This window comes from uncultured Arthrobacter sp., assembly GCF_902805515.1.
Classification (GTDB): Bacteria; Actinomycetota; Actinomycetes; order Actinomycetales; family Micrococcaceae; genus Arthrobacter_D.
In genome coordinates this window covers 58,018-115,477 of the sequence record NZ_CADCTE010000066.1, presented here as the reverse complement: position 1 = coordinate 115,477, position 57,460 = coordinate 58,018, and the positions used below count along the sequence as shown (strand labels likewise).

At 71.1% G+C, this 57,460-nt stretch carries 45 protein-coding genes, 1 tRNA gene and 1 pseudogene (1 of these 47 cut by a window edge); 25 read left to right on the top strand and 22 right to left on the bottom strand.

Going from position 1 to position 57,460, the window contains the following annotated elements:
- Nucleotides 1–560, top strand: a 560-nt coding sequence (locus tag QZX79_RS05710) for an aminotransferase class III-fold pyridoxal phosphate-dependent enzyme (RefSeq protein WP_294565846.1), incomplete at its 5' end; no start/stop codon positions are given.
- 140 nt (nucleotides 561–700) lie between these two features.
- Here QZX79_RS05710 and QZX79_RS05705 read toward each other — a convergent pair.
- From QZX79_RS05705 to QZX79_RS05690, 4 genes are all read right to left on the bottom strand, one after another.
- Nucleotides 701–1,543, bottom strand: coding sequence for a MetQ/NlpA family ABC transporter substrate-binding protein (locus tag QZX79_RS05705; protein ID WP_294565843.1), 843 nt, complete (start codon nucleotides 1,541–1,543; stop codon nucleotides 701–703).
- Nucleotides 1,544–1,735: 192 nt separating this feature from the next.
- Nucleotides 1,736–2,479 carry a methionine ABC transporter permease gene (locus QZX79_RS05700; RefSeq protein WP_294565840.1) on the bottom strand — a complete coding sequence of 248 codons (744 nt, stop codon included), beginning with the start codon at nucleotides 2,477–2,479 and terminating at the stop codon, nucleotides 1,736–1,738.
- On the bottom strand, nucleotides 2,476–3,483 hold the full coding sequence (locus QZX79_RS05695) for a methionine ABC transporter ATP-binding protein (RefSeq protein WP_294565837.1): 1,008 nt from the start codon (nucleotides 3,481–3,483) through the stop codon (nucleotides 2,476–2,478). The genes QZX79_RS05700 and QZX79_RS05695 overlap by 4 nt, the downstream gene beginning before the upstream one ends.
- Nucleotides 3,484–3,735: 252 nt before the next feature.
- Complete coding sequence (locus QZX79_RS05690) at nucleotides 3,736–4,449, bottom strand: 3'-5' exonuclease (RefSeq protein WP_294565833.1); 714 nt, start codon at nucleotides 4,447–4,449, stop codon at nucleotides 3,736–3,738.
- Here QZX79_RS05690 and QZX79_RS05685 point away from each other — a divergent pair.
- From QZX79_RS05685 to QZX79_RS05675, 3 genes are read left to right on the top strand one after another with little or no spacing between them, the layout of a single operon-like run.
- The gene (locus tag QZX79_RS05685; protein WP_294565831.1) at nucleotides 4,448–4,921 is read left to right on the top strand and encodes an MGMT family protein; all 474 of its coding nucleotides are present in this window, start codon (nucleotides 4,448–4,450) and stop codon (nucleotides 4,919–4,921) included. The two genes, QZX79_RS05690 and QZX79_RS05685, sit on opposite strands and share 2 nt — an antisense overlap.
- 30 nt (nucleotides 4,922–4,951) lie before the next feature.
- A complete protein-coding gene (locus QZX79_RS05680) occupies nucleotides 4,952–8,266 on the top strand; it encodes an ATP-dependent DNA helicase (RefSeq protein ID WP_294565830.1) in 3,315 nt (1,104 codons plus the stop codon).
- Entirely contained in the window at nucleotides 8,263–11,718 is a 3,456-nt protein-coding gene (locus tag QZX79_RS05675; protein WP_366484722.1) for an ATP-dependent DNA helicase, read from the top strand. Before QZX79_RS05680 ends, QZX79_RS05675 begins: the two co-directional genes overlap by 4 nt.
- A gap of 866 nt (nucleotides 11,719–12,584) precedes the next feature.
- Here the strand turns inward: QZX79_RS05675 and QZX79_RS05670 are convergent.
- Nucleotides 12,585–13,484: pseudogene (locus tag QZX79_RS05670) on the bottom strand (phosphotransferase); the annotation flags it as partial.
- A 142-nt stretch (nucleotides 13,485–13,626) separates the two neighbouring features.
- Here QZX79_RS05670 and nudC point away from each other — a divergent pair.
- From nudC to QZX79_RS05655, 3 genes are all read left to right on the top strand, one after another.
- Nucleotides 13,627–14,586: an NAD(+) diphosphatase gene (gene nudC, locus QZX79_RS05665; protein ID WP_294565828.1), complete on the top strand. Its 960-nt coding sequence runs from the start codon at nucleotides 13,627–13,629 to the stop codon at nucleotides 14,584–14,586.
- The gene (locus tag QZX79_RS05660; protein ID WP_294565823.1) at nucleotides 14,583–16,685 is read left to right on the top strand and encodes an ATP-dependent DNA helicase UvrD2; all 2,103 of its coding nucleotides are present in this window, start codon (nucleotides 14,583–14,585) and stop codon (nucleotides 16,683–16,685) included. The genes nudC and QZX79_RS05660 overlap by 4 nt, the downstream gene beginning before the upstream one ends.
- 82 nt (nucleotides 16,686–16,767) lie before the next feature.
- Nucleotides 16,768–17,244, top strand: a complete 477-nt coding sequence (locus QZX79_RS05655; protein WP_366484720.1) for a M48 family metallopeptidase — start codon at nucleotides 16,768–16,770, stop codon at nucleotides 17,242–17,244.
- Nucleotides 17,245–17,371: 127 nt separating this feature from the next.
- On the opposite strand, the gene QZX79_RS05650 is transcribed toward QZX79_RS05655, so the two are convergent.
- Entirely contained in the window at nucleotides 17,372–18,802 is a 1,431-nt protein-coding gene (locus QZX79_RS05650) for a zinc-dependent metalloprotease (RefSeq protein ID WP_294565862.1), read from the bottom strand.
- Nucleotides 18,803–19,126: 324 nt separating this feature from the next.
- Between QZX79_RS05650 and QZX79_RS05645 the strand changes: the two genes are divergently transcribed.
- The 4 genes from QZX79_RS05645 (at nucleotide 19,127) to QZX79_RS05630 (ending at nucleotide 25,207) form a co-directional block, all read left to right on the top strand.
- Nucleotides 19,127–20,224 (top strand): PDZ domain-containing protein, encoded by a 1,098-nt coding sequence (locus QZX79_RS05645; RefSeq protein WP_294565820.1) that lies wholly within the window; start codon nucleotides 19,127–19,129, stop codon nucleotides 20,222–20,224.
- A 306-nt stretch (nucleotides 20,225–20,530) separates the two neighbouring features.
- Nucleotides 20,531–23,497 (top strand): UPF0182 family protein, encoded by a 2,967-nt coding sequence (locus tag QZX79_RS05640; protein WP_294565859.1) that lies wholly within the window; start codon nucleotides 20,531–20,533, stop codon nucleotides 23,495–23,497.
- 62 nt (nucleotides 23,498–23,559) lie between these two features.
- Nucleotides 23,560–23,633, top strand: a tRNA-Met gene (locus QZX79_RS05635).
- A gap of 230 nt (nucleotides 23,634–23,863) precedes the next feature.
- The gene (locus tag QZX79_RS05630; RefSeq protein ID WP_294565818.1) at nucleotides 23,864–25,207 is read left to right on the top strand and encodes a right-handed parallel beta-helix repeat-containing protein; all 1,344 of its coding nucleotides are present in this window, start codon (nucleotides 23,864–23,866) and stop codon (nucleotides 25,205–25,207) included.
- A gap of 9 nt (nucleotides 25,208–25,216) precedes the next feature.
- On the opposite strand, the gene QZX79_RS05625 is transcribed toward QZX79_RS05630, so the two are convergent.
- The 3 genes from QZX79_RS05625 to QZX79_RS05615 form a co-directional block, all read right to left on the bottom strand.
- Nucleotides 25,217–26,605, bottom strand: coding sequence for a deoxyribodipyrimidine photo-lyase (locus tag QZX79_RS05625; RefSeq protein WP_294565817.1), 1,389 nt, complete (start codon nucleotides 26,603–26,605; stop codon nucleotides 25,217–25,219).
- 105 nt (nucleotides 26,606–26,710) lie between these two features.
- Nucleotides 26,711–27,475, bottom strand: coding sequence for a PspA/IM30 family protein (locus QZX79_RS05620; protein ID WP_294565814.1), 765 nt, complete (start codon nucleotides 27,473–27,475; stop codon nucleotides 26,711–26,713).
- Between the two features lie 72 nt (nucleotides 27,476–27,547).
- Nucleotides 27,548–29,614 (bottom strand): TPM domain-containing protein, encoded by a 2,067-nt coding sequence (locus QZX79_RS05615; RefSeq protein ID WP_366484718.1) that lies wholly within the window; start codon nucleotides 29,612–29,614, stop codon nucleotides 27,548–27,550.
- Between the two features lie 353 nt (nucleotides 29,615–29,967).
- On the opposite strand from QZX79_RS05615, the gene QZX79_RS05610 reads away from it, so the two are divergent.
- The 4 genes from QZX79_RS05610 (at nucleotide 29,968) to QZX79_RS05595 (ending at nucleotide 34,241) form a co-directional block, all read left to right on the top strand.
- Nucleotides 29,968–31,581: a S1C family serine protease gene (locus tag QZX79_RS05610; RefSeq protein ID WP_294565809.1), complete on the top strand. Its 1,614-nt coding sequence runs from the start codon at nucleotides 29,968–29,970 to the stop codon at nucleotides 31,579–31,581.
- A 97-nt stretch (nucleotides 31,582–31,678) separates the two neighbouring features.
- Nucleotides 31,679–32,506, top strand: coding sequence for an electron transfer flavoprotein subunit beta/FixA family protein (locus QZX79_RS05605; protein WP_294565806.1), 828 nt, complete (start codon nucleotides 31,679–31,681; stop codon nucleotides 32,504–32,506).
- Nucleotides 32,507–32,545: 39 nt separating this feature from the next.
- Nucleotides 32,546–33,493: an electron transfer flavoprotein subunit alpha/FixB family protein gene (locus tag QZX79_RS05600; RefSeq protein ID WP_294565803.1), complete on the top strand. Its 948-nt coding sequence runs from the start codon at nucleotides 32,546–32,548 to the stop codon at nucleotides 33,491–33,493.
- A gap of 1 nt (nucleotide 33,494) precedes the next feature.
- A complete protein-coding gene (locus tag QZX79_RS05595) occupies nucleotides 33,495–34,241 on the top strand; it encodes a PIG-L deacetylase family protein (protein ID WP_294565800.1) in 747 nt (248 codons plus the stop codon).
- A gap of 109 nt (nucleotides 34,242–34,350) precedes the next feature.
- On the opposite strand, the gene QZX79_RS05590 is transcribed toward QZX79_RS05595, so the two are convergent.
- The 7 genes from QZX79_RS05590 to folP all read right to left on the bottom strand — a co-directional run bounded on the left by QZX79_RS05590 (nucleotide 34,351) and on the right by folP (nucleotide 40,197).
- Nucleotides 34,351–35,220, bottom strand: a complete 870-nt coding sequence (locus QZX79_RS05590) for an anti-sigma factor (RefSeq protein ID WP_294565797.1) — start codon at nucleotides 35,218–35,220, stop codon at nucleotides 34,351–34,353.
- A gap of 15 nt (nucleotides 35,221–35,235) precedes the next feature.
- Entirely contained in the window at nucleotides 35,236–35,865 is a 630-nt protein-coding gene (sigK, locus tag QZX79_RS05585) for an ECF RNA polymerase sigma factor SigK (protein ID WP_120165054.1), read from the bottom strand.
- A 282-nt stretch (nucleotides 35,866–36,147) separates the two neighbouring features.
- The gene (locus tag QZX79_RS05580; protein WP_294565793.1) at nucleotides 36,148–36,969 is read right to left on the bottom strand and encodes a class I SAM-dependent methyltransferase; all 822 of its coding nucleotides are present in this window, start codon (nucleotides 36,967–36,969) and stop codon (nucleotides 36,148–36,150) included.
- Between the two features lie 20 nt (nucleotides 36,970–36,989).
- On the bottom strand, nucleotides 36,990–37,457 hold the full coding sequence (locus tag QZX79_RS05575; protein ID WP_120165056.1) for a tRNA (cytidine(34)-2'-O)-methyltransferase: 468 nt from the start codon (nucleotides 37,455–37,457) through the stop codon (nucleotides 36,990–36,992).
- 9 nt (nucleotides 37,458–37,466) lie between these two features.
- Nucleotides 37,467–38,414 carry a J domain-containing protein gene (locus QZX79_RS05570; protein WP_294565790.1) on the bottom strand — a complete coding sequence of 316 codons (948 nt, stop codon included), beginning with the start codon at nucleotides 38,412–38,414 and terminating at the stop codon, nucleotides 37,467–37,469.
- 101 nt (nucleotides 38,415–38,515) lie between these two features.
- Nucleotides 38,516–39,256 (bottom strand): pyrimidine reductase family protein, encoded by a 741-nt coding sequence (locus QZX79_RS05565; RefSeq protein ID WP_294565787.1) that lies wholly within the window; start codon nucleotides 39,254–39,256, stop codon nucleotides 38,516–38,518.
- Nucleotides 39,253–40,197: a dihydropteroate synthase gene (gene folP, locus QZX79_RS05560; protein ID WP_294565784.1), complete on the bottom strand. Its 945-nt coding sequence runs from the start codon at nucleotides 40,195–40,197 to the stop codon at nucleotides 39,253–39,255. The genes QZX79_RS05565 and folP overlap by 4 nt, the downstream gene beginning before the upstream one ends.
- Nucleotides 40,198–40,382: 185 nt before the next feature.
- Between folP and QZX79_RS05555 the strand changes: the two genes are divergently transcribed.
- The 7 genes from QZX79_RS05555 to QZX79_RS05525 all read left to right on the top strand — a co-directional run bounded on the left by QZX79_RS05555 (nucleotide 40,383) and on the right by QZX79_RS05525 (nucleotide 47,424).
- Complete coding sequence (locus QZX79_RS05555) at nucleotides 40,383–41,465, top strand: efflux RND transporter periplasmic adaptor subunit (RefSeq protein WP_294565781.1); 1,083 nt, start codon at nucleotides 40,383–40,385, stop codon at nucleotides 41,463–41,465.
- Entirely contained in the window at nucleotides 41,462–42,196 is a 735-nt protein-coding gene (locus QZX79_RS05550; RefSeq protein ID WP_294565778.1) for an ABC transporter ATP-binding protein, read from the top strand. Before QZX79_RS05555 ends, QZX79_RS05550 begins: the two co-directional genes overlap by 4 nt.
- On the top strand, nucleotides 42,193–43,377 hold the full coding sequence (locus QZX79_RS05545; RefSeq protein WP_294565775.1) for an ABC transporter permease: 1,185 nt from the start codon (nucleotides 42,193–42,195) through the stop codon (nucleotides 43,375–43,377). Before QZX79_RS05550 ends, QZX79_RS05545 begins: the two co-directional genes overlap by 4 nt.
- A gap of 161 nt (nucleotides 43,378–43,538) precedes the next feature.
- The gene (locus QZX79_RS05540; protein WP_294565773.1) at nucleotides 43,539–44,765 is read left to right on the top strand and encodes a cysteine desulfurase family protein; all 1,227 of its coding nucleotides are present in this window, start codon (nucleotides 43,539–43,541) and stop codon (nucleotides 44,763–44,765) included.
- Nucleotides 44,762–45,904 carry a tRNA 2-thiouridine(34) synthase MnmA gene (mnmA, locus tag QZX79_RS05535; RefSeq protein ID WP_294565770.1) on the top strand — a complete coding sequence of 381 codons (1,143 nt, stop codon included), beginning with the start codon at nucleotides 44,762–44,764 and terminating at the stop codon, nucleotides 45,902–45,904. Before QZX79_RS05540 ends, mnmA begins: the two co-directional genes overlap by 4 nt.
- A 61-nt stretch (nucleotides 45,905–45,965) precedes the next feature.
- On the top strand, nucleotides 45,966–46,358 hold the full coding sequence (locus QZX79_RS05530; RefSeq protein WP_294565767.1) for a chorismate mutase: 393 nt from the start codon (nucleotides 45,966–45,968) through the stop codon (nucleotides 46,356–46,358).
- Nucleotides 46,348–47,424 carry a hypothetical protein gene (locus QZX79_RS05525; RefSeq protein WP_294565764.1) on the top strand — a complete coding sequence of 359 codons (1,077 nt, stop codon included), beginning with the start codon at nucleotides 46,348–46,350 and terminating at the stop codon, nucleotides 47,422–47,424. The genes QZX79_RS05530 and QZX79_RS05525 overlap by 11 nt, the downstream gene beginning before the upstream one ends.
- Here QZX79_RS05525 and QZX79_RS05520 read toward each other — a convergent pair.
- The 6 genes from QZX79_RS05520 to QZX79_RS05495 form a co-directional block, all read right to left on the bottom strand.
- Nucleotides 47,421–48,083 (bottom strand): DUF4166 domain-containing protein, encoded by a 663-nt coding sequence (locus QZX79_RS05520; protein ID WP_294565763.1) that lies wholly within the window; start codon nucleotides 48,081–48,083, stop codon nucleotides 47,421–47,423. The two genes, QZX79_RS05525 and QZX79_RS05520, sit on opposite strands and share 4 nt — an antisense overlap.
- Nucleotides 48,084–48,162: 79 nt before the next feature.
- Entirely contained in the window at nucleotides 48,163–49,455 is a 1,293-nt protein-coding gene (locus QZX79_RS05515; protein ID WP_294565761.1) for a DUF58 domain-containing protein, read from the bottom strand.
- A gap of 54 nt (nucleotides 49,456–49,509) precedes the next feature.
- Entirely contained in the window at nucleotides 49,510–50,562 is a 1,053-nt protein-coding gene (locus tag QZX79_RS05510; RefSeq protein WP_294565758.1) for a MoxR family ATPase, read from the bottom strand.
- A complete protein-coding gene (locus QZX79_RS05505; RefSeq protein WP_294565754.1) occupies nucleotides 50,559–51,824 on the bottom strand; it encodes a DUF4350 domain-containing protein in 1,266 nt (421 codons plus the stop codon). Before QZX79_RS05505 ends, QZX79_RS05510 begins: the two co-directional genes overlap by 4 nt.
- A 29-nt stretch (nucleotides 51,825–51,853) precedes the next feature.
- Nucleotides 51,854–52,498, bottom strand: coding sequence for a DUF4129 domain-containing protein (locus QZX79_RS05500; RefSeq protein WP_294565751.1), 645 nt, complete (start codon nucleotides 52,496–52,498; stop codon nucleotides 51,854–51,856).
- Nucleotides 52,499–52,541: 43 nt separating this feature from the next.
- Nucleotides 52,542–53,825, bottom strand: a complete 1,284-nt coding sequence (locus QZX79_RS05495; protein WP_294565747.1) for a hypothetical protein — start codon at nucleotides 53,823–53,825, stop codon at nucleotides 52,542–52,544.
- Between the two features lie 208 nt (nucleotides 53,826–54,033).
- Here QZX79_RS05495 and mtrA point away from each other — a divergent pair, with 208 nt between their 5' ends.
- The 3 genes in view from mtrA to QZX79_RS05480 are tightly spaced (at most 37 nt apart) and all read left to right on the top strand, a layout consistent with a single transcriptional unit that may run on beyond the window.
- Nucleotides 54,034–54,711, top strand: a complete 678-nt coding sequence (gene mtrA, locus QZX79_RS05490) for an MtrAB system response regulator MtrA (RefSeq protein WP_198812133.1) — start codon at nucleotides 54,034–54,036, stop codon at nucleotides 54,709–54,711.
- 37 nt (nucleotides 54,712–54,748) lie between these two features.
- A complete protein-coding gene (gene mtrB, locus QZX79_RS05485) occupies nucleotides 54,749–56,569 on the top strand; it encodes an MtrAB system histidine kinase MtrB (protein WP_294565858.1) in 1,821 nt (606 codons plus the stop codon).
- Nucleotides 56,556–57,460 carry the 5' portion of an LpqB family beta-propeller domain-containing protein gene (locus tag QZX79_RS05480; protein WP_294565736.1) on the top strand. Its footprint extends 826 nt past the window's final position, so 905 of the gene's 1,731 nt are visible here — the first part of the coding sequence; the start codon lies at nucleotides 56,556–56,558; its stop codon lies off the right edge, out of view. Before mtrB ends, QZX79_RS05480 begins: the two co-directional genes overlap by 14 nt.

The window sequence follows — 57,460 nt, the reverse complement described above, 5'->3', positions numbered from 1 at the left end:
GCGGAGCCCCCGACGCGGCCGAGCCGTGGACGCCGGACCTGCTGACCTTCGGCAAGGTGATCGGCGGCGGCATCCCGGCGGCGGCGCTGGGCGGCCGCGCCGACGTCATGAACCACCTCGCCCCGATCGGGCCGGTCTACCAGGCCGGGACGCTGTCGGGGAACCCGGTGGCCGTGGCCGCCGGCGTCGCCACGCTGACCGCGGCGACCGGCGAGGTCTACCGCCACGTCGACGCCCGGTCCCTCGAAATCTCGACCGCGCTCTCGGAGGAGCTGAGCCGTGCAGGGGTGGACCACTCGATCCAGCGCGCCGGAAACCTCTTCAGCGTCGCCTTCGGCACCTCCGAGCGGGGCGTGAGCAACTACGCCGACGCCCAGGCCCAGGAGGCCTTCCGCTACGGGCCGTTCTTCCACTCGATGCTCGACTCCGGGGTGTACCTGCCGCCGTCGGTGTTCGAGGCGTGGTTCCTCTCCGCGGCGCACGACGACGCCGCCATGGAGGAGATCTTCGCGGCGCTGCCGGCGGCGGCCAAGGCCGCCGCGGCCGCCCAGCCGGCCTAGGGACCCTTAAACACATCCACTGCGCAGTAAGTACCGGAAAACCCCTCGGGGTCCGGCATTACTGCGCAGTGGATATTTAAGCAGTGGATGTTGAAGCGGTGGATCTTTAAGCAGTGGGTGTCTAAGCGGGGAGGTACCGCCTAGAACGCGGGGGTGACGTCTCCGCTGGGCCACTGCTCCTCGATGAAGGCGCGGACCTCGTCGGAGTGGAGCAGCTCGTCGAGCTTCTCGATCCGGGCATCACCCTCGGAAGAGGTGTTCCAGGCCAGGAAGTTCGCGTACGGGTTCTCCTCCGTCGACTCCACGATCAGGGCGTCGTCGGTGTTGAGCCCGGCGTCGAGGATGTAGTTGCCGTTGATGATCGCCAGGTCCACCGACGGGTCCTTGACGTCGTTGAGCAGCAGCTCCGGCTGGTTCTCGACGAACTCGTAGCCGTTCGGGTTCTGCGCCTCGGTGAGCGCGAGGACCGAGGCCTCCTCCTCGATGCCCGTCAGCAGCCCGGCTTCCTGCAGCAGGGTCAGCGCACGGGCCTGGTTGGAGGGGTCGTTGGTGATGGCGATCCGGGCTCCCTCGGGAAGCTCGGAGACGTCGTCGTGCTTCTCCGAGAAGGCGGCGTACGGCTCGATGTGGACGCCCTCCCCGTGGGAGAACTCGTAGCCCTGGCCCTCCACCTGCTGCTCGAAGTAGGGCAGGTGCTGGAAGTAGTTGGCGTCGAGGTCCCCGTCCTTCAGGGCGATGTTTGGGGTGGTGTAGTCGTCGAACTCAACGATGTCGAGGTCGATGCCGCTTTCCTCGGCGAGGTTCTCGTCAACGAATTCGAGGATGCGGGCGTGGGGCAGCGGGCTGGCACCGACCGTCACGGTCACGGGGTTGGCCGGATCCAGGGATTCGACGGTCTCGCTTTCGGCAGCGGAGGCGCCGCAGGCGGAGAGCGTGAGGGTGGCTGCAAGGCCGGTGGCGGCAAGGGAGAGCAGTTTACGCACGGGTGCGTTTCCTTTCGGAAGTCCGGCGCCCAGGGGCCGGAAACGGGGCAGCTAGCGGCTACTGGCTGCCGTACCGCAGCGGCCGGATGGTGGTCCGGCATGCGGAAACCTGCGTGGGTCGAAACCCGGTGGAGTCGAAACCCGGTGGAGTCGAAACCCGGTGGAGTCGAAACCTCGGTGGACGAGGCCTGGTTAGGCGGAGACCTCGGGCACCGGGGCGCGCCGGCGGCGCCGTCCCGCCCCCGCGGTCGCGGCGTTGCGGTGGTCCACCCGGGCCATGGCCCGGTCCCCGGCCAGCTGGATCAGCTGGACGATCGCGACGATGATCACGATGATCACCACCATCACGGTGGTATCGAAGCGCTGGAGCCCGTAGTTGTAGGCGAGCCGGCCCAGGCCGCCGCCGCCGATGATGCCGGCCATCGCCGAGTATCCGACGAGGGCGACGAGGGTGGAGGTGAAACCGGCGATGAGCCCGGGCAGGGCCTCGGGGAGGAGCACCTTGCGGATCACCTGCATGCGGGTGGATCCCATCACCAGGGCCGCATCGATCTTGCCGGTGGCGACGTCGCGCAGGCTCGTCTCGACGATCCGGGCGAAGAACGGGATGCTGCCGATGCTCAGCGACACCGAGGCCGCGACCGGGCCGATCGAGGTGCCGGTGATCAGGCGTGCCAGCGGAATGAGGGAGACCATCAGGATCGCGAACGGGACCGAGCGCGTGATGTTCACGACGACATCCGAGAGGATGCGGTGGGTCACCGGCATCGGGCGGAGCCCGCCCGGCGCACTCGCGATGAGGAAGACCCCGAGGGGGAGTCCGATGAGCACCGTGAAGAAACCGGAGATGCTGATCATCTGAAGCGTTGCGGCGAACTCCTTGGGCAGCGCCTCGGTCAGCCCGGGATTGTTTGCGATCTGCTCAAGGAAGTTCATGCCGCCACCTCCACCGTGACTCCGCGGGCCCGAAGGTGGGATACCACCTCGTTCAATTCAAGGGGTTCGGCCGGAGCGTTGTCCTCGGCGGCCGGTGCCAGCCCCACGCGCATCCGTGAGAACTGCTCGCCGGCGAGGGTTTCGACGCTCCCTGCGAGGAGGGTCACGTCGAGGGAGAAGCGGCGGGAGAGTTCGGAGAGTACCGGGCCCGAGCCGGAGCCGCCTGCCGTGAGCAGGTCGAGGACAGGGCCCGTGCCGGACGGGTTGTGGGGCGGCAGCGGCAGCAGCGCCTGGACCAGCCTTCCGTTGAGGGAACCGGCCACCTCGCGCAGGGGGCCCTGTTCCACGACGCGGCCCTTCTCCAGCAGCGAGACGGAGTCGCAGATCCGCTTCACGACGTTCATTTCGTGGGTGATGATCAGGACGGTCAGGCCGAGGGTGTCCGCCAGGTCACGGATCAGGTCGAGGATCTCATCGGTCGTGGCCGGGTCGAGGGCCGAGGTCGGCTCGTCGCACAGCAGCACCGTCGGATCCGCGGCGAGCGCCCTGGCGATGCCCACCCGCTGCCGCTGGCCGCCGGAGAGCTGGGAAGGGTAGGCATCAGCGAACTCCGCAAGGCCGACGAGGCCGAGCAGGCGGGCGACCTTCGCGTCCTTTTCGCTCTTGGAGAGCCGCACGAGTTCCAGAGGCAGGGCGACGTTGCCCGCGGCGGTGCGGGAGTCAAGGAGGTTGGCGTGCTGGAAGACCATGCCGATCCGGCGGCGCGCCGAACGCACCTCGGAGTCCTTGATGGAGGTGAGGTCCCGGCCGTCGATGGAGACCGAGCCGGATGTGGGGCGGTCGAGCAGGGTCAGGCAGCGGACCAGTGTCGACTTGCCGGCTCCGGAATGACCGATGACGCCGTGAATCGTTCCGCGCGGAACCTCAAGGCTGACGCCGTCGAGGGCGTCAATGGTGCGTCCGCCCTGGCGGTAGGACTTGCGCAGCTCAGTAACCGTAATCATGGATCCTCATGGCTTGGCTGGAAATGGATTCGGCGCGGCGCTGCGGCACTTGGATAACCCTTCGATGGTCGCATGGACCAAAGGGCCGGCGAAATTGTGTGTGCCGGGTCACACCGGTGTGCGTCATGCACCGTAAAAAAGTTGGAGCCCGGTCCTCCGCCGGCCCTGCTCCGGTCACTCCGGGGCCCTTCCGGAACCTCTTTCGGGTGCTCCCGGAACTCCGCGCGGGGCAGTTCGATGCCCGGGGCCTGCTCAGCCGGCGACGAGGAGGGTCTCCGCCGGGTCGGGAATCACCGGCCAGGCGCGCTCCACGACCACTTCCGGGTCGGCACGCCGCAGGTACTCCTCAAGGCTCGCGGCCTGACGGTCGGCCCACACCACCTGTGCTTCGTGCAGGTCTTCGGCGGGCCGGGCGAGGCTCGGGTAGCGGACCGCGAGGGTTTCGGCGACGCGCAGGGTGGCCAGCACGTCGGCGGCCGAGGTGTGGGCGTTTTCGAACTCGATCCCGTAGTGCTCGCACATGGCCGTCAGGGTCCGCTTGCCGCGCCGGTAGCGGTCGACCTGCTTATCCATCACATACGGGTCGAGCACCGGCGACGGCGCGGGCGCATCGAGCCCGTACCGGGCGCTCTCGCGGGCAAGGACCGTGAAGTCGTACCGGGCATTGAACGCCAGCACGGGCACGCCGGAGGAGAACAGCCGCCGCAGGACCGCTGCCGCCTCCGCCACCACGGTGCCGGCCGGCTGGCCGTGGGCCCGCGCGTAGGCGGTGCTGATGCCGTGGATCGCCGCGGCTTCCTCCGGGATGTCCACCGCCGGATCCGCAAGCCACTCATGCTGCTCAACGACGGATCCGCCGCCGTCCACAACCAGGATGGAGGCCGTGACGATACGGGCGTCCAACGGATCGCGCCCGGTGGTTTCGAGGTCGAACCCTGCCCGGGGGAGGGAGTGCCAGCTGGTCATGGATTCCACGCTAACGGCAGCCACCGACGTTTCCGGTGGCGACGCTCCGGCTAGGCTTGAAGCCATGAGGAGCGCTGCCGACTATCAGGAGTCGGTGCTCGACGTGGCCCGGCTCATCCCGCCGGCGTTCGTGCTGACCTATGGGGATATCGCCGAACTGCTCGAGAGCGGGGGGCCGCGGCAGGTCGGAGCGGCGATGAGCCGCAGCGGATCGGCCGTGCCCTGGTGGCGCGTGATCCGGGCGGGTGGATTTCCTCCCCGCGGGCTCGCCGGGGAGGCACACCCCCACTACGCCGCCGAGGGTACCCCGCTGCGCGCCGCCCGGGGCGGCCGGGAGCGGGACGGCGACTACGCCGTCGATCTCCGCTCCGCCCGGTGGACCCCCTCGCCGGAGGAGCTGGGCGAGCTGACGCGGATCCGGGAGCGGCTGCGCGGGCAGTCCGAGACCGACACAGCGCCGACCCTGGCCTGAATTGTCGGTACCTCGTGATGGGCTTAAGGCATGACCACCACCCTTTCCGGCCCCGGGACCGACGCCGAAACCTCCGGTGCGCTCACCGACCCGGGCTCTCCCGGCCGCCCGCGCGGCTTCGCGGACGCGGCGTCGGTGGTGACCGCCCCGCCGGCCCCCGGCGGGACGCTCGTGCTCGGCGGCCCGGGGGCGGGGAAGTCCCGGCTGCTCGTCGACCTGGCGGTCCACCGCATCAACTCGGGCCTCCTCGAGCCCTCTGGGCTCCTGCTCCTGGCCCCTACCCGCGCCGCAGCGGCACGGCTGCGCGATCAGCTCACCAGCAGCCTTGACCGCAGCCTCAGCACGGCCCCGGCCCGCACCTGGGGCTCCTACGCCTTCGACCTGATCCGCCGCGCGAAGATCGAGGGCCGGATGCCCCATCTGAGCCGGCCTCCCCGTCTGCTCTCGGGCGCCGAGCAGGACCTCATCATCAAGGAGCTCCTCGCGGGCCACGGCGGCGAGGGCGCTCCGTCCCTGGCCTGGCCGGCCAGCCTGGCCCTGGCGCTGGGCACGCGCGGCTTCCGGCAGGAGATCCGCGAGCTTTTTGACCGGGTCAGCGAGTACGGAGCCTCCGCCGAGGAACTCCACGCGTGGGGCCTGCGCTTCGACCGGCCCGACTGGAGCGCGGCCGCCGCCCTCTACCAGGAGTACCGCGATGTCCTCGACCTGAGGATGCCCGAGGCGTTCGACCCGGCTGGCATCCTCACCGGGGCGCGCCAGCTGCTGGAGCAGGACCCGGAGTTCCTCGATGAGGAACGGGCGCGGCTGAAACTGATCCTCGTCGACGACTACCAGGAGGCGAACCCGGCCATCCACGCCCTGCTCGGCCTCCTGGCCCAGGGCAGCGAGGCGGTCATCACCTCCTGCCCCGACACCGCCGTCCAGGGTTTCCGCGGTGCCCGGCCCGAGCTCACCGGGCGGCTCGAGGAGCTGCTCGACGCCGGCCAGGGCCTGCGCACCGTGGTGCTTCCCACCTCCTTCACCCTGCACGAGCACCTTTTGGGGGCGTGGCGGAATGTCGCCTCCCGCATCGCCACGGCCGGCGCCGGCAGTGCCTACCGCCAGCTGGCGGGGCGGCCGTCAACGGAGCAGGTTGGGCGGGCAGGGGAGGACCCGGCTCCAGGGACCGGTCCCACTCCGCCCGACGCCGGATCCGTCCCGGCCGGTGCGGCGCCCGGAGTCGAGGTCCACCTCGTCGACTCCGTGTTCCATGAACAGCGCTACCTCACCCAGCGGATCCTCGAGGCGCACCTGTACGACGGCCGCAGCTTCGATGACATCGCCGTGATCGTCCGCAACGGCGGCCAGGTCCAGGCGGTCCAGCGGTTCCTGACCGCCCAGGGGCTCGCGGTCAATGTGCCCGCCGCCGAGACGGCGATCCGCGACGAACCGGCCGTCCGGCCCCTCCTGGACATCTTCTCGGTGATTGTGGGCGCCACCGGGATCACCCCCGAGTTGTGTGTTTCGCTGCTCACCTCACGCATCGGCGGCGCCAGCCCGCTTGAGCTGCGGCGCCTGCGCCAGGTGCTGCGCCGTGAGGAGCTCACCGAGGGCGGCGGGCGCACCAGCGACGAACTCCTCGTTGAGCTGCTGTCGGCGCCCGTGCCGGCGGGCACCCTGCCGCGGGAAGCGCGCCCGGTGCAGCGCATCGCCCGGATGATCGAGGCGGGCCGGAGCGCGCTCGCCTCGGCGGGCGACCCGGAGTCGGTGGTGTGGGCGCTGTGGTCGGCCTCGGGCCTCTCCGCCACCTGGTCCGCCGCTGCCGTCGCCGAAGGGCCGTCCTCCGCCCGCGCCGACCGCGACCTCGATGCCGTGCTTGCCCTCTTCCAGGCCGCCGAGCGGTTCGTCGACCAGATGCCCGGTGCCCCGGCGGGGCTCTTCCTCGAATACCTCCTGAGCCAGGAACTCCCGATGGACACCCTCGCCCCCCGGGCCCACCGGCGGGCGTCGGTGTCGGTCCTGACCCCGGCCAGCGCTGCCGGGCGGCACTGGCCCCTGGTGATCGTCGCCGGGCTGCAGGAAGGGGTGTGGCCCAACCTGAGGCTGCGCGGGGAGCTGCTCGGATCGGGCGAACTGCGCGCCCTGCTGGACCACGGCGCCTCCTTCCGCCAGCACCGGGACCCGCTGAGCCTGCTTCAGGACATCCGGTTCGACGAGCTGCGGACCTTCTCCACCGCCGTCTCGCGGGCCTCGGAGCAGCTGCTGTGTATCGGGGTGTCCTCCCCGGACGAGCAGCCCTCGCAGTTCCTCGACCTCGTTGACCCGCTGCCACCGGGAGTGGACGAGCGGGCCCGCACCGAGGTGCAGCGTCCCCTCACGCTGCGCGCCCTGGTGGCCGAACTGCGCAAGTTCGTGCAGGAACCGGCGCGGAGCCCGGCCCTGGCCGCGGAAGCAGTCCTGCACCTGGGCCGCATGGCCGGGGTCTCACCGCCGGTGCCGGGTGCGCACCCCTCCCAGTGGTGGGGCCTGCTGCCGCTGAGTTCCGACGGTCCTGTGGTCCCGCCCGACGCGGCCATCCCGGTCTCGCCCTCCAAGGTCGAATCCGTCCTCCGCTCCCCGCTGAACTGGTTCGTCTCGGCCGCCGGCGGGGAACCGGCCACCGACTTCGCCCGCTCGCTGGGCACCCTGGTGCACCAGATCGCCCAGGACCTGCCGCACGCCAGCGGCGGAGAGTACGTCGCCGAACTGCAGCGCCGCTGGCCCACCCTTGGTATGAAGGAGAACTGGGAGGGCAAGCTCGACTACCGGCGGGCCGAAACCATGGTGCGCAAGCTCGCCGCCTATGTTGTCGACGCCCGCCAGGCCGGCCGGTCCCTCGTTGCCACCGAGGTCGACTTCACCGTCGACATCCCCGTGCCGGCCGGTGACGCCGAGCGCACGGCGCGGCTCAAGGGCCAGATCGACAGGCTCGAAATCGACGCCGCGGGCCGCCTCGTGGTGGTGGACCTGAAGACGGGGAAGTCCGCGCCGGCCAAGGCCGAGCTCGGCCAGCACCCGCAGCTGGCGGCCTACCAGGCGGCGGTGGGCGAAGGCGGCCTGCTCGACGCCGCCGGGTCGGACACCCCGGGCGGCGCCGCACTGGTGCAGCTCGGGACGACGGCGAAGGGCGCCTCGGTGCAGGAACAGCCTCCCCTGGAACCCGGGGACACCTGGGCGAAGGACATGATCGGCGAGGCTGCGCTGCTGATGGCCGCCGCCGAGTTCGAATCGGTGCACGATCCGGGCCGGTCCGGATTCGGCGGCAGCGGGTGCCGGCTTCCGGAGATCTGCCCGCTGTGCGCCGAGGGAAAGCAGGTCACCGAGTGAGCCGGAACGTTCTGAACCGGCCCGCCGGCGGGCCCGGCGACCCTACCGGGGCGGCAGGCATGCGCTTCTCGGCCCGGGCGCTGGCGGAGCTGCTCCACACCGACCCGGCCTCGCCGGTTCAGTACCCTACCGCCGACCAGGCGCGTGTCATCGAGGCCCCGCTGGAGCCGCTGCTGGTGGTCGCCGGAGCCGGCTCGGGCAAGACCAAGACGATGGCGGACCGGGTGGTGTGGCTCGTCGCCAACGAACTGGTCCGCCCCGAGCAGATCCTCGGGGTGACCTTCACCCGCAAGGCTGCCGGCGAGCTCGGGACCCGGATCAGGCAGCGCCTGGCGGCGCTGTACCGCGCCCTCGACGGTGAGGATGCCCCTGGTCAGGACCGGCTGGACCCGACAGTGTCGACCTACCATTCCTTCGCCAATGGGATCGTCCAGGACTACGGGCTCCGCATCGGGGTGGAACGCGATTCGGTGATGCTCGGGACCGCTCAGGCCTGGCAGCTCGCGGTGTCCGTCGTCGAGGCGTACAGCGGGGAGTGGAGCCACTTCACCGCCGCCAAGTCGACCCTCGTGAACGCTGTACTGGGCATGGCCGGGGAATGCGCCGAGCACCTCACGCCCCCCTCGGTGGTGCGGACCGCGCTGCGGGAGCACATCGAGGCTGTCGAAGGCCTTCAGTATTCGCTGAATTCGGCGCGCAAACCGACCCAGGCGGTCGCCAACCTGCTGGACAAGCTGAGGACACGGGTAAGCGTCACCGAGCTGGTCGACCAGTATGCTGCGGCGAAGCTGGCACGGCGGCAGCTCGACTTCGGCGACCTGGTGGCCCTCGCGGCCCGGATCGCCCAGGAAATTCCCGAGGCGACCGCGATGGAACGGCAGAAGTACGAGGTTGTCCTGCTCGATGAGTTCCAGGACACGTCCCACGCCCAGATGGTCCTGTTCTCCCGGCTGTTCGCCGACGGCAGGGCCGTCACGGCGGTGGGTGATCCGCACCAGTCGATCTACGGTTTCCGGGGAGCCTCCGCGGGCCAGCTCGGCACCTTCCGGACGGCCTTCCCGGTCGGGGCGCCGGGCGGAGCACTGGTGCCGTCGCCGGTTTCGAACCTCTCGGTCGCCTGGCGGAACTCGACGGCGATCCTGGCCGCCGCCAACACCGTCTCCGCCGCCCTCAACGTGCCCGCCCCCTGGCTCCGCTCCGCGCCGTCGCTGACGGTTCCCGGCCTGAGCCCCCGGCCCGGCGCACCGCTGGGGGAGGTCCGGATCGGACGGTTCCTCGCGGATGCCCCGGCCGGTGACCGGCCGGCGGAGGCCTCCGGGCCGGCCGGTCCCGGCGCGCCCCGGCCCGTCACCGAGGCCGAGGCCGTGGCGGCCGAGGTGATGTTCCACTCCCGGCGCACCTTTGAGCGCGACGACGCGGGCGACCGGCTGCGCCCGACCATCGCCGTGCTGTGCCGCGGCCGGAAACAGTTCGAGCCGATCCGCCGTGAGCTTGAGCGCAACGGCATCCCGGTGCAGATCGTCGGCCTCGGCGGGCTGCTGCGCACCCCCGAGATCGTGGAAATGCTCGCCGTGCTGCGGGTCCTCGGCGACCCTGACCGCTCCGACTCGATGCTCCGGCTCCTGGCCGGTGCCCGCTGGCGCATCGGGCCCGCCGACCTGATGGCGCTCGGCGACTGGTCCCGCCAGCTGGCCCGGGCACGGGAAGCGGCGGCCGGGCGTTCCACGCGTGCCGGGGAAGCGCAGGGGGACGACGACGCCGTCATCGCCCCGGACGCAGCCGAGAGCGGCAGCCTGGTCGAGGCCGTTGACCACCTCCCGCCCGAAGGCTGGGAGTCCGGGGCAGGCCGCAGCCTGACCAGTGAGGGAAGGGAACGGCTCGAACGACTGCGGAATGAGCTGAGGCGGCTGCGGGACTACGTGGGGGACGACCTCGGCACGATCATCGGTGAGGTGGAGCGGAGCATCCTGCTCGACATCGAGGTCGCGGCCAAGCCCGGCGTCGGCATCCACGACGCCCGCCGGAACCTCGATGCCTTCTCCGAGGCGGTGGCCGGATTCACCTCGACGGCCGAAAGGGTCGACCTCCCGGCCTTCCTCGCGTGGCTCGAGGCGGCCGACGCAGAGGAGGACGGGCTCCCCGTCACCCAGCTCGAGGCAAGCCGCGAGGCGGTCCAGCTGCTCACCGTTCACGCCTCCAAGGGCCTCGAATGGGATGTGGTGCTCGTTCCAGGGCTGAATGAGGGATCCTTCCCCAGCGGTACGGCGTCCCGGTGGAGCAGCGGCGATTCGGCCATCCCCTGGACCCTGCGCGGCGACGCTCCCGAGCTGCCCCAGTGGGACTGGGATCAGCCCGATGCGAAGGAGTGGCTGGAGAGCGAGAAGCGGTATGCCGACGAAGCGCGGGCCCATGCCGAACGGGAGGAACGCCGGCTCGCCTATGTGGCCTTCACCCGGGCCAAGCACGTCCTCGTCTGCACCTCCTCGGCCTGGGGCGGCGGACGCACGCGGCCCACGCCCGCCTCGGGCTACCTGCTGGACCTGCTCACCCTGGCCGAACAGGGGGAGGAGGGATTCGCCGTCCTGCACTGGCTGGCCGCGGAGGATGAGGGCGACGAAAACCCTGCCGCTGCCGTACCGCAGCGCGCAACCTGGCCCATCGATCCACTCGGTCCGCGGCGTCCGGCCCTGAGCGAGGCGGCCGGCGCCGTCGCGGGAGCGGCGCAGGCCTTCGCCGCCGCCGGGTCGGGCGCGCGGGAGGCGTGGGCGCCCCCGGCCGGCCGGTGGAGCCGGGAGGTCGAGCTCGCCCTCGCCCGGCGCGCCCAGGACGAGGAGAAACTCCCGGTGACCCTGCCGGCCCACATCTCGGCGTCGACGCTCGTCGAACTGGGTGAAGACCCTGCCGCCGTGTTGGCGCAGCTGCGCCGGCCGGTGCCGCGCCAGCCCGGTTCCGCCGCCCGGAAGGGGACGGCCTTCCACGCCTGGATCGAGGAGTTTTACGGCACCAGCGGCATGCTGGACCTGGGGGAGTACCCGGGAGCCGCCGATGCCCATGTCGACGAGGCGCTCGGCCTTGACGAGATGGCCGAGATTTTTCGAAACTCGTCCTGGGCCGCCCGCACCCCGGCCGGGATCGAGGTGCCCATCGAGACGAAGGTCGGCGGAGTCATCGTGCGCGGGCGCATCGATGCGGTGTTCCAGGATGCCGACGGTGGGTGGGACCTCATCGACTGGAAGACCGGCCGGCCGCCCAGCGAGGCGAAACGTGCCGCCAAGTCGGTCCAGCTCGCCCTCTACCGGCTCGCCTGGGCCCGGCTCAAGGAGGTGCCGCTGGAATCGGTCCGGGCCGCCTTCTTCTATGTGGCGGACAACGCCCTGATCCGCCCGCACGACCTCGCCGGGGAAGCCGAACTGGAAAGGATTATCGCCGCCGCTGTCGAGCTCGGCGGGTAGGGCCGCCCGCTGGGTGCCGCCGCCGGAGCGCATTCCTGGGCACTCACCGGCCGAATCGTGTCGAGCGAATCACCCCGGGCTGATTACTCGAGGCTGATTACTCGAGGCCAATTGCTCCCGGGCCAATTTCTCCCGGCATTACTCCCGGCATTACTCCACGGGCGGGGCAGCCAGGCGGGCTGCCTCCAGGCGCGGAGCCCCTAGCGGTGGGAGGAGATGATCGGGATTGCCGTGGTGGCGAGGTGGTCGGTCGACCCGGCGGCCGGTGTTGAGGGTGTGCCTGCGGGGCGGAGGCGGGTCACCGCCGGGAGGGTTTCGTTCGTGCCATCGCCCTGCACCCCGTGGGTGGCGGCATGGCTCCCGGCCCGCTGGACCGCAGGAAGGGTCGAGGGGGCGGGGACGGACGGTGCCGCCGGATCGGCGGCAGGTTCGGCCGGCTTGTCCGGGGAGGACTGTGCCGCATCCTGGGCGGGCGTCTTTCCCTGCTGGCCGAGCTCCGGAGCGGGGAGGCCCGGTGACGGCGCCGGGTCCGCCGACGTAACCGCCACGGGTGCGACGACCGAGGGGGCGATCATCGTCGGGGCGATCACCGGTGGGGTCACCACGGTCGGGGTGACCACCGTCGGCTTGGGTCCTCCGGCGGTGCCGGCCGGGGCCTCCGGACGTTCGCCGTCCGCCGTCGTGCCGGTCGCCTTGCCGGTAACCGTCGTGCTGCCCGCCGCAGTGGATCCGGCTGGTGTGGTGACCACTGTCGCTGCTCCCGTGGTTCCGGGTCCCGTGGTTCCCGGGCCCGCGGTCCCCCGGGTTCCGGAGACGCCGCGTGCGGCACCGTGCCCGTCGCCGGGGGAGGTGAGGTCGAAGGCCACAACATCGGCCTCGAGGGAGGCCATCATGTCGTGCGCCTCGGCGATCATCTGGGGATCCTCCATGGCCAGACCGCGCACCATCCACTGGGCCAGGGCGAACTCGGCGGCCAGCGCCGCGCGCCGGGCAAGGTGCTGGTCGGCTGCGCCGCGCGCCTTGGCATAGGCGGCGTAGACCGAGTCCACGAAGGAGGCATCGGCGACGGCCGCGAGCCAGGCGAAATCGTCGGCAGGATCACCGATCCGCAGGTCGGTCCACCCGGTCACGGCCGAGATCCGGCTGCCCGAAATCAGGAGGTGGTCCTCGTGCAGGTCCCCGTGGACCACTGTCGGGCTGAAGCGCCACAGGGTCACGTCTTCGAGGGCGTGCTCCCATCGGCGCAGCAGGACCGAGGGGATCCGGCCCGTCGTCGCCGCCTGGTCAAGCTCGTTGAGCTTCCGCGTCCGAAACTCGTTCGCTTCATAGCTTGGAAGGTTGGCCTGCTGCACGAGCGCCTTGGGCAGTTCGTGGATGGCCGCCAGCGCCCTCCCGATCTCGGCTGCCATGCCGCGGCCGCCGGCCGCGAGGGTCTCGAGGTCCCGGGTGCTGCCCTCGAGGTGCGAATAGACGAAGGTGCTCAGGTTGCCCTGGCGGACGCTCCCGGCGATGTGCGGGATGAGGAAGGGAAGCTCGGCCCGGACTGCCGGGGTGAAGGCCCGCAGGGCCTGCAGCTCGGTTTCGAGGCGCATGCTGGCTTCCGGGTGACGGGGGGAACGGACCCTCCACTGCTTGCCGGCGGCGTCCACAAGCAGGGCGGCGTCGAAATCCGCGCTGTCGTCCGGGGCACCGGTAACACCGGTGGGTGCGAGCCCAGGCACAGCGGCGCTGGCGATGGCAGCAAGTTCCATGGGAGTCCGTTTCACACTGTCAACGGTAGGTGCATCGGTGCACCTCGGGACAATTCGGCGGCGGCGAGTCGCCGAATGCCTTGAAATTCCGCGACTTCTCCTCCACCGTCCCGGCCCCCAAATGTCTTTTGGGGGACCAAGTTAGTACCGTAGAAGGATGAGCGAACCCCTGCGCACCCTCCTCCAGCCGCCGCTCGTTTCCCTTCCGCTTTCCCGCTCCCACGCCGACCGCGGAGCCGATTTCCGGCTCACCCCCGACCTGTTCACCACGCTGTGGGCGTCCACCGACACCCAGGTGCTGGTCCTGGCGCAGGGGCGCTCCCCGCTGGCCGGCGGTGCGCTGCGGCTGTTCGGCACGGACGAGGTGCCCCGCCCGGAGAACCCGGTCTACCTGGGCCGGGTCCTGCCCGGGGCGCGGGCCGCCGGCGCCCACGTGGTGCTGGTAATGCTCGATGACGTCGACGAAGCGCTCGCCCCGGACGCGGAGTGGCACGGGCTGCGCGAGGTTGCCGCGTCCCTCGACGCCCGCGACGTCGGCCTGTTCGTCGAGGCCGCGGCACTGGCGCACTGGCATGCCACCCACACCCATTGCCCGCGCTGCGGCAGCCCCACCGTGCCCGAGGACGGCGGCTGGGTGCGCCGCTGCCCGGTTGACGATTCGCTCCACTACCCGCGCACCGACCCCGCCATCATCGTTTCGGTGATCGACGCCGAAGACCGGATCCTGCTCGGCTCGGCGGTGTCCTGGCCCGCCAACCGGTTCTCCACCCTCGCCGGCTTCGTGGAGCCCGGCGAGTCACTTGAGTCGGCCGTTCTCCGCGAGGTGGCCGAGGAGTCCGGGGTCGGGGTGCATTCCCCGCAGTACCTCGGGTCCCAGCCGTGGCCGTTCCCCGCCTCCCTCATGCTCGGCTACACGGCGGTGGCGGGAAGTACCGACCTGACGCCGGACGGTGTCGAAATCGAGACGCTTCGGTGGTTCACCCGCCGGGAACTGCATGAGGACCTCCGCGACGGCCGAATCACCGTGGCGGGGGAGATCTCCATCGCCCGCGCCCTGATCGAGCGCTGGTACGGCGGACCGCTTGAGGGCGAACCGGACGGAGCCCGTTTCCATTGAGTGATCAGCCGTTTGAAGAACGCATCCTCGATGGCCTCGACGACGAACAGCGCGCCGTGGCCACGACGCTGGCCGGCCCTTTGTGCGTCCTGGCCGGCGCCGGTACGGGCAAGACCCGCGCCATCACCCACCGCATCGCGTACGGCGTCCACACCGGCGTGTACAAGCCCCAGCAGGTCCTCGCCGTCACCTTCACCGCCCGGGCCGCCGCCGAGATGCGCACCCGGCTGCGCGACCTCGGCGCAGGCGGCGTCCAGGCGCGCACCTTCCACGCCGCCGCGCTGAGGCAGCTCCAGTACTTCTGGCCCTCGGCGGTCGGCGGGCCCCTGCCTGCCCTCGTCGACCACAAGGCCCAGCTCATCGCCGAGGCCGCCCGGCGCCTGCGCCTGTCCACCGACCGTGCGGCCATTCGGGATGTCGCCGCCGAGATCGAGTGGGCGAAGGTGTCGATGCTGATGCCCGACAGCTACGTCGCGGCCGCCGCCGGCCGGGCGGAACCCGCGGGCATGGACCTCACCACCGTTGCCCGGATCTTTTCGGCCTACGAGGACCTCAAGATCGACCGGAACCTGATCGACTTCGAGGACGTCCTGCTGACCACGGTGGGGATCCTGCAGGAGGACGAGAAGGTCGCCGCGACCGTCCGCAGCCAGTACCGGCACTTCGTCGTCGACGAGTACCAGGACGTCTCGCCCCTGCAGCAGCGCCTCCTCGACCTGTGGCTCGGCGACCGGCAGGAGCTGTGCGTGGTCGGCGATGCCAGCCAGACCATCTACTCCTTCACCGGCGCGACCTCGCGGCACCTGCTGGACTTCACCAGCCGCTACGAGGGTGCCCAGGTGGTGCGGCTCGTCCGTGACTACCGGTCCACGCCCCAGGTCGTCCGGCTGGCCAACACGCTCCTCGCCGCGCGCAGCAGCGAGGTGGACCGAAGGGCCGGGGCCACCTCCTGGTCGGCTCCGCTCGAACTGGTCGCGCAGCGCCCGGCAGGGCCTGAACCGGTCTTCACCGAGTGCACCGACGACGAAGCCGAGGCCGCCGAGGTGGCACGGCGCATCGGTGAGCTGCTGGCCTCCGGCGTACCGGCGAGCGAAATCGCTATTCTCTTCCGGACCAACGGGCAGTCCGAGGCGTACGAGCAGGCGCTCGCCAGCGCCGGCATCGGCTACCAGCTGCGCGGCGGGGAACGCTTCTTCGCCCGCCGCGAGGTTCGGGACGCGCTGCTTCAGCTCCGGGCGGCGGCCCGCGCCGAGGGCGAGGACGATGTCCCGCAGCAGGTGCGCGACGTCCTTTCCTCCCTCGGGTACACCTCCACCGCCCCGCAGACCTCCGGGGCCGTGCGGGAGAAGTGGGAATCCCTGGCCGCGCTCGTGGGCCTGGCCGACGAGCTGTCCCGCACCCGCGAGTCGTTCTCCCTCCGGATGTTCGTTGCCGAGCTTGAGGAACGGGCGGCCGCCCAGCACGCCCCGACCGTACAGGGCGTCACCCTCGCATCCCTCCACTCCGCCAAGGGCCTGGAGTGGGATGCGGTGTTCCTCGTGGGCCTGAGCGAGGGGCTGATGCCGATCTCCTTCGCCGACACCCAGGAGGCGATCGACGAGGAACGCCGGCTGCTGTACGTGGGCATCACCCGCGCGCGGGCCCACCTCGCGCTGTCCTGGTCGACCTCCCGCTCGCCGGGGGGCCGGGCCACCCGCAAGCCGTCGAGGTTCCTCGACGCCCTGCGCCCGGGCGGAGCCGGCGCGCGTACGTTCCGGCAACCGGCGGCGCGCAAGGTGCGCAAGGCCGCCGCGCCGGCGGTGTGCCGCGTCTGCGGGAAGGCGCTCGGCTCGGGCTCCGAGCGCAAGATGGGCCGCTGCGGCGACTGCCCGGCCACCTACCGCGAGGAGACGTTCGAGGCGCTGCGGGGGTGGCGGCTGGAGGAGGCACGCGACAAGGACGTCCCGGCATTCGTCGTGTTCACTGACGCCACCCTCATCGCGATCGCCGAGGCCAAGCCGCAGACCCTTGAGGAGCTCGGCGAGCTGGCCGGGGTCGGCTCCGCGAAGCTTGAGCGCTACGGCGAAGCGGTCATCGACATCATCAGCCGGAATGACTGAGCCCTCCCCGCACGCCGGCGGCCCTGGCACGGCAGAGCCGATGCCGGTCGAGGTTCGCCGGTCCGCGCGGCGGCGGCGCACTGTGAGCGCGGATGTGCGCAACGGGACGATGATCGTCTCCATTCCCGCCACCTTCACCCGGGCGCAGGAAAAGGAATGGGTGGCCCGGATGGTCCTAAAGCTTCAGGGCCGGAGCGCCGGACAGGCCTCTGACCCCGCGGCCGCCGACCGGGCCCTGGCACAGCGCGCAGCCGACCTCGCCGGGCGCTACCTCGGGGGCCGGGGCATTCCGGCGACCATCGGGTGGGTTACCAACCAGAACTCCCGCTGGGGCTCAGCCACCCCGGTGCACCGCTCCATCCGGCTCTCGCACAAGCTCCGCGGCATGCCCGACTGGGTGGTCGACTACGTCATCCTCCACGAGATGGCGCACCTGATCGAGCCGTCCCACAACCGCGTCTTCTGGCGCCTGCTCGAGTCCTACCCGGACACCGAGAAGGCCAAGGCCTTCCTCGCCGGGGCGGCCTTCGCGGCCGACCACGGGCTGGCCGGCCGCTAGCGGGTGCTCCGCAGGCGCTCCGCGCACCACCCCGCGACAGGCGGACCCGTTAACGACAAACGCACCGGCAATAACCGGTGCGTTTGTCGTTAACGGGTGCTTCCGTCGTTACCGGGTGCGTGGGTCGTTATGGCGTGCGTCCGTCCGGGCCGCGGTCTTCAGCCCCGGGCCCGTCCCCGCCGTCGGGACCCTCCCCGGAACCGCCGTCCTGCGGGCCGTCCCCGCCGTCGGCTCCGTCGGCTCCGTCGGCCCCGTCTTCCGGGACGTCCGGCTTTTCGAAGTCGCCCGCGAGCAGGCGCTGCAGCGCGGCGTCGACGTCGGACCCGGCCGACTCGATGAGCTGGCGGCGGGCGGTGAAGCCCGTCGGGTCATCGAGGTCCTCGGCGGTGGGCAGCAGGTCCGGGTGCTCCCAGATGGCGTCGCGGCCCTCGAGCCCGCGCTCCTCGGTGAGGTGGGCCCACAGTGCGGCGGCCTCGCGCAGCCGGCGCGGGCGCAGTTCGAGTCCGACCAGGGAGGCGAAGGCGTGCTCGGCGGGTCCGCCGCTGGCCCGGCGCCGCCGCACGGTCTCGCGCAGCGCGGCCGCCGAGGGCAGGTTGACCGCGGCCGCGGCGGTGATCTCGTCGACCCACCCCTCGACCAGGGCCAGCACCGTCTCGAGCCGGGACAGCGCCGCCTCCTGCTCCGCCGTCCGCTCGGGCATGAACACCCCCTGCGACAGGGCCGCCTGCATCGATTCCGGATTCGAGGGGTCGATCTCGCGGGCGGCGTCCTCGATCTTGGTCATGTCGATGTGGATTCCGCGGGCATACCGCTCAATGGTGCCCATGAGGTGGCCCGCCAGCCACGGCACCTGCGTGAAGAGGCGCACATGGGCGGCCTCCCGGACCGCAAGGAAGAGCGTCACTTCCTGTTCGGGGATGTCCAGGCCCTCACCGAAGGAGCGCACATTGGCGGGAAGCAGGGCCATCTGGCCGTCGGCGAGAGGGACGCCGATGTCGGTCGAGCCCAGCACCTCCTTGGAGAGCGCGCCCACGGCCTGGCCGAGCTGCATCCCGAACATCGCCCCGCCCATGTTCTGGAACATCGAGGCACCGCCGCCTGCCATTCCGAGGATCGACTTCATCTCATCGGGCAGCTGCTCCGAGAGCGTGTCCGAAAGCGCCTTGGAGATACTCACCGCCACCGGCTCGGTCAGCCGGCGCCAGGTACCCATCGTCGCTTCGATCCACTCGGCCTTCGACCATGCCCGGCCGAGCTGCCCGGTGGGCGGGAACGCGGTGAAGGGGTCGATCCACATTTCGGCCACGCGCAGGGCCTCGTCGACGGCCCGGCGCTGCAGGGAGGTGACCGAGGGATCGTTGTCTGCCGCGGCCACCCGCCGGGCATGCTCGTGCGCGAGCTGCCAGTTCACCGGACCGCTGCTGGGGGCCGAGAACATGGCCTGGACCTGCTGCATCATCATCGCCATCGCCTGGGGATCCGACGGCAGGCCGGCCGCCTTGGCGATCTCCGTGGGATCGAACCCCTCGGCGTCACCGCCGAGCAGCCTCGCGATCATTTCCGACAGCGGATCCTTGGGGGAGTCGTCGCCGTTGGAGGGGTTGGATGGGTTGGTCACTAATACCACCAGTCCTGGAAGTCGCTGAAAAGGCCTGCCGGTCCTGCATGCCGTGGCACCGGTCCGCGCAGCTGTTGAGGCAACGTTACCGGCAGGGGAGCGGGCTTGTCCTAGAAGCCCTGCGGGAGTTCGCTGAGGGCAAAGACCCGGCCCGGGACGGTGCCGGGACCCGAACCGTTTAGGGTTGTAGAGCAGATCCCTTCGTCCTCCCGTGCCCCGCTGGCCGGGCCGAACGGCCCGCGCCAGGGAAAAGGAAACCCCATCGTGTCACAGCCCGTCCGCTCCGGAACCTACGAACCCGTGGAGCCGGAACGCCCCCGTGACCCCCGCGTCCGGGCCATGGTGACCTCCGGTGCGCTCGCCCTGGGGCTCGGCGCCGCGGCGGTGCTGCTGCCGGCGCCATACGTCCTCGAGGCGCCCGGGCCGACGTTCAACACCATCGGGGAGGCCCGCTCACAGCCGCTGATCGAAATCTCCGGCCGGGAGACCTTCGACCCCGAGGGGGAGCTCGACCTCACGACGGTGTACGTCAGCGGCGGACCCAACGGCGATGTCAGCATCTTCGATGCCTTCCGGGCATGGATCGACCCGAACCAGACCGTGCGCCCCGAGGAACTCGTCTACGCTCCGGGCACCACCCGGTCGGACATCGAGGAACGCAACACCGTCTCCATGATTTCCTCCCAGGAGTCCGCGATCGCGGCGGCGCTGGGGCACCTGGACATCCCCTACGAGGAATCGCTGACCGTGGTGGACCTCGCCGACGAATCGGCGTCAGCGGGAGTCCTCGAGCCCGGCGACACCATCACCTCCATCGACGGCGCCCCGGTGCAGAACATCGATACCCTACGCAGCGCCCTGACGGACGCCGCTGGTGCAGGGGTCGACCTCGAAGTGCTCCGCGCCGGATCGGCGGAGGAGGTGTCGGTGACCCCGAAACAGTCTCCCGAAGGGGATTACCAGCTGGGGGTCCTGCTGACCTCGGAGTTCGACTTCCCCTTCGACGTCACCATCGCCCTCGACAATGTCGGCGGCCCCTCCGCCGGCTCCATGTTCGCCCTCGGCATCATCGACATGCTCACCGAGGGTGACCTCACCGGCGGGCGCCACTTCTCGGGCACCGGGACCATCGACTCCACCGGGGCGATCGGGAGGATCGGCGGTATCCAGCAGAAACTGGTCGGCGCGCACGAGAGCGGCGCGGAGTTCTTCCTCGCCCCGGCCGAGAACTGCGCGGAGGTCGTCGGCCACGTGCCCGACGGGCTGAAGGTGGTCAAGGTCGGCACCCTCGAGGAGGCCGTCGACGCCGTCGAGGAGCTGGGTTCGGGCGGGGACGGCGCCGGCCTGCCCACCTGCAGCTGACCGGATTTCCGGACTTTCGGGGACCCCTGCCAGGACACGATTGCGGAACGATTCGCGGCGAAGCGGCGTAATCGGCCGCTGAGTTGTACCGCCCGTGCGCTAACAGGGCAGAATGGAACCACGAAGGCAGAGACTGCGCCATGTTTCCGGCCCGCGGGCCTGCAGCAGACCGTTTTGTGCTCGTCGTCGTGACCCACAGCCGCCAACGATGAGGTAAATGTGACATCCGGACCAGACCGGCCCTTCGGCAGCAGACCGAGCCCTTCGAGTTCCACAGCGACAGCACCCGCCCGACGACGCAGCCCCCTGATTCCCACGGTTATCGTGGTCGCGGTCATCGTCATCGCCTTCGTGTACCTCTCGCAGGTCTACGCCGACATCCTCTGGTACAACCAGCTGGGCTACCTCGGCGTGTTCCTCACCGAAAACCTTTCCCGGATCGCCCTGTTCGTCGCCGCCTTCGTCGTCATGGCCGGCGCGGTCTATGCGAGCCTGCGCATCGCCTACGGCAGCCGGCCCATCTACGCGCCGGACAGCGTGATGCAGGACAACCTCAACCGGTACCAGGCGCAGCTTGAGCCGATCCGCAAGCTGCTCATGCTCGGCATCCCGATCGTTCTGGGCGCCTTCGCCGGAACGGCCGCCGCCTCCCAGTGGCAGCAGGTCCTGCTGTTCATCAACCAGGAGCCCTTCGGCGAGACCGATCCCGAGTTCGGCCTGGACTTCTCCTTCTACATGTTCTCCCTGCCGTTCTTCGGCTTCCTCATCGGCTTCCTCACCAGCGTCGCGATCATCAGCGCGATCGCCGCGGTGCTCACCCACTACCTCTACGGCGGCATCCGGCTCGAGGAAAAGGGCCTGTTCACCACGAAGGCGGCCCGGGTCCAGATCGCCGTCATCGCGGCCCTGTTCCTCCTGCTGCAGGGAGTGAACTACTGGCTCGACCGGTACGCCACCCTGCAGAACACCGGAGGACGCTGGACCGGCGCGCTGTACACCGATGTCAACGCGGTCATCCCCACCAAGGCCATCCTCGCCGTCGCCGCCATCCTGGTGGCGGTCCTGTTCATCGTCGCCGCGGTCATCGGCCGCTGGCGGCTGCCCATCATCGGGACGGCGATGCTCATCATCACCGCGATCCTCGCCGGCGGCGTCTACCCCTGGGTGGTCCAGCGGTTCCAGGTCACCCCGTCGGAGCTGACCCTCGAGCGGGAGTACATCCAGCGCAACATCGACCTGACCCGGGTTGCCTATGGCCTCGATCAGGTCGAGGCCATTCCCTACAACGCCAAGACCACCGCCGAGCCCGGCGCGCTGCGCGAGGACGCGGAGACGACGGCTAACATCCGCCTGCTCGACCCGAACCTCGTGTCCGACGCCTTCAGCCAGCTCGAGCAGTTCCGCCAGTACTACCAGTTCCCGCCGACCCTGAACGTTGACCGCTACACCGTCGACGGCGAGGTCCAGGACACCGTGATCGCTGCCCGCGAGCTCAACCCCGAGGGCGTTCCGGCCGGGTGGGTCAACGAGCACGTGCTCTACACCCACGGTTACGGCGTCGTCGCCGCCCGCGGCTCGTTCGTCGAAGCCGACGGCAAGCCCTCCTTCACCCTCTCCGGCATCCCCTCCGCGGGGGTGCTCGGCAGCGATGAGACCTACGAACCGCGGATCTACTTCGGCGAAGCGTCCCCCGAGTACTCGATCGTCGGCGCACCTGAAGGCGCCGACCCACGCGAGATCGACCGCCCGCAGAGCGATGACTCCGACGAGGAGTCCAAGAACACCTTCGCCGGTGAGGGCGGCCCGAGCGTGGGCAACTTCTTCAACAAGCTCGTGTACGCGATCAAGTTCCAGTCGACCGACCTGATGCTCTCGGATGCGGTCAACAGCGAATCGCAGATCCTCTACGACCGCACTCCCCGCGAGCGGGTCGAGAAGCTCGCGCCGTACCTCACGGTTGACGGCAACTCCTACCCGGCCATCGTCGACGGGCGGGTCAAGTGGATCGTCGACGGGTACACCACGAACGAGTTCTTCCCGTACTCCACGCAGCAGGAGCTCGAATCGGCGACGATCGACTCCCAGACGGCGGACAACCTGTCCACCCCGCTGCCGGCCGACCAGGTCAACTACATCCGCAATTCGGTGAAGGCGACCGTCGACGCCTACGACGGCTCGGTCGAGCTGTACGCCTGGGACGACCAGGACCCGGTCCTGAAGGCCTGGAGCAAGGTGTTCCCCACCACGATCAAGCCCTACACCGAGATGTCCGCCGAGCTGATGGCGCACGTCCGCTACCCCGAGGACCAGTTCAAGGTGCAGCGCGAGCTGCTGGCCCGCTACCACGTCACGAATGTCGACGTGTTCTTCGCCAACAGCGACGCGTGGAGCGTTCCCGACGACCCCACCGAGGGTGAGAGCGCCGACGTGAAGCAGCCTCCGTTCTACCTGTCCCTGAAGGTCCCGGGCCAGGACGAGGCGGCCTTCTCGCTCACGACCCCGTTCATTCCCTTCGTCGAGCCGGGCGGGGAAGCGCGCAACGTGCTCTACGGGTTCCTCTCGGCCGTCGGCGACGCCGGCAGTGAGGCCGGGGTGAAGTCGGAGGACTACGGCAAGCTGAGGCTGCTCGAGCTGCCGCGCTCGACCTCGGTGCCCGGCCCCGGGCAGGCGCAGAACCGCTTCAACTCCGACCCGACGGTCTCCAACGCGTTGAACCTGCTGCGGCAGGGCGCCTCCGAGGTGATCAACGGCAACCTGCTGAGCCTGCCTGTTGGCGGTGGCCTGCTGTATGTGCAGCCGGTCTATGTCCAGTCCTCCGGTGCGTCGTCCTATCCGACGCTCCAGCGCGTGCTGGCGAGCTTCGGTGAGAAGGTCGGATTCGCCCCGACCCTCGATGAGGCCCTCGACCAGGTGTTCGGTGGTGATTCCGGCGCAAGCGCCGGAGACTCCGAGAACGCGGGGGAGACGCCCACCGATCCCGGGACGCCGCCGGCTCCGACCGAGGACCCGACCGCCCAGCAGGCGCTCCGCGATGCGCTTGCTGAGGCGAACGAGGCGATCGAGGAAGGCCGGACGGCGCTGGCCGAGGGCGACTTCGCCGCCTACGGCGCAGCCCAGGACAAGCTGAATGCGGCGCTGCAGCGCGCGCTGGACGCCGAGGGTGAGATCACCGGCACGGTCGTCCCACCGGCCGACGGCGAAGCGCCGGCCGAGGGTGAAGCGCCGGCCGAGGGTGAAGCGACCGAGGCACCGGCCGAAGGGGACAACGGCTAGGCGGCCGGGCGGCAGCCCCGATTTGCCTCCCCATCCCGCGGCCGGTAGAGTTGAAACCGCGCCGCGGGGTGGAGCAGTTCGGTAGCTCGCTGGGCTCATAACCCAGAGGTCACAGGTTCAAATCCTGTCCCCGCAACGAAGAGAAGGTCCCTGTCAGGTTTCTGACAGGGACCTTCTGCATTAACCAGGCAGGCGGAACCGGACCGGCGGAACCTGACCGCCGGAACCGACCCGGCCGAGTTGGGTCGGAGGAAAGGGTTCGGGTCTGCCCGCGCCCGGGAGCCCGGCATAGCATGGGTGTTCGGCCCTGCTGTGCCTGCCCGGTGGGCAGGAGGACGGGGGAACCCCGGGTGCGAGGAGCGGACCATGCCAGTTCACCGACGGAGACCGACGGTGTTTCCCTGGGAGCGCCGGAGGTTCCTGGCGCTCCTCGCGGCCGCGGTTCCCTCCGCCGCCGCTGCCGGCTTCCCGGCTCCGGTCCGGAACCCGGGCGGCACCCCTGCCCGTGATCTTGCCTCCAAAGACCTCGCCGCCAGTGACCTCGCCGCCCGGGTGACCGAGCTCGAACGGACCGTCCGGCCGGCGGGACGGTTCGCGGCAGGCCTCCTCGTGGCGGCCGACGACGCGCCGCCGGCGGTGAAGGACGCTGCGGACTACGTGTGCGACGGCGTCGACGACCAGGAGGAGATCAACGCGGCCCTCGAGGCGCTCTCCAACGACCGGTCGCCCGCCTTCGGCAGCCAGGGCGGCTCGGTCGGCCTGTGGGGGCGTTTCTTCAGCATCAGCGCGCCGATCCGCCTCCGCGCCCACTGCGAGGTCCAGGGCCAGGGCCGCATGGTCACCACCCTGCAGGCGACGGCGGACATGGACGGCGGCGAAAAGCAGGGCGTCTTCGAACTCAACTCGCCGGACACCCAGTACACGGGCGTGCGCGGGCTGGGCATCCACGGCGGACCCGACAGCTCCTGCTCCGGCATCTTCTACGAGCAGGGCAGGGGAACGGAGTGGGACGCCTCCCACCTGCTGTCGAACCTCTACATCTACCGCACCGGACACCACGGGGTGTACCTGCTCAACGGGCCCGGTGACAGCCGGCTGCGCGCCGGGGTGCTCGATACGATCCGGGTGATCGAGGCGGGCCGCCGGGTGACCCGGGGTGCCTCCGGGTACGTCATCGACAGCCCGGACACCTGCATCGCGAACTGCGAGAGCGGCCTGTCGGCAGGACACGGGTTCCGGCTGCCGAACGCGAACTCGCAGCTGGCCAACTGCAAGAGCTGGTTCAGCGGGCGGAGCGCCGACGGGTTCGGCCAGGGCAGCGGCTTCCACCTCGACGGCCACCGCAGCTCCCTGGTCGGCTGCACGGCGCAGGACAACTACGGGCACGGGTACTTCATCGCCGGCGGTGATCACAGCATCAGCGGGGCGGTGGCGGACAGCAACGGCTACAACGGCGGCGGCGGCAGCGGCCGGGGGGCGGGCTATACCGGGTCGGGTTTCTACCTGCGGGGCCGGAAGGGCCACCCCTCCACGGTGCAGGGGACCTCGTTCGACCGGAAGTACGACGGCGCCAACGTCTACCAGCAGTACGGCGTCCAGTTCGCCGACGGCGCCGCGCGGGTGAACCTGACCCTCAGCGTGGGGCGCGTGGCGGTCCAGCCGGTGGGAGGCGATGTCCCGCGGGGCTCGCGGGTTTCCCTCGTCTCCTGAGCAGTACCCCTAGCCCGCGCCGAGGGCCTTGAAGGCGGCCAGGGCGCGCTGCCGGGATTCGGCCAGGTCGACCACGGGCGCCGGATACCCCGGCGCGGTGCCCTTCCATGGTTCATGGAGGTTCTCCGCGTCGGCCAGCTCGGGCACGTAGCGCAGCACATAGCCGCCGTCGGGGTCGAACTTCTTTGCCTGGGTGACGGGGTTGAAGATCCGGAAATAGGGGCTGGCATCGGCGCCGGACCCGGCCACCCACTGCCAGTTCGCGGCGTTGCTCGCAGCGTCGGCGTCGACGAGCGCGTCCCAGAAGAACTGTTCGCCGACCCGCCAGTCGATCATGAGGTTCTTGATCAGGAAGGAACCCGTCGCCATCCGCACCCGGTTGTGCATCCAGCCGATCTGCCACATCTGCCGCATTCCGGCGTCGATCAGGGGGTAGCCGGTGCGGCCGCGCTGCCAGGCTTTCAGCTCGGCGCCGGTATCGCTCTCCCAGGCGAAGGCGTTGAACTCCGGCCGGTAGTTCACCGTCGCGAGCTCCGGGTTGAAGTAGAGAAGCTGCCAGCAGAACTCGCGCCAGCCGATCTCCGAGAGGTAGGAGCGGATGTCCTCGGCGAGCGGGCCGGAACGGCGTGCCTGGGCCGCATGCCAGACGGTGAAGGGGCTGATTTCGCCATGGCGCAGGTACGGCGAGAGCCGGCTGGTGCCGTCGACGGCCGGCAGGTCACGGTTGGTGGCGTAACCCTCGACGAGGGAGTCGAAGAAGTCCTCAAGCCGGGCGGTGGCCCCCGCCTCCCCTGGAACCCAGGTCTCACGCAGGCCCTGCGCCCAGTCCGGGGTGGGAAGAAGCCCCCAGTCCTCAAGGGCGTCCGAGTACACCGCCGGGCCGGTGAGCCGCTCCGGCGCGGGCAGCGGCTGCCGCGGGTCGGGCTCCCGCAGGCAGGCGCGCCAGAAGGGGGAGAACACCCGGAAGGGCTCTCCCGCGCCGGTGCGCACCTGCCAGGGCTCGAAGAGCAGGTTGGCTTGGAAACTCGAGGCTGTAACGCCCACCTCGGCGCACTCCGCCTTGAGGGAGGCGTCAAGTTCACGTTCGGCGAGCCCGTAGCGCCGGTTCCACAGCACGGCTTCGGCGCCGGTTTCCCCGATCACGGCCGGCAGGACGGTCCCGGCGGGACCGCGGCGGAGCACCAGGGGGACCCCGAGCGATTCGAGGGAGCCGGCGAGCGCGGCCAGGGAGTGGTGCAGCCACCACCGGGAGGCACCACCCGGAGGGCGGATGCCCGGGGTCTCCTCATCGAGGATGTACACAACGACGACGTCACCGCCGCGGGACGCCGCCTCGTGGAGGGCGGGATTGTCGGCGAGTCGGAGGTCATCGCGGAGCCACACGAGGGTAACGGCCATGGTCCCCAATGTACCTGCCGGCCGGGTCCCGGAGGCCCCTTAACGCAGGAAAGCCGCAGCGCGGGCGCTGCGGCTCTCCCTGGGGTACTGCATGTCAGTGACCGGCTACGGGGCGGTCGTCTCGGTGCCCTGGCTGATGGCCGACTGCGGCTGGGCCGGAGCCCCGGATTTCAGTGCGGCGAGCCGTGCCTCGATCTCGGTCTGCTCGCCGAGGTCCTCCAGGCTTTCGAACTGCGCGTCGAGGCTTGAGCTGGCGAGCTCCTGCTGTCCGCGCACCTTGGCCTCTTCGCGCCGGATCTTTTCCTCGAACCGTCCCACCTCGCTGGTGGGGTCCAGGAAGTCGATGCTCTTGACGGCGTCGTGCACCTGCTGCTGGGCCTGCGCGGTGCGGGCGCGGGCGATGAGCTGGTCACGCTTGGTGGTGAGTTCGCTGAGCTTGCCCTTCATCTGGTTCAGGCCGGTCTTCAGCTTGTCGACGATTTCCGTCTGCGAGGCGATGGTGGGCTCGGCGCCCTTGGCCTCGTTCTCCGCGGCGATCTGCCGCTGGATGGCGACCTTGGCGAGGTTGTCGAACTTCTCGGCGTCGACGGCGTCACCGGAGCTGCGGTACTCGTCCGCCCGCTTCGACGCCGCCAGGGCCTTGTTGCCCCAGCTGCGGGCGTTCTCCATGTCCTCGTTGTAGTCGTCCTGGATCATCCGGAGGTTCCCGATGGTCTGGGCGACGGCGCTCTCCGCCTCGGCGATGCTGTTGGTGTAGTCACGGACCATCTGGTCCAGCATCTTCTGCGGATCCTCCGCCTGGTCGAGAACGGAGTTGATGTTCGCCTTCGCCAGCTGGGCGATTCGACCAAAAATTGACTGCTTTACCATGAGGTTCCCTCTCGATGTGTGAATGTTTCCGTGAGCATTGATGCGGCGGTGCCAAGGCTGCCGCAGCCGAATTTAGAAGTCGCCTCCACCTCCGTCGAAGCCGCCGAAGCCTCCGCCGCCGCCGTCGAAGCCGCCGAACCCGCCGCCGCCGAAGACGTCACCTCCGCCATCGCCTCCGCCTCCGAAGAATCCGCCGCCGCCTCCGCCGCCGTTCAGGAGGGAGCCGAGCAGGATGCCGCCGAGCAGGGCTCCACCCATCCCGTCACCTCCGCCGCGGCGGCCGCCGTAGCCGCCGTACCCGCCGTAGCCGCGTCCTCCGAAGCCCGAGACGTCCTGCTCGGCGAGCTGCGCCGCCTGCTCGGCGAGCATCACCGCCTGCTCGGCATGGGACAGGGCGGTGACGGGGTCGGAGTTCTGGATGCTGACGGCGTAGTCGAGGTTGCGTCCGGCTTCGGCGAGCCGGGTGCGGGCCTCGCTGCCGACGCCGCCGCGGCGTGCCCGGATGTAGTCCTCGGTCCCAGAGATGCGCGAGTGCGCCGCCAGGAGGGTGTGCTGCAGGGATTCGCGGGCCCGCCGGGCCTGCTCGCTCTGGTCGCGCACTCCGCCGATCGCCGCGTCGAGCTGGCGGTGGGCGCCTTCAACGCGTTCGAGCAGCGCAATGGGGTCGATGGGACCGGCCTGACGCTGTGAGCGCACCGTCTGGAGCGCCGATTCCGCCGCCGCGACCGGCCCGACGAGGTCGTCGTGGCGCCCGGTGCGGATCATGGCGGTCGCCTGGGCGAGGTCCTGAACGGTGTCGGCAACGGCCCGCTCGAGCTCCTCCTGGGCCGCCTCGAGTTCGGCGGCCCGCTTGTCGATGGCGTCGAGCAGCAGGTTGGCCTGGCTGACGGACTCTTCGGCGGCGCGCACCGCGACGACGGCGGGTCCGGTTTCGCCGGCGTTCATCCGGGTGCGGGCCTCGGCGGCGGCACTCTCGACGAAGGCGAGGCGCTCGCGGGCCTGGTCGACGTTGTCCTGCACCTGGGAGGTGGCCGTGCCGGCGTACCGGCGCCGGAGGGCGGTCAGGCGCTCCTCCGCGGCGACAAACCGGGTGCCGGCCGCGTTGGCGGCGTTCCGTGCGGCCTCGAGGGCCTGCGGGGCGTTCCGTTCCAGCTCGCGCAGCGAGTCGAAGTCGGCCTTGTGCGCCTGCAGGGACTCGTTGACCGCCTCGCAGCGGCGGATGATGTCTCCCAGCCAGGCGCGCTGCTGCTCCTCGGTGTCGGGGATGTGGTCATCGAGCTGCTGCTGCAGCTTGAACGACTCACTCATGTGCACCTTGGCTGCGGCGATGTCGGCGGCGAAGGGCTTGACCGCCGCCTCGCCGTAGGACGCCTCGGCGAAGCCGAGCTCCTGCTCGCTCGACTTGATCGCGTCGTCGGCGGCGATGAGCAGGCTTCCCGCCCGCTTGCGCAGGTCCTCGACGCTGACGGAGGCCAGCGGGTCGACGACGGCGCCGTCCGGCGCCTGCCCCGGTCCGTAGGTGATCTCCTTGGGCGCGGCCTGCCGCCGCCGGCGCGAGCGCATGAAGAAGTAGCTGCCGGCGCCCGCGAGTGCTACCAGCCCGATGAGGAACCCCGCACCGCCCCCGCCGTCGCCCGCCGCGCCGCCGGGGTCGTTTCCGGCACCGGCCAGGACCGCTTCGGTCCCCTCCACCGCGGCGATGCCCGCCTCGGCGTAGTTCTGCCCGTCCAGCTGCGGGTCGATCTGCCGGTTGAAGATGTCGTTCGTGTTGCCCGGCACGTTGGTGCCTTCACCGGCGACGAACCGGGCCTGGCCTGACTCGACGGCCACCGCGAGCAGCGCGTCATCCGACCCGAGGTTGCTGGCCTCCGCCGTTTCGATGGCCCAAGCCAGCGAGTCGGAGGGGCTGGTGAAAGTGTCGACATACACCACCTGCACGGTGTACCCGTACTCGTCCTGCAGGCCGGTGATGGCGGCCTCGACATCGCTGATGTCCGCAGGGGTGAGCACCCCGGCCTGGTCCACCACCGTCTCCCCGTCCGGGATATCGATGGGGTCGGCCGCGTAGGCCGCACCCGGCGCCAGTGTCAGCGCGGTCAGGGCGCTGAGTCCCGCGGCGGCGCCGGTCCGCCTGGTCATCCGTTGCATTCAACACCCTTCAGCATGTTCCCCGGCCACGCCCGTCGGGAAGAAAGGCGACGGACGCCGGGGCTCCCTGAATTTTGATTCTATGGCCGGTGGTTGGGGCCGTCCACCGACACGGGGGGCCCGGACCTAAGCCCCAAGCGAAACTCGGCGGACCTATACCGCTTCCCGGGGGAAGGCCCGGGCCTTCCCCCGGCCGCGGAGATGAAGCACCAGTCCGCAGGGGGAATAATGGGCAGTGGGACCCTGCGCTTTCCGGCTGCTTCCCAGCAGACCTCCAGCAAATGCTCCCTCAAGGTTCAGTCTTCGTTGCCATAGTGGAGACAACCGCGATGAAAGGAATTCGAATGGCTGACCAGTTTGGGGGACCTGCCGGTCCTGACCGCCCGATCCCGCCCCGACCGGCCAACCCTCCAACGGCAGAGCAGGCCCAGGTCGCGGACTCCGGTCGTGCCCCCGAGGACCGCACCGGCGGCGATACGGCGGCCCGTCCCGCCGACGGGCCGACAGCCCACCGCCAGGGAGCCTCCGGGGCTTCCCCCCAAGATTCCCAGGGACAGAACTCCTACGGACAGGGCTCCTCCGGGCAGGGTTCCAACGGACAGGGCTCCTCCGGGCAGAATTCCTATGGCCAGAACTCCTACGGACAGAACTCCTTCCGGCAGGGAACCTTCGGCCAGCCGGTGCCTCCCGCCCAGCCCCCGTCGCAGCCGTGGCTCCAGCACTCCGGACAGCACGCGTCCGTACGGGTCCGGGAGAAGAAGCGCATCGGCGTTCCCGCCTTCCTCGCCGGCGTCCTCGCGGCCGGCCTGCTCGGCGGCGGTATCGCGGCAGGGGCCGACGGGCTGTTCGACGGCGGGGGCACCGCCGGCTCGGGCTCGGGCGGCGGGCGCAGCGAATCGGTGATCGTCAATAATTCCGACAGCGTCAACGAAATCACCGCCGCCGCCGTGAAGGCATCGCCCAGCGTCGTCACCATCGCCGTCAGCGGGAACGGCTCGGGTGGGTCAGGCTCGGGGATCATCCTCGACGAGGAAGGGCACATCCTCACCAACACCCACGTTGTCACCCTCGGAGGGCAGGTCGCCGACGCCGCCGTCGAGGTCAAGACCAACGACGGCCGGGTGTTCCGGGCCGACATCGTTGGAACCGACCCGCTGTCCGACCTCGCCGTCATCAAGATCGACGCACCCGACCTGACGCCCGCCGCGCTCGGAAACTCTGAGGAGCTGAACGTCGGCGACACCGCCATCGCCATTGGTGCGCCCCTGGGCCTGAGCGGCACGGTCACCGACGGCATTATCTCGACGCTCAACCGCACCATCAGCGTGGCGTCCTCGGCGGTACCGGAGGAGCAGTCCGACGCACCCGAGCAGCAGGAGGGCGACGGCTTCAACTTCCTGCCGCCCGACGGGTCCCAGGAGCCCCAGCCGCAGTCCCAGGGCTCCATCTACCTCAACGTCATCCAGACCGACGCCGCCATCAACCAGGGCAACTCCGGCGGCGCCCTCGTCGATGCGCAGGGGCGGGTGATCGGCGTCAACGTCGCCATCGCCTCAAGCGGAAGCAATGAAAGCGCAGGGAACATCGGCGTCGGCTTCTCCATCCCGATCTCCTACGCCGAGCGGGTGGCCAACGACATCATCGAGAACGGCAAGGCCACCCACGGGTTCCTCGGCGTCACGGTGGAGCCGGCGGCCGGGGAGAACGCCTCCTCCGGGTCCACCTTCTCCGTCGGCGCCCAGGTGGCCGGTGTGGAAGCCGGGTCGCCGGCCGCCGACGCCGAAATCCGCGAGGGCGACATCATCACCAAGGTGGGGGATTCACCCATCGGGGACCCGCGGTCGCTCACCGCCGCGGTGCGCATGCAGCCGGTCGGGGAGACAGTTCCCGTCGAGGTGCGGCGCGGCGGGGACACCGTCACCATCGATGTGACCCTCGCCGAGGCCCCGGCCGCCTGATTCCCGGGGCGCCCCTGCAGGGGCGCCCCGACGGGGTCCGGACAAGTTTGTGGTTAGCTAGAGCGCGGGACAGACTGCCACCTTAGGAAGGTTTCTCATGGACGAGGCCCCGACTCCGGGACTGAATATCGCCGTACTGGTCAAGCACGTGCCCGACGCGCAGTTCGACCGCCACCTCAACGGCCCCCGCAACACCACCGAACGTTCCGAGAGCATCCTCTCCGAACTCGACGAGTACGCCCTCGAAGCGGCCCTCCAGCTGGTGGAGCAGCACGGCGGGGATGCGGCCGGGCACCGCGTCACAGCGGTCACGATGGGACCGGGTCCGGCCGTCAGCGCCGTCAAGAAGGCCCTGCAGATGGGTGCGGCCGAGGGGGTCCACCTCACCGACGACGCACTGGCCGGATCGGACGCCTCCGCGACATCCCGCGCGCTCGCCGCACTGCTCTCCCACCTCGGCCCCTTCGACCTGGTCCTCACGGGGATGGCCTCAACGGACGGGGAGACCTCCCTGGTTCCGGCCCAGCTGGCCGAACGCCTCGACCTGCCCCAGGTGACCTTCGCCGCGGCCCTCGAGCTTGAGGCCGCGGAAGCGGGGTGGACGCTCACGGCCCGCCGCGACGGTGATGCCTACTCCGAGACCATCACCTGTCAGCTGCCCGCCCTGGTGTCGGTCACGGACCAGATCAATGAGCCGCGCTACCCCAACTTCAAGGGCATCATGGCGGCGAAGAAGAAGCCGCTGCGCACGCTGTCCCTCTCCGATATCGGCCTGACCGCCGACGAGGTCGGGTTCGCCGGCTCCTGGACGGCCGTCGAGGCCGCCGAACCGCGGCCTCCCCGCAGCCAGGGCATTGTGATCACGGACGAAGGCGACGCGGGCCTGCGGCTCGTCGACTTCCTCGCGGGACAAAAGCTCCTCTAGCCCGCCGCCCACTCCATCCTTCGAAAAGGAGACCGCAGCATGCCTACGGTACTTGTCTTCCTCCACGACCCCGGCGCGGTGCTCGCCAAGAACGACCGGGAACTGCTCACCCTGGCACGGACGCTCGGCGATCCCGTGGCAGCGGTGGCCGGCGACGCCGGTGACCCCCTGCTGGACGGACTGGGCTCCTACGGGGTGTCCACCTGCTACCTTCCCGCCGATCCGTCGGTGGGGAAGTCCCTCGTCGCGGGCAAGGCCGCCTTCCTGGCCGAGGCGGTGCGGGCCTCCGGGGCGTCGGTGGTGCTGCTCGGCAACGCCTACGAGGCCAAGGAAATCGCCGCGCGCGCAGGAGTCCGGCTGGAATCGGGGGTCATTACCGATGTGGTCGCGGTGGCCGATGACCTGACCGCCACCAAGTCCGTCTTCGCCGGGTCCTACACCTCACAGTGCCGGGTCACCACCGGCATCCCGATCCTCGCGGTGAAGCCCAACAGCATCGAAGCCGCCGAGGCCGGGCAGCCGGCCACGCCGGAAACCGTCTCGGTCGAGGTGCCGGTCCCGGCCGCCGCCGCGGTCATCACCGGGCGGGTCGACAAGCCCGCCACCGGCCGGCCGGACCTCGCGGAGGCCCGTGTCATCGTCGCCGGAGGACGCGGCGTGGACGGCAACTTCGCCCCGCTCGAGGAACTCGCCGACCTGCTCGGCGGGGCCGTCGGGGCCTCCCGGGCGGCGACCGACGCCGGGTGGATCGAGCACTCCGCGCAGATCGGCCAGACCGGCAAGACGGTGTCCCCCCAGCTCTACATCTCGGCGGGCATCTCGGGGGCCGTGCAGCAGAAGGCCGGAATGCAGACCTCCCAGGTGATCGTGGCGATCAATAAGGATCCGGATTCGCCCGTCTTCGAGATCGCCGACTTCGGCGTGGTGGGCGACCTGTTCACCGTCCTGCCGCAGGCGGCCGAGGAGATCCGGAAGCGCAGGGCCTGAGGTGGAACCCGCGCGCAACACCATCCGCCGCGTCCTGTGCTTCGCCGCCCACCCCGACGACCTCGACTTCGGTGCTGCCGGAACCGTGGCCGCCTGGACCGCGGCCGGGATCCAGGTGAGCTACTGCATCCTGACCGACGGCGACGCCGGAGGCTTCTCCGAGGAGCACCGGAACACCATCGTCGAAACCCGCCATGAGGAACAGCGCCGGGCGGCGCGCATCGTCGGCGTCGAGGACGTGAGCTTCCTCGGTGAACGGGACGGCTACCTGAGCCCCACCGAGGCCGTCATCCGCGGCATCGTGGCCCGCATCCGTGAGGTGCGCCCCGATATCGTTGTCTCCTCCCACCCGGAACGGAACTGGGACCGGCTGCAGAAGAGCCACCCCGACCACCTCGCCTGCGGAGACGCCGTCACCCGGGCGGTGTACCCGGCGGTGGAGAACCCGTTCGCCTTCCCCGAGCTGGCGGCAGCCGGCCTCGAGGCCTACCGGGTGCCCTGGCTGTGGTTCTACGGCGGGCCCGAGGAGAGGGAAAACCACTTCGTTGACATCACCGGCTTCGAGGATGTGAAACTCGAGGCCATCCGCACGCACATCAGCCAGCATCCCGATGTCGAGAAGATGGACGCCGCGGTGCGCGGCATGCTCCAGGGCAACGCCGTCCGCGGGGGACTGCCCGGCGGGCGCAGCGCCGAGGGGTTCCACGTCGTGGGCGTGAACACCGAGCAGACCATCGCCGGCTTCTAGCCCGGCACCCACAAGAACTACACAAGCAAAGGGGCCCGGTGTTTACCGGGCCCCTTTGTCCCCTTCTGTCAGGTGTGCTCTGTCAGGTCCGGACGCCCCGGCCCGGCGCTCAGGTGCGGAAGGGGATCTCCGCGATGACGGGCGTGGTGGGAACCGGCGACCCGCCGTCGGGCTCGACGGTGATGGCGATGCCCCTGAAGGAACTGATCCCCTCGACCTCGGTCACCTTCGTGCCGGCGACGTCCTCGGCGTCCATCGTGCTGACCGAGACGGGTGCCGACCCGTCCGCGGGAAGCCGCCACATCTGGTACACGGAGCCTTCGGGCGGGGCGGGGACGCCCTTCAGCGTCACCACCGCGGCGTCTTCCTCCTCGGACAGGGCCAGACCTGCGGTGCCGCCGGCGGGAATCACGTAGGAGCCGGTGACGACGTCGGAGGCCTGGAGGACCTCCTGCTCAATGGAGGTCTGCCCGAGGTTCTGCGCCACGGTGACACCCCCTGCCGCGACCAGCACCGCCGCCGCCGCCGCGGTCAGCCAGCGGGTGGCGGGGGAGGCCCACATCCCCTTCGTGCGGCGCCGACGGGCGAGTTCGTCGCCGGCCGCTGACGCGCCGCCCGGAGCGGTGGCGGCGGTTCCCGCCGCAGCGGCGCCGGCGGGGTCCCCTGCCGGTGCTTCAGTGCCGCCGCCTGTGCCGTCGATGCCGGCCGGTGCGGAGGCGGGAATCTGGCTCAGGATTTTCTCGAGCAGTCCGGCCGGGGGCTCCTCCTCCTGGATGGCATACGCCGTGGTGATCGTCTCGCGGTTCGAGCGGACCCGATCGTTGAAGGCCTGCCGGAGGCCGTCATTGCGGGCGAGGAACTCCTCGATCGCGGCGCGCTCGTCGTCGGTCACGGCGTCCAGGGCATACATTTCGGCCCACTCGAGCACGTGCCCGCGTTGGAGGTCCTGCTGGAGATCTTCTGCGAATTGTCTGTTCATGTCCTTGTCCTGCAATCAGCTCACCCCCAGGCATGCCTTGAGGCGCAGCAAGCCGTCCCGGATCCTCGACTTGATGGTGGGTACCGCAACCCCGAGCTTCTCTGCGACTTCGCGGTAGGTCAGTCCACCGTAGTAGGCGAGCCTGACAGATTCCTGTTGGGTGTCTGTGAGGGTGTCGAGGCACTTCACCACGGTCTCGGCCTCGAGCCGCTGGGTCACGGTGTCAACGACGTCGTCGTGATCGATGGTCTGGGTGGCAGCGCCATACCGAGCTTCCCGGTCGGTCGAGCTCTGCTCGGACCGGACCTTGTCCACGGCCCGCCGGTGGGCCAGGGTCATCAGCCAGGCCATCGGACTGCCGGCAGCCGGATCGAACCGGCCGGCGCTGTTCCAGACCTGGAGGTAGACCTCCTGGGTTGCGTCCTCGCTCAGTTCCGGGTCGATCAGGACCCGCCGGGCCAGCCCGTAGACACGCCGGGAGGTCTGGGCGTAGAACGCGGCAAACGCCTCCTGGTCCTGCCGGGCAATCCGCAGCAGGAGGTCGGTCAGCGTGGGCTCGCCGGCGGTGCCGGCGGCAGCATCATCGGCCAGTCCACCCGCTGGGGTTCTCCCGGCTGTGGCCCGGCTTACTCGTGGCGTGTCCATAGGGTCCAAGCATAGAGCGCCAACCGGCCGGTGCCGAACATCCCTTGAAGAGGGGAGGAGTGCCGCATGCAGCCGTTCCGAGACCCGATTCACCCACTTCACCGCCCTTAATGTGCTCCGGAAACCCTGTCAGCTGCGCCCGCGCCGTTGGCGCGGGTCGCGCTCCGGGCCGCCGTCCACTGCGGCCCGGAGCGTTTCTAGAAGGGATTCGGAGCCGCGCCGGTTCCGGATGGGCCGATCCGGGGATGCGGCGCGGCGGGAACGGCGGGTCGGGTGGGCTCGTCAGGCCGAAGGCCGCTCCGGCTCCCCGACGCGGGCCGTGGCGACGAGGGAATCGGCGTTCAGCACGAAGTCCTCGCCAAGCAGGGTGGCGAACCGGTCGCGGATCCGCCCGCGCAGGTCCGGTGCTTCGGGGAGCACCGTGCGGTAGCCGCTGCCGAGCACCAGCGACCAGGCCATTCCGGGTTCGAGGGGAACCGACAGCGACACCGCCTGGACCTCCGCCTCCCCGAATCCGTGGGCGGCCAGCCAGTCCACCAGCTTCTCCTCGGATGCCAGCTTCTCCCAGTTGGCGGTGAAGTCCGGGCGGGTCTGGGGAAGCGCGGGGGCCCGCTCTGCGGCACAGGCCTCGAGAAGGATCGCCTCGAACCCCTCGAGGGCGCCCTCGTTCCAGGTGCTCAGGGCGAGGCGCCCGCCGGGGTGCAGGAGGGAGGCCATCCGGGTGGTCGTCGCGGCCATATCCGGGACGAGGAAGAGCCCGTAGCAGCAGAGGACGGCGTCGTAGGGACCCGCGGTCCAGTGTGCGGGGTCGCCGACGCTGAAACGGATGTTCTCGAGATTCAGCGCCTCGGCCTTGGCCCGTGCCAGGTCGAGCATTGCCGCCGACGGGTCGACGGCGTCCACGGTCCCGTCCGGCCCGCAGAGCTGGGCCGCGGGGATGGTGCCGGCGCCGGTGCCGGCCCAGGCATCGAGCACCCGCTCACCGAGATGCACGTCGGCGGCGGCGACCACCGCGTTGGCGATCGGGTTCCACAGGGCGGGAGCCAGCAGTTCGAAGTCCTCGGCCCCCTGGTCCGGGAGGGCTGAGGCGTGGCGTGGGGTCATCTGCGGGCTCCTAGGGTGGGTCAGCGGTCGGCGCCGGCGAAGCCATGCTGGCGCCAGGCCTCGTAGAGGGCGATCGAGGCGGTATTGGCCAGGTTGAGCGAGCGCCGCGAGGGGAGCATCGGCAGGCGGACCCTCGCGGTGACGTGCGGGTCCTGCTTGACCGCCTCGGGCAGGCCCACCGATTCCGGGCCGAACAGGAGCACGTCCGAGGGCCGGTAGCTGATGTCGGTGTACGAAACGTCCCCCTCGGCGGTGAACGCGTACACCCTTTCGGGGGCGAGCGCCCGCCAGGCGGATTCGAGGTCGGCATGGACGCGCAGGACCGCCAGGTCGTGGTAGTCCAGGCCCGCCCGGCGCAGCTTCGAATCCTCGAGGCTGAACCCGAGGGGCTCCACCAGGTGGAGTTCGGCTCCGGCTACCGCCGCAAGGCGGATCGCGTTGCCGGTGTTGCCCGGAATTTCGGGGGAGTGGAAGAGGATACGGAACACCGCTCCATCCTAGCTCCCGGCCGCCGAAAGCAGCCGCCCCAGCACCGGAAGCTGAACCGTATTGGCCTGGGGTCCGCCGGCCAGGAACGCCTTGAGCGTGCGGGCCGCGGTCCCGGCGTTGACCACCTGCACCAGCGCGGGCGCCGAGCGGTCAAACCCCGGCGGGGTGTCGATGACGGGGTCGAACGGGTTGTTGCGGGCCCCGTGGATCAGCACCCAGCCGGTGACGTTGCATTCGGGGAAGAGTTCCTGGACCTCCCGGACCGTCGCGGGCATGCGCAGCGGCACCGGGCGCCCCTGGTGGCGCAGGGAACGCCCGTCCCAGCTGAAGTTCCCGGGCGATGCGGTGAACGAATCGATCACGGCGATCCGGTACCCGGCGAGCACGACGTGGCCGGCCGCCGTCCGGGCCCGGTTGGGGAACACGAGGCCGTTGACGAGCCGTGCCGCCGGGTACCCCTCGAGCACGGTTGCCTCCACCAGGGCCGCGGTGCGCAGCTCCCCGTCAAGCCGGGACCGCGCCTCCGCGCCGAGCCGCGCAATCAGCCCGGGCTGGCGCGCGGCGCCGTGCGACTGCCGGCCGGCGAGTACCAGGGGCAGCACGGGGGGCTGGTCCGGGGAGAACGGCGGGAGGTAGACGGGCGGGCGGGAGGAGACGCCGTCGTCCCTGGCTCCGGAGCCGGCGGCCGGACGCATGCCGGCGCCAAAGGTGCGGGACCCGGAGGCCTCGTCGCGCCGTCCGCCGAAGCGCCCGCGTTTGTCGTACTGTTCGCGCCGCGCCGGATCGGAGAGGGTCTCGTAGGCGACGGCCACCGAATGGAACAGTTCCTCGCTGCCCCCAAGGTCGGGGTGGGCCTTCCGCGCGGCACGGCGGTAGGCGTCCTTGACCTGCTTGGGTGTGGCACCCGGAGCTATGCCCAGGATGTCGTAGTAGGACGGGTCCGACCGCTCGGGCATCGCACGCCTTTCATTGGGGAAACTCCGGAACTTCGTACACCGGGCCGGGCGGGGCCCCGCCCGGTGCTTCCCCCGGCGCCGCGCGGGCGCCGGAGGGAACCTCAGCGTCGAACGTACCGCGCATAGAGCGCCGATTCCTCATGCAGCAGCGACACGAGCCGCAGCGGCGCCGGCTGCTGCGGGCCCGTGCCGCTGGAGATGCGCGGCCCCTCCCCGCCGGCGAGGAGCGGGCTCAGCGACAGGCACAGCTCGTCGACCAAGCCGGCCGCGGTGAAGGAGGCCAGGACGGCGGGTCCGCCCTCGCACAGCACGCGCCCCAGCCCGCGCCCGGCCAGGTGCCGCACCGCCCGGGCAGGGTCCACCGCCGAGTCACCGCAGTCAACGACGTCGGCAACCCGCTCCAGGGCGCGGCGCCGGCCGGGGTCGGCAGCGGTGGTGGTGAAGATCAGGGGACGCACCGGCGGCGCGGCGAAGAAGCCCGAGGCGGGGTCGAGATCGAGCGAACCGGAGATGACGGCGACGGCGGGATGGCCCGCCCGGCCCGACGCGCGGCGCGCGGCCCGGGCGTCCGGATCGATCAGCTCGCCTTCGTAGCCCTCGGCGCGGACAGTGCCTGCGCCTACGAGAATCACGTCGGCGAGCCGCCGCAGGAGGGCGAAGATCAGCCGGTCCCCGTCGTTGCCCAGCCCTCCGGAGCGGCCGGCGACGGACGCGGCACCGTCGGCCGACGCGATGAAGTTGAACCGGACGAAGGGGCCCGGGGAGGGCGGATACGCGTATTCGGCCAGCAGGTCCGCCTCGGTGAGCGGACCGGGCGCGGCGGGGAGCAGGGAGGTGATCATCGCCCGTCGGAGCCGTTCCGTTCGCCCATGTTGTGCCGGAGGTAGGCCGGAGGCCGGAAGCCCAGGACGGCCTCGGTCAGGCGCAGGGCCGAACGGGCCGCGGCGACATTGTGCATCCTCACGATCCGCGCCCCGCCGAGGATGCAGATCACCGCCGCCGCCAGGGATCCCTCCGTCCGCGACTCCTTGGGGAGGCCGAGGGTCTCGCCGATGAAGTCCTTGTTCGAGACGGCGGCCAGGGTCGGGAATCCGAGCCCGGCGATCTCGGCGAAGCGCCGGGTGATTTCCAGCGACTGCAGGGTGTTCTTGTTGAGGTCGTGCCCGGGGTCGAGCAGGATGCGCTCCTCGGGGACGCCCAGGGAGACCGCGAGGTCGACCCGGCGCAGCAGGAAGTCCGCAACCTCCCGGGCCACGTCGTCGTAGCGGGGCCGGGGGTACGCCGTGCGGGGCTCGGCGAGGCTGTGCGTGATGACCAGGTGGGCGCCCGCGTCCGCCACCACCGCGGCGAGGTCCGGGTTGCGCAGCCCCGTCGTGTCGTTGACGACGTTGGCGCCCGCCGCCAGGGCCGCGGCCGCCACCGAGGGGTGGAAGGTGTCGGCGGAGATGATGACGTCGCCCGCCGCGCGCACGGCGGCGATCACGGGAACGATCCGGTCGGCCTCCTCGGCCTCCGGGATCGGCTCTCCGGGCGCAAAGGGCGCGCCGCCGATGTCGATCCAGTCGGCTCCCTCGGCCACGGCGGCCAGGGAGGCCTTCGTGGCGGCCTCAAGGGCGAAGGTGCGGCCCGAGTCGTAGAACGAATCCGGGGTCCGGTTGATGATGGCCATCAGGGCCACCTGCCGGTCGAAATCCAGGATCCGGGACCCGAAGGCGTGGACGGGGTGCCGGAAGGCCGGCACGAAGATGCCCGGTGGCTCCGGGGCCACAGCTGTTTCGTCCACGAGCTATTTCTACCAGACCCGTCTGCTGCCCGGGTGGCGCAGGTCCGTTGCCGAATCGTCACCGAATTGGCGCCCGGCTTCCGATGTGTCCCCGCGGAGAGTCCTTCCGCTCCCGTCTACGCTTGGCGGGATCCGGGGCCGCGTGCGCGGCCCCGGGGCAAACACATCTGTAATGGGGGAAATACATGGCTGTACTTCGTCGCGCGGTTTTTCCGGCCGCCTGGCTTCTCGTCTTCCTGATCATCGCCGCGGCGCTCGTCAAGATGGCCTTCTTCTCCGCGGCCGAACCGCCGCCCTCCAGCGGGTTTCCCGCCGCGGAGGTGCTGACCCCCACGGTGCCCGTCACCCGGGGAACCGTGGCCAACACCGTGGAACTCACCGGCACGGTGGCTGCCGATGAAGGGGTGTCCATCCGGTCGACCGCGGCCGGCGAGGTCGTGTACCTGTTCGCCGAGGAGGGGCGGGAGGTGGCGGCGGGCGATCCGCTGTTCCAGGTCCGCACCCCTGCCGAGGTCCAGCCCCAGACTCCCGCGGACACCGAAGGGGAGGGGGAGGACTCCGGCGTCCCGGTCCCGGCACCGGAGCCCGTCTATGAGTACTTCGACATCACCGCCCCGGCCTCGGGCACCCTGACCTCCTTCCCGCCGCTGATCGGGGAGGGTGTCTCCATCGGGCAGTCCCTCGGCTCGGTCAGCCCGGGCACCTATCACGTCGCCGGCACCCTCACCGCCGCCCAGCAGTTCCGGCTGCTCGACCGGCCCTCCTCGGCCGTCATCACCATCGCCGGCGGGTCCGCCCCCTTCACCTGCAAGGACCCGCAGATCGGGGATCCGGAACCGGAGGCCGGCGGCACGCCGCCCGCCTCGGAGCGCACGGCCATGGCCGGGCCGATGGGAGGGGAAGGCCTACCCGCGGCCGGTGACGACGGGTCGGCGCCGGCGGGGGAGCTGACCTGCGGCATCCCCTCGGAGGTTCCCTCCTTCGCGGGGCTCTCGGCATCCATCAAGCTCAGCGCGGGCGTGGCCGAGAACGTCATGACCGTACCCACGACGGCCGTCCAGGGCTCCATCGCCGAGGGCATCGTCTGGGTGCTCGGCGCCGAAGGGGCGCAGGAGGAGCGCGAGGTCGAGCTCGGGCTGAACGACGGCTCAACCGTCGAAATCCTCTCCGGGCTCACCGAGGGGGAGAACGTCCTTGAGTTCGTGCCGGGCATCGACGTTCCGCTCCAGCCCGGGATGCAGCCTGCCGAGATGGGGGGCCGGGGATGACGGCACCAGAAGCAGTCCCGGCGGCCGGCACCGCCTGGCCGCCGCTGGTCTCCCTCCGGCAGGTGACCCGCACCGTGCGCATCGCCGACTCAAAGGAACTCCACATCCTGCGCGGCATCGACCTCGACATCCACCCCTCGGACTCCCTCTCAATCGTCGGCCGGTCCGGGTCGGGAAAGTCGACCCTCCTGAACCTCCTCGGGCTCCTCGACCTCCCCACCGAAGGCACCCTGTCCTTCCGGGGAATGGACGTCCGCGCCCTCAGGGGAGACGCCCGGGCACGGCTGCGCGGGGGCGCCATCGGGTTCATCTTCCAGCAGTTCAACCTGCTGCCGGGACGGACCGCCCTCGAAAACGTGATGACCCCCCTGCTCTACGCCGAGGGCCGGCAGTTCTGGAAGCGCGAGAAGCTCGCCGCCGCCATGCTCGACCGGGTGGGCCTGGGCGACCGGATGCGCGAGCTGCCCTCGAACCTCTCCGGAGGTGAACAGCAGCGCGTGGCGATCGCCCGGGCGCTGGTGCGCACCCCCGAACTGATCCTGGCCGACGAACCGACCGGCGCCCTCGATATCGAGACCGGAGCCATCGTGATGGAACTGCTCGACGAGGTCGCGGCGGAGTCGGGGGCCGCGCTGGTTACGATCACCCACGACGCCAACGTGGCGGTGCGGGCGCGCAGCCACTACCGGCTCGACGCCGGCGTGCTGCGGCCCGAGGCGGCGGCGGCATGACCGCCCTCCTCGGCGCGGTTCTCGAGGCGTTCTCGGAGCTGCGCATCCACAAGACGCGCGTCCTGCTGGCGCTGCTGGGAGTGATGCTCTCGGTCGCGGCGCTCACCTCGGTCGTGGCCCTGGGCAATATGGCCTCCGCCGGCATGGTGCAGAGCTCCGAACGCATGGGCGGACGGGCCGCGACCCTGGGTGTCTCCGCCGCCTCGGCCGGGCCCGACCAGTCGGCGGTCGTGGCGGCCTACGCGGAGGTCGTCGACCGGTACAGCATCGAGTACAGCTCCCTGCGGGTCGACACCTTCCTCGGCATCCGCACTCCGGCCGGCCGCATCGACACCATGAGCCTGCTGGTGGAACCGGACTACGGGACGATGCGGCGCATGAACGTGGTGGACGGGCGCTGGTTCACCGACGCCGACACGGAGCGCCTGGCCCCCGTACTGATCGTCAATGAAGCCTTCCACACCCTGATGGGCTCACCGGACATCACCGCCGACCCGGGCGTTGAGCTGCTGGGGGAGCGGAACGTCAAGGCCGTCATTGTCGGCATCCTCGCCAACGACTACTCCGGGGCGCAGCCGCAGGCCTACCTCCTGAAGAACCAGACCGACCGGTGGGAGGTCGCGGGTGTCCAGGGCGCCCCACCGACGCTGGAGGCGTGGGTGCCCGCCGGGCTGGCCGATGAGCTCACGGCCCGGATCACCGCCGATCTGCAGGCCCAGTTCGGTCCCGACGTCTCGGTATACCGCCAGGACTACGCCGCTCAGGGCGACCCGTACGGCGGCCTCACCCTCGTGATCGGCGGAGTCGCTGGGCTCGTGCTGCTGCTCGGAGCCGTGGGGCTGCTCAATATTTCGATGGTGACCGTGAAGTACAGGGTGCGGGAGATCGGCATCCGGCGGAGCTTCGGGGCGACCTCGGGCCGGATCTTCTTCGGAGTGATGATGGAATCGGTCGTCGCCACCTCCGTGGCCGGCGTGGCGGGGGTCATGCTCTCCGTCGCCGTCGTCAGCCATCCGCGGATCCAGCCGCTGCTGGCGGCCGGTGCCACGGACCTGCCGCCCTTCCCGATCGGCGCCGCACTCGTGGGGGTCGGATCCGCCATCGCCGTGGGCGCGCTCGCCGGGCTGATCCCGGCCCTCGTCGCGGTGCGGGTCAAGGTGATCGACGCCATTCGATACTAAGCCGCCGGCCGGGACCGGCCACCGGAACGGCCCGCCCCGGTCCGTTGCGGCGGCTGCCGGGCGCCCCGGACTGCCCGGCGGGCAGCCGGAGGAAGGCTGACCGGTGCCCGGCGCCCCGCCGCCGAATCGGCGGATACCGGCTCCGCCGCTAGAATCGGTGTATGCCCGTGTACCTCGATCACGCGGCGACTACGCCTCTATCGGCGCCAGCGCTCGCCGCATTGACCTTCGAACTCAGCCGCAGCGGCAACCCCTCCTCGCTGCACGGCTCCGGCCGGCGTGCCCGCCGGGGCGTCGAGGACGCCCGCGAAAGCCTCGCCCGGGCCGCCGGCGCCCACCCCTCCGAAGTGATCTTCACCTCGGGCGGAACCGAAGCGGACAACCTGGCCGTCAAGGGCCTCTACTGGGCCCGCACGGCCGAGGACCCCCGCCGCACCCGCATCATCGCCTCGCCCGTCGAGCACCACGCGGTGCAGGACACCATCGAATGGCTTGAGCGGCACGAGGGGGCGCAGGTGACGTGGCTGCCCGTCGACGGCGCCGGCGTCGTCTCGGTCGAGGCGCTGCGCACCGAACTCGAGGCGCACGCCGACGCCACGGCCCTGGTCGCGGTCATGTGGGCCAACAACGAGGTGGGAACCGTCCAGCCCATCGCCGAGATCACCGCCCTGGCCGCGGCGCACGCGGTGCCGGTGCATTCCGACGCCGTCCAGGCATTCGGCTCCCTTCCGGTCTCCTTCGCCGGCTCCGGGCTGGCCACCATGGCCGTCAGCGCCCACAAGATCGGCGGGCCCGTGGGGGTGGGCGCGCTCTTCGTGGGCCGGTCGGTGAAACTCACCCCGGTCCAGCACGGGGGCGGCCAGGAGCGCGATATCCGCTCGGGCACCCTCGACGCGCCGGGGATCGCGGCGTTCGCCGCCGCCGCCGACGCGGCGGTGGGCCACCTGGCCGGGGAGTCGGCGCGGCTCTCCGCCCTGAGGGACCGCCTTATCGAAGGCGTCCAGCGGGCGGTGCCCGAGGCCGTCCTGCGCGGCGTCGCGCATCCGGCGCCCGCCGGAGCGCGGCTGCCCGGAAACGCCCACTTCACCTTCCCCGGCTGCGAGGGGGACTCGCTGCTGTTCCTGCTCGACCTGGCCGGGATCGAATCCTCAACCGGCGCCGCGTGCACCGCGGGGGTGCCCCGGCCCTCCCACGTGCTCCTGGCGATGGGGCTGAGCGAGGACGAAGCCCGCGGCGCCCAACGCTTCACCCTGGGCCACACCTCCTCCGCGGAGGATGTCGACGCCCTTCTTGCGGCCCTCCCCGATGCCTGCGCCCGTGCGCGCAAGGCGGGCATGGCCGGCCATGCATCATCAATCCAAACGGCAGGAACAGGTTTTTCCCTATGAAGGTACTTGCAGCTATGAGCGGCGGGGTCGATTCGGCCGTCGCTGCGGCCCGCGCCGTGGAGGCCGGGCACGACGTCGTCGGGGTGCACCTTGCGCTGTCCCGGATGCCCGGGACCCTGCGCACCGGCAGCCGGGGCTGCTGCACCATCGAGGACTCCCGGGACGCCTGGCGCGCCTGTGACATCCTCGGCATCCCCTACTACGTGTGGGACTTCTCGGAGCGCTTCAAGGAGGACGTGGTCGACGACTTCATCGCCGAGTACGCGGCCGGGCGCACCCCCAACCCCTGCATGCGCTGCAACGAGCGGATCAAGTTTGCCGCCCTGCTCGAAAAGGCGCTGGCGCTGGGCTTCGACGCCGTCTGCACCGGGCACTACGCCAAGGTCATCGAGGACGCCGACGGCAACCGGGAGCTCCACCGCGCCGCGGACTGGGCGAAGGACCAGTCCTACGTGCTGGGCGTGCTGACCCACGAGCAGCTCAAGCACTCGATGTTCCCCCTCGCGGAGACCCCGTCGAAGGCCGAGGTGCGCGCCGAAGCCGAGCGCCGCGGGCTGTCGGTGGCCAACAAGCCGGACAGCCACGACATCTGCTTCATCCCCGACGGCGACACCCGCGGCTGGCTCGAGGAGCGCATCGACCTCACCGAGGGCGACATCCTCGACGTCGACGGAACGAAGCTCGGCACCCACCCCGGCGCCAACGCGTTCACCGTGGGCCAGCGCAAGGGCCTGAAGCTTGGCCGGCCCGCGCCCGACGGCAAGCCGCGCTTTGTCCTGGAGATCCGGCCCAAGGAAAACACCGTGGTGGTCGGCCCGGAGCAGCTGCTCGCCATCGATTCGATGCGCGGCATCAAGGTCTCCTGGGCCGGCAGGCCCATCGCCGAGGTAGACACCGGTGAGGAGTTCGACTGCATGGCCCAGGTGCGCGCGCACGGCGACCCCGTCGACGCCCGAGCCCGCGTCGAAGCCGGTGCCGACGGACGCCCCGAGCTCGTCGTGCGCCTGGTCGAACCGATGCGCGGGGTGGCCCCCGGGCAGACCGTCGTGCTGTATCAGGGCAGCCGCGTGCTGGGCCAGGCGACCATCGATTCGGCCCGGTCCGCACTCCGCCCCGAACCGGCCGGCGTCGCCGGCTGAGCCTTCCGCCGCACCGCGGACACAGTTAAGGGTGCCCCCGGAAGTCTGATTGACTGGTTCCATGAGCGAAGAGACACGTGATTTCGACCCTGAGGCGAGTTCCCTCGCGGGATCCGTGAAGCCCGAGGTGATGGCCGAACTCCTGTCGGTGCGCAGCAGCATCGACAATATCGACGCGACGCTCGTGTACCTGCTGGCCGAACGCTTCAAGGCCACCCAGCGGGTGGGCCACCTCAAGGCCGAGCACCGGCTCCCCGCGGGCGACCCGGCCCGCGAGGCGGCGCAGATCGCGCGCCTGCGCGCCCTGGCGGCGGAGGCGCACCTCGACCCGGCCTTCGCCGAAAAGTTCCTCAACTTCATCATCTCCGAGGTGATCCGCCACCATCAGGCGATTTCGGAGACCCGCAACGGGGAAGCGTCAGGACGCGCACCGGAGGGCACCGGTGGGGCCTGAGTCCTCCGCCGCTCCCGGGACCGGAACACCTGCCGGCCCGGCCGGCACCGGGGCGGTGCAGGCCGCCGCGACGGCATCCGGCGACTGGCCCGGGACCGACCCGCTGGAGGCGCACCGGGCGGTGCGCGGCGAACTCGGCGGCCCGCATCTGCCGTTCCTTGCCGCCCTGCCGCAGCGCGGGCCCGGCAGCGACGCCGTCGGCCGCACCCTCGGGATGCTCGTTGAGCTTCCCTTCGACCTTCAGCCCCACGGCTGGCGCCTCGTGGCCCGCCCGGGGAAGGACCAGCGCAGGGCTGAGTCGGCGCTGTCGTCAGACCTCAACGCGCTTGGCGATATCGCCGGAGCGGAGGAGGCACCCGCCGCACGCGTGAAGGTGCACCTGCGCGGCCCTCTCTCGGTGGCGGCCAACGTCCACCTCCACTCCGGGGAGCGGGCCCTGCTCGACGCCGGCGCGCGGCGGGAGATCTACGCCTCACTGGCGGCGGGGGCCGCCGACCTGGTCCGGCGGACCGCGGCGGTGGCCCGCGGCGCCGTCGTCGAGGTGCAGCTCGATGAGCCCGAGGCCGACGCCGTGCTCGCCGGCCGGATCCCGACCGCCAGCGGCTACCGGACGCTGCGCGCGGTGCCGCGACAGGAGGCCACCGACGCTTGGGCGGGCCTCCACCGGGCCGTCCGGGCCGCCGGCGCGGACCGGCTGGTGCTCCGCGTGCCCGGCGGCGACGACGTGCTCGACGCCGCCCTCTCAAGCCCCGCCGACACGCTCGGGCTGCCCTTCGGTGCAGTGACTGACGCCCAGTGGGAGCGGCTGGCCGAGGCCGTCGAGTCGGGGCGCCGGCTGTGGGCCGGGATCCTGGGCCCGGGTGCCACGGTGCCGCAGGTCTCGGCGCTCGTGGCCGCCGTCGTCGACCCCTGGCGCCGGGTCGGCCTCCCGGACGCGGCGCTGGGTGCCCTGACCGTGACCTCCCTGGAGGGGCTGGCCGGGCTCACCCCCGCCGCCGCCCGGCAGAGCCTGACGCGGCTGGTCGGCGCCGCGGAGGCCCTGACCCAGCTCGCCGCGGAGGCCTAGGTCCGCTCCTCCCACCGCCGCGGCTGGGCCGGGCCGGGGAGCACGCCGTCGAACGCCTGGAGCTCGTAGTCGAAACTCCCGGCGTACACGAGCAGGGTGCCCAGCTGGCGGTGCACCACCCGGGTCGTGATGCGGAAGCGCTGCCCGTCCCACCACTGCTCCATGGTGGCACTGGCGCCGACGGCGTCGGGCAGGGCAATCCGGATCCCCGCGAAGACGCGTGTTGCGGTGGACACCATGCGCATGTGCCCGCCGTCCGTGACCGAGCAGGTCAGCGCCGTCGCCATGCGCCGCCGCGAGCCCAGGTAGTCGGTCAGCCGCCCGTCCTGCAGCGACGTGGTGTCCTCAAACACCCGGACCGCAGTGCTGAACCGGATCTCGCGCCGCGCGGTCAGCGCCGGCCGGCCGAACGGGTCGGTATGCGGGTAGTTGGCGATCGTGAACGGCACCGAGGTCTCGTATTCGGGGAAGAAGGCGTTGTCGAGGGCCGTGAGCCGGAACGCCGGCCGGGCGAACCGGGCCGGGGAGCCGGCGACGTCGAACCGGCCGGTTCCCACCCCGGCCTTTCCGCTGCCGGCGGAGAGCCCGAAGTACTCACGCAGTTCCGGCTGGAGCCGGTCAAAGTCCCGGCCCAGAACCTCCTGGTAGATCGATTTCACCGCAATGTTCCTCCCTGCTTGCTCTCAGATCCGCGGGCGGTGCCCCGCCCGCGGGGACTGCCGGCGGCGGCCGCGGCGTTCACAGCCGGCCCGCCGCCTTGAGCCGGATGTAGGTGTCGGCGAGCCGGGGCGGAAGCTCCAGCGGATGTTCATCGACCACCTCGGCGCCCAGCTGTTTCAGCCGCGCCGTGACCGCCTCCCGGTCCAGCAGCGCCCGCTCCGCCGCTGCGGCCCGGTACGCGTCGGCGGCCGTGCCCCGCACGGCCCGCAGCTCCCCGAGCCGCGGATCGCGCACGGAGGCGATCACCACCAGATGCTGCGCGGTGAGCCCGGGAAGCACCGGCAGCAGGCCTTCCTCGACGGCGCCGGAGTCGAGGGAGGTCAGCAGCACCACCAGCGACCGGTGGGGGGAGACCGAGCGGATCTGCGCCGGGATCCGGGAGAAGTCCGCCTCGATCAGTTCCGGTTCCAGGGGGGCCATCGCCCGCACCAGGGCGTTGAGGAGGTTCGCCTTGGCCCCGGAGTCGACCCGGGCCCGGAGGCGGCGGTCGAAGGCGAGGAAGTCGACCTTGTCGCCGCCGTGCTGGGCGAGCACGGCCAGCAGCAGGGCCGCCTCGATGCCGGTGTCGAGGCGCGGCTCGTCGGCGATCCGCGCGGCGGAGGTCCGCGAGGTGTCAAGGACGATCACCACGCGGCGGTCCCTTTCGGGCCGCCAGGTGCGCACCACGGTGTCCCGCCGCCGCGCGCTGGCCCGCCAGTCGATGGAGCGCACGTCGTCACCGCGCACATAGTCGCGCAGCGAATCGAACTCCGTTCCCGCGCCCCGGATCTGCACCGCGGCCCGCCCGTCGAGCTCTCGAAGCCGGCGCAGCTTCGAGGGAAGGTGGCGCTTGGAAAGGAACGGCGGGAGCACGCGCAGCTCCGCTGGCACCGGGAGGGTCAGCTGGCGCGCCGCGAGGCCGAGCGGTCCGTAGCTGCGGAGGGTGACCGAGCCGGTGGTGAGGATCCCCCGGCGGGCCGGCAGCAGCGACACCTCCATGCGGTGCACCCGGCCGGCGGCCACGCGCAGGCGCTGTTCGGGGTTGGCGGCCCCGGCCGAGGGCTGCCACGGGTCACGGACGGCCGCCCGGAGGGTGCGGCCGGTGTCGTTGGACAGCAGGAGCGCGCCGACGCAGCCCTCGCCCAGGCGCACGGTGGCGGGCAGGGCCCTGCGCACTCCGACCCGGCGGGGAGAGGCGGCAAGCAGCAGGTCGACGGCGACACCTGCGGCCAGCAGCCCGGCCCAGATCAGCGCGGGCAGCGCGCCGGGGAACAGCACGATGGGCAGCGCGCCGAGCAGGGCCAGCAGCACCAGGCGTCCGCTAACCGCCACCGCGGGCCTCCCCTCCGGGGCCTCCGCCGGCGGCGCGGTGCGGTGCGGCGCGGTTCACCGGGGAACCGGAACGACGGCGAGGATCCCGCCGAGGACCTCATCGACGCCGACGCCGTCCATCTGGGCCTCCGGCCGCATGGCGACGCGGTGCCGCAGGGCGGGCATGGCGAGGGTCTTCACATCGTCCGGGGTGACGAAGTTGCGTCCGGACAGCCACGCCCAGGCACGCGCCGTCGTCAGCAGCGCGGTCGCCCCGCGCGGGGAGACGCCCAGCTGGAACGACGGCGCCGCCCGGGTGGCGCGCACCAGGTCGACGATGTAGGCAATCACCTCCGGGGCGATCGACACCCTGCCGACCGCGCGGCGCGCCGCGGCGAGGTCGGAGGCCCCGGCAACGGCGCGGACCCCGGCGCCGCCAAGGTTCCGCGGGTCGAAGCCCTCACTGTGCCGGCGGATCACTTCGATCTCGTCGTCCCGTCCGGGCAGCGGCAGGACGAGCTTGAGCAGGAAGCGGTCGAGCTGGGCCTCCGGCAGCGGGTAGGTGCCCTCGTACTCGACCGGGTTCTGGGTGGCCGCCACGATGAACGGGTCCGGAAGGGCGCGGGAGACCCCGTCCACCGAGACCTGGCGCTCCTCCATCGCCTCGAGCAGCGAGGCCTGGGTCTTCGGCGGCGTCCGGTTGATCTCGTCGGCGAGCAGGATATTGGTGAAGACCGGGCCCTCCCGGAAGGTGAACTCGGAGGTGCGCGATTCGTAGATGAGCGAACCGGTGATGTCACCGGGCATCAGGTCCGGGGTGAACTGGACCCGCTTGGTGTCGAGGCTGAGCGCCGCCGACAGGGTGCGGATCAGCAGCGTCTTGGCGACCCCGGGCACACCCTCGAGGAGCACGTGCCCGTTGGCGAGCAGGGCGATGAGCAGTCCGGTCACCGCCGCGTCCTGCCCCACGACCGCCTTGCCGACCTCGGCCCGCACGTCCAGGAGTGCGCGGCGGGGGGAGTCATCGACCGTCCGCCCCGCCGGAGCCTGCTCCGTCACGGTGTCCACCCCCTGGTGCGCCGCGTGAGCCCCGGTGCCGTCCTGCTGCCATCCACTCTGTCGGTTCATGAGTTGTTGATCTCCTTTTCGAGGTCCAGAAGCTGTTGCGCCCAGCGCGCGAGGTCCTTCTCCGTGGACGGAGGTGGGCCGTCAAGGAGCGAGTGGACGTCCTCGCGGCGGCGGCCGGTCTTGTGCGCCACGGCCTGCACGACGGCGGCCCGGGCACTGGACGGGGGCAGGCGCAGCCGGACCGCGGCCCGGCTGAGGGTAGCCGCCCGCAGGTTCTCCGCGGCGTGCCGGACGGCCCGGGAACCCTGGTAGAGGCGGGCCCGGCCCTCCGCGGTTTCGGCGGCGCTGACGACGACCGGGAGTGGTTCCACGGCGAGCGGGCCCAGCCGCCGGCCCCGCCACAGCATGGCCAGGAGGGCGCATCCGAGCAGCCAGAGCATCAGGGAGTTGACCCAGTCCGGAAGCAGCTCCAGCGGGTTGGCGGGCGGGCCGGTGGCACCGGCGAGGTCCGCGGTGCTCGGCTGGTACCAGATGAGGGATTCTCCCGCGCCGAGGGTGGACAGCGCGAGTGAGGCGTTGCCGGCCTCCTCGATGGTGCCGTTCATGAGGATTTCCGGGTTGCCCAGGACGACCGTCCCCTCGACGGCGGCATACGAGGCGCCCGTCCCGCCGTCGGCGGCGGGGGAGCTGAAGCATTCGACGGGCGCCGAGTAGAGCTGGCCGCCGCCGGTGATCTCCCCGGCGGTCCGGGCCTCCTCCTCGTTGCAGCCGGCGCGCACCGCTCCGCGGCCGTCCTCGGCGGGTCCTGCGGGCAGGATCTCCGGGGCCAGCACCAGCAGCTGGGGCTCGGAGGGTGCGGCGAGGACTCTGCTCGGAAACGAGCGGTTCAGCGAGGACAGCTGTTCCTCATTGAGCCACCCGTTGGGGTCGGAGAAGAACAGGGTGGCCCCGGGGAGGCGGGCCCGGGCGGCTTCCGCCTCGGCCAGGGTGCGCGCATGGACCACTTCGACCCCCTGGTCGCCGAGGACCTCGGCCACGGCGCGGGAACCCGTCGGCGTCGCATTGCCCGGCGAGAGCGGAGTGGTGTCGGCGTCGGTGCGGGTGAGCAGCCCGAGCACCACGACGGCGGCGATGACGAAGGCCAGCAGCAGCCCCGGCAGCGCCCGCCGCAGCCGCCGGCGGCCGGTCGCGGCAACGCTCCCGCCATCTCCGGTGATTCCGCGGGCCGCCGCAGCGGGAGCGGCGGACGTGTCCGCTGGTGTTGGGCCGGCCGCCGTCGGGGCGGCGGGCAGGTCGGCGGGCAGGGCGGACGGCGGTTGCACCGAGGCCCGCCGGGGCGCTGCATGCCGGCTCACCGGGCGGCCCCGGGAACGCCCTCGTCCGCCGGGACGCCCCCGGCCAGGGCCGCATCGAGCGCCTGGGCCCGCGCCGCGTCGGCCTCATCGGCCTCCGAGGCGGCGCCCCGGCCGTACTGGACCTCGTTGAACCTCTCGGCCAGCCAGCGGATCTCCGCGGCCGAGCCCGGGAAGGCCGGTGCGAGGCCGGCCGCCGCCTCGGTGGCGGTACGGCTGAGCCGCTCCTCGAGGATTCCGCGTTCCTCGGCGTCCCGGACGACCGCGCGCAGGCGTTCGGCCAGGGCCTCGTTCCACCGGCCCGCTCCGGCGGCGGCCGCCGCAAGGCGGCGGTGCTCGGCGGCCGGAAGGGTGGCTCCGTTGGAGAACACCGTCCGCTGGGCGCGGTCCGCCCGGGCGTTGAGGCGGGGCCGGATCAGCACGACGGCCACGACGATGATGAGCACGGCTCCGGCGGCCAGCAGGAGCGTGCCCGGTCCGGCCCCCACCGTCCGGATGCCCGACAGCGCCTCCATGAACCAGTCGAAGGCGGCCTGGACCGCCCGTTCGAGCAGGGAGGGCTGGGCCTCCTGGTAGGCCGGTTTGGCCAGTTCCTCCCGAAGCAGCTCCCGGGCCTCGTCGCGGTCGACCGGCGTCTCGGGCATCACCGGGGGAACGCCCGGGGGCAGGGCGCCGGGCCTGGGGACATCACCGCAGGCCCTCCAGCGGTCCCGGCCCGTACCCCGGGCCGCCCTGGCCCGCGGCCCGTTCGGTCTCGGCGAGGAGGACCACGTCGAAGCCTTCCCTGCGGATGCGCAGGTCGATGTACAGCAGGGAGGTGACGCCGGACTGGAAGGCATAGCCGATGGCGGCGAAGAAGGCCGAGATGACCTGGGTCAGGACCAGCACCGGGAGGGAATCGAGCGCATCCGCCGTGCCGGCCGCCGGGGCGTCGGAGAAGCTGAACAGCGCCATCACGATAAAGCTGATGGGGGTCGACACCACCGAGGTGATGATTGCGACCATAACGCTGGTCAGCAGGATGATGCCGAAGGTCCGCCACCAGTTGCGCCCGGTCAGCACCCAGGACCGGCGCGCCGATGCCATCGGTCCGGTCCCTTCGAGCATGAGGGCCGCCGGTGCGAGGGCCAGTTTGATGCTGATCCAGGTGAGGACCACGAAGACGGCGAAGATCAGCGGGATGATGATGAACAGCGAGGCGTCCTCAAGGGCCGCGGCCAGCCCGATGGCGATCACCACGAACAGGCCAAGACCCACGGCCACCGCCAGGGTGAGCATCAGCCCCAGCCCCAGCAGGGGGAGGATGCGGCGGGCCGAAAGCTTCCACAGCTGGGCGAAGCCGGTCCTCTGGTTCAGCACAGCACGGGCCACCGGAATCACAAGCACACCCTGGAGGATGAGCAGCGCCCCGAGGGAAACGATCGTCACCACCGAGGCGAAGGAGACCGCCGAGGCCACGGTGCCGCCCAGCTGGTCGGGGGAGACGGTGCCCATCGCCATCTGGTCGAGGCTGCTGAGCAGCCCGGCCGACATCAGGGCGGTCACCAGGGCCACGATGGTCTGGAAGAGGATGGCCGTGCCGAAGGTGGCCAGCGGGTTCCGGCGGCAGGCCTGGAAGGCGCCGTCAAGGATTTCGCCAAGGCCCAGCGGGCGCAGCGGAATCACCCCCGGCTTGGGGGGAGCGGCGTAGGCCTGCGGCGGCAGCGAACCCCAGCCCTGGGGAGCCCCCGGGCCGGGGGCGGCCGCACCCGGCCCGTACCCGCCGCCCCAGCTCTGGCCCCAGCTGTTCTGGCCGGAGCCGTCGGGGCCGGGCCCGGCAAACCCCGGGTCCTGCGGGCCCGGCGGGCGGAACGGCTGGTCCGGCGCCGCGCCGGAGGGAGGAGGGAAGCCGGGGTACTGCTCTGGCACCGGCCCCGCGGGAGGGTGCCAGGCTGGGTCCCGGCGGGACCCGTCGGATGGATCGTTGCTCATGCTGTCCTTCTCGAAGCGGGCGCCGGTGCGGTCTGTTCACGTTGAACTATAATCACCGGTGCCTCCCGAGGGCAGTAGGCGGACACGCTGGTGTTTCCCTCGGGCCCGGCGGAGCGTGAAACGTCCCGCCGATGCCGCCCGATCCGCTGCGGCACGCGGAGGAAGTGCCCAATGGGACATTGGAGACCGGATGGGAGACTATTGAGGCATGAAGGCACGCATCCTGGTGATTGACGACGACGAAGCCCTTTCCGAGATGATCGGCATTGTGCTGCGCAACGACGGGTTCGACCCGGTGTTCTGCGCGGACGGCGCCGCGGCGCTCGGGGTGTTCCGGTCGGCCCAGCCGGACCTCGTGCTGCTCGACCTCATGCTTCCGGGCCTCGACGGTATCGAGGTGTGCCGGCAGATCCGGGCCGAATCGGATGTCCCCATCGTGATGCTGACCGCCAAGTCCGACACCTCCGACGTCGTGCGCGGCCTCGAATCCGGTGCCGACGACTACGTGCCCAAGCCGTTCAAGCCGGCCGAACTCGTAGCGCGCGTGCGCGCCCGGCTGCGCCCCGGTGACACGCGGGCGCCGGAGACGCTGAGGATCGGCGAGGTCTCCATCGACGTCGCCGGACACTCGGTGACCCGCGGCAACGACAAGGTCTCGCTGACTCCGCTCGAATTCGACCTGCTCGTGGCCCTGGCCCGCAAGCCGTGGCAGGTCTTCACCCGGGAACTGCTCCTTGAGCAGGTCTGGGGCTACCGCCACGCCGCGGACACCCGGCTGGTCAACGTCCATGTGCAGCGGCTGCGCTCGAAGATCGAACGCGACCCCGAGGCACCCGAGATTATCCTGACGGTCCGCGGCGTCGGATATAAGGCAGGTCAAGGCTGAGGTGAACACCCGGGCAGCCCGCGCCGTCGAAGCGGCGATCCAGGGCGCCGGACGGGGGCTGCGGCAGGCCCGCCGGGCGGCGTCCTTCATCGCCGGCCGCTGGCGCCGTTCCCTGCAGTTCCGCACGGTCGTCGCGACGCTGCTGCTGACCTCCCTCGCCCTCGTGGCGGTGGGGGGCTTCCTGTCCAACCAGATCGCCAACGGCCTGTACAAGGAGCGGTTCGGGCAGTTCCAGGGCGAGGCGAGCTACGGCCTGGGCGAGATCAAGGAAATCTTTAGGGACACCACGGCCGCCGACCGGGACTCGACGGACCGGCTGGCCCGTGACACCCTCGACCGGCTCGGGGCCCCCGGCGCCGACGCCCCTCGGCAGTGGCTGCTCAGCCCGCTGCCCGGCCAGCAGGGCTACTGGGTTCCGGCCCTGGCCAGCCATAAGGCGATGACGGAGTCCGCACTCATCCCGCCCGAGCTCAGCGCCGCCGTCGCGGAGGGCGAGGACCAGTACTGGGCCCCGATCACGATTCCCCGCTCAGAAGCGACCGGCGGCCTGCAGGCGCCGGGGGTCGCCTTCGCCACCAAGGTCACCCTGCCCCCGGACAGCACCACCTACGCCGTCTACATCATCTACGACCTCTCCTCCATGCAGCTGACCCTCGACTACATCCACCGCGTGCTGTGGATCGCCGGGACGGTGCTGCTGGGGATCATCGGGGCGATCGCCTGGTTCGTGACACGCAGCGTCGTCCGGCCCGTCAGCCATGCCGCCCTCGTCTCGGAGAAGCTGGCCGCCGGCGAGCTGCAGGAGCGGATGGAGGTCCGCGGCGAGGATGAGGTCGCCCGGCTCGGTGCGTCCTTCAACCACATGGCCACCAGCCTCCAGGACCAGATCACCCAGCTGGCGCAGCTGTCCCAGATGCAGCAGCGGTTCGTCTCGGACGTCTCCCACGAACTGCGGACCCCGTTGACGACGGTCCGGATGGCCGCCGAGGTGCTCCACGAGGCGCGGACCGACTTCGACCCCGTGAACAAGCGGTCCGCGGAAATTCTCTACGACCAGGTGGAACGGTTCCAGTCACTGCTGGCTGACCTCCTCGAAATTTCCCGCTTCGACGCCGGCGCGGCGGTGCTTGAGTCCGAGCCCACCGACCTCTTCCAGGTGGTGAAGCACGTCGTCGACGGGGCCCAGCCGCTGGCCGACAACTTCGGCTCGGACCTGCGCATCGTCTCGTCCGAGAGCAGCTGCATCGTCGACGCCGACCCCCGCCGGATCGGGCGGATCCTGCGCAATCTGGTCGTCAATGCGCTCGAGCACGGCAAGGGGAAACCCGTCCACATCTATATCGCCTCGAACCCCGACGCGGTCGCCGTCGCGGTGCGCGACTACGGCATCGGTATGAGCGAGGATGAGGCCTCGAGGGTCTTTGACCGCTTCTGGCGGGCGGACCCCGCCCGCGCCCGCACCACGGGCGGAAGCGGGCTGGGGCTGTCCATCGCCGTCGAAGACGCACGCCTGCACTCGGCCTGGCTCCAGGCATGGGGCGAGCCGGGTAACGGATCCTGCTTCCGGCTTACCCTGCCCAAGCAGCGCGGCGGCGAGTTGAAAGTCTCCCCGCTGCCCCTGCCGCCGCGCGACCGGCTGCCGCTGCCGCTCGCCGCAGGGCCATCGGGCGCCGCACCCGCCGACGCCCCGCCCGCCGATGTGCCGTCCGCCGGTCCTTCGGGCACTGTGCCTACCGACGCCCCGCCCACCGACGTCCCGCCCGCCGGACCTTCGGGCGCTGTGCCTACCGACGTCCGGCCCGCGGCCGGGGCCGGCACCCCCGACCCGCAGCTGAAGGAGAAAAGTGAAATCCAGTAGGCCCGCCGGAACGCGGGGCTCCTTCATCGCCGCGGTCGTTGCCTTGCTCCTGATCCTCTCCGGCTGCTCCTCCATTCCCCGGAGCGGACCGGTGGCCACCATTCCCGCGCCCGCGGTCGAGGAGGACACCGTGTCCCAGGTCTTCTCACCCGAAGGCCCGCAGCCGGGCGCGCCGCCCGAGGTGCTCCTCCAGGAGTTCATCACGGCGGGCACCGGCGCCGCCGACGGGTACAAGGTGGCCCGGGAATTCCTGACCCCGGAGCTGGCCCGGACGTGGCAGCCCGAGGAACGGATCGTAATCTTCCGGGCCGACCCGAGGATCATCCAGCGCGAGGCCGAGGGCGCGCTGCAGGTGCAGCTCGAGATCACCGGAATCATTGACGCCCGGGGCATCCGCACCGACCCGCCGACTCCGACCACCGAAAGCGTCCGCGCCGAAATGGTGAAGGTCAACGGGCAGTGGCGCATCAGTGAAATCCCCAACGGGATCATGGTCACCGAAAGCAACGCCTCCCTGCTGGCCACCGCGCACCACCTCTACTTCTACAGCAGCGGCTACCGGTACTGGGTGCCCGACGTCCGCTGGTTCGTCCGCCGCCCCGGCATCGCCGCCCGGGTGGTGCAGGCCCTGCTCGCCGGCCCCGCCCCCTACCTCCAGGGTGCTGTCACCAGCGCCTTCCCCGAGGGGGTCACCCTCGCACAGGAATCGGTGCCGATCGCCTCAGGGGTGGCCTCCGTCGAACTGTCCGCCGACGTCCTTCAGGACGCTACGGACCTCCGTCTCCAGCAGATGGAGCAGCAGCTGCGGGTGAACCTCACCACGCTCAACGACGTCACCTCCGTGGAGATGAGCGCCGGCCAGCCGATCGACCTCGGCAGCCCCGACCCGGC

Coding starts and splice junctions, on each gene's coding strand:
- QZX79_RS05700 (WP_294565840.1), bottom strand. CDS start 2,479: ATGAACTTCCTTGAGCAGATCGCAAACAATCCCGGGCTGACCGAGGCG.
- QZX79_RS05695 (WP_294565837.1), bottom strand. CDS start 3,483: ATGATTACGGTTACTGAGCTGCGCAAGTCCTACCGCCAGGGCGGACGC.
- QZX79_RS05685 (WP_294565831.1), top strand. CDS start 4,448: ATGGATTCCACGCTAACGGCAGCCACCGACGTTTCCGGTGGCGACGCT.
- QZX79_RS05690 (WP_294565833.1), bottom strand. CDS start 4,449: ATGACCAGCTGGCACTCCCTCCCCCGGGCAGGGTTCGACCTCGAAACC.
- QZX79_RS05680 (WP_294565830.1), top strand. CDS start 4,952: ATGACCACCACCCTTTCCGGCCCCGGGACCGACGCCGAAACCTCCGGT.
- nudC (WP_294565828.1), top strand. CDS start 13,627: ATGAGCGAACCCCTGCGCACCCTCCTCCAGCCGCCGCTCGTTTCCCTT.
- QZX79_RS05650 (WP_294565862.1), bottom strand. CDS start 18,802: ATGATCGCGAGGCTGCTCGGCGGTGACGCCGAGGGGTTCGATCCCACG.
- QZX79_RS05630 (WP_294565818.1), top strand. CDS start 23,864: ATGCCAGTTCACCGACGGAGACCGACGGTGTTTCCCTGGGAGCGCCGG.
- QZX79_RS05625 (WP_294565817.1), bottom strand. CDS start 26,605: ATGGCCGTTACCCTCGTGTGGCTCCGCGATGACCTCCGACTCGCCGAC.
- QZX79_RS05620 (WP_294565814.1), bottom strand. CDS start 27,475: ATGGTAAAGCAGTCAATTTTTGGTCGAATCGCCCAGCTGGCGAAGGCG.
- QZX79_RS05615 (WP_366484718.1), bottom strand. CDS start 29,614: ATGACCAGGCGGACCGGCGCCGCCGCGGGACTCAGCGCCCTGACCGCG.
- QZX79_RS05610 (WP_294565809.1), top strand. CDS start 29,968: ATGGCTGACCAGTTTGGGGGACCTGCCGGTCCTGACCGCCCGATCCCG.
- QZX79_RS05605 (WP_294565806.1), top strand. CDS start 31,679: ATGGACGAGGCCCCGACTCCGGGACTGAATATCGCCGTACTGGTCAAG.
- QZX79_RS05600 (WP_294565803.1), top strand. CDS start 32,546: ATGCCTACGGTACTTGTCTTCCTCCACGACCCCGGCGCGGTGCTCGCC.
- QZX79_RS05590 (WP_294565797.1), bottom strand. CDS start 35,220: ATGAACAGACAATTCGCAGAAGATCTCCAGCAGGACCTCCAACGCGGG.
- sigK (WP_120165054.1), bottom strand. CDS start 35,865: ATGGACACGCCACGAGTAAGCCGGGCCACAGCCGGGAGAACCCCAGCG.
- QZX79_RS05580 (WP_294565793.1), bottom strand. CDS start 36,969: ATGACCCCACGCCACGCCTCAGCCCTCCCGGACCAGGGGGCCGAGGAC.
- QZX79_RS05570 (WP_294565790.1), bottom strand. CDS start 38,414: ATGCCCGAGCGGTCGGACCCGTCCTACTACGACATCCTGGGCATAGCT.
- QZX79_RS05565 (WP_294565787.1), bottom strand. CDS start 39,256: ATGATCACCTCCCTGCTCCCCGCCGCGCCCGGTCCGCTCACCGAGGCG.
- QZX79_RS05555 (WP_294565781.1), top strand. CDS start 40,383: ATGGCTGTACTTCGTCGCGCGGTTTTTCCGGCCGCCTGGCTTCTCGTC.
- QZX79_RS05550 (WP_294565778.1), top strand. CDS start 41,462: ATGACGGCACCAGAAGCAGTCCCGGCGGCCGGCACCGCCTGGCCGCCG.
- QZX79_RS05545 (WP_294565775.1), top strand. CDS start 42,193: ATGACCGCCCTCCTCGGCGCGGTTCTCGAGGCGTTCTCGGAGCTGCGC.
- QZX79_RS05540 (WP_294565773.1), top strand. CDS start 43,539: ATGCCCGTGTACCTCGATCACGCGGCGACTACGCCTCTATCGGCGCCA.
- mnmA (WP_294565770.1), top strand. CDS start 44,762: ATGAAGGTACTTGCAGCTATGAGCGGCGGGGTCGATTCGGCCGTCGCT.
- QZX79_RS05530 (WP_294565767.1), top strand. CDS start 45,966: ATGAGCGAAGAGACACGTGATTTCGACCCTGAGGCGAGTTCCCTCGCG.
- QZX79_RS05510 (WP_294565758.1), bottom strand. CDS start 50,562: ATGAACCGACAGAGTGGATGGCAGCAGGACGGCACCGGGGCTCACGCG.
- QZX79_RS05500 (WP_294565751.1), bottom strand. CDS start 52,498: ATGCCCGAGACGCCGGTCGACCGCGACGAGGCCCGGGAGCTGCTTCGG.
- QZX79_RS05495 (WP_294565747.1), bottom strand. CDS start 53,825: ATGAGCAACGATCCATCCGACGGGTCCCGCCGGGACCCAGCCTGGCAC.
- mtrA (WP_198812133.1), top strand. CDS start 54,034: ATGAAGGCACGCATCCTGGTGATTGACGACGACGAAGCCCTTTCCGAG.